This is a genomic window from Lentzea atacamensis (assembly GCF_003269295.1).
In the GTDB taxonomy this organism is placed as follows: Bacteria; Actinomycetota; Actinomycetes; order Mycobacteriales; family Pseudonocardiaceae; genus Lentzea; species Lentzea atacamensis.
Map to the genome: position 1 here is coordinate 113,161 of NZ_QLTT01000003.1, position 55,990 is coordinate 169,150.

The following is a 55,990-nucleotide window of genomic DNA, read 5'->3' on the forward strand; positions in this document are numbered from 1 at the left end:
AGTGCTGGTGAACGAAGATCTGTTCAGGGAATCGCCACTGCTCACGGTGCGTGCCGCCGAGGTCACCGGAGTGGTGGTCGTCACGGTGGAAGGTGAGATCGACGTCGACACGGCGGACGTCGTGCTGGACGCCTTGCGGCTCGGCTTCGAATCCGGTGGCCCAGCTGTCGTCGTGGATCTCACGGCGGTCAGCTTCTTCGGCTCGACCGGCATCTCCACGTTGATCACGGCGCACGAGCTGGCTGACGAGCACTGCAAGAACTTCCACGTCGTGGCACCGCATCGCGTGGTGAAGAGACCGTTGCAGGTGACGGGAGTCGCGGACGTCCTGTCGCTGCACGACTCTGTCGACGAGGCGTTGTCCGTGCTGAAACCGGTGCCCAGCGAGTAGGCACCGGTTTCCCGGCTTCAACCGGCGAGTTCGACGAGCTTCGGCACGACGTCGTCCGGGTGCGGCATCGCGGCGATCTCCGCGGCGATGCCGTCGACGGCGGTGCGCACGTCGGTGCTGTGCAGGAGAGTGCCGACGGCCTCGCGCACGGCGTCCGAGGTGAACTGCTCACCGACGAGCTGCGCACCCAGGCCCGCGTTCGCGACGATCTCGGCGTTGCGGAACTGGTCGGCTCCCTGTGGCAGCACCACCTGCGGCACGGCGAACGCCATCGCGGCGACCGTCGTGCCGGCGCCACCGTGGTGCACGACGAGATCTGCGTGCGCGAGCAGATCGGCCTGAGGCACCCACGGCAGCACGTGCACGTTTCCCGGCACGCCGGTCAGCGCGGACGGCTCGACCAGCGGCCCGGTCGCGACCAGCACCTCGGCGTCCACTTCGGACAGCCCGGCGATCGCGGTCCGCAGCACGTCCTCGTTCGCGAACGCGGTGCCGAAGGTGAGGTAGATCAGCGGCCTCGCGTGCTCGACCACCCAGCCGGGCAATTCTCCCGGTTCGGCGAACGGGACCGGTCGCATCGGAATCCGCTGCACGCCGGAGAGATACGTCAGATCCTGCAAAGACGGCGGAAACACGTCGAGGTAGGGCGATCCGAGTCCGTAATGCTGCCCATTCGGCAAACTGATGCCGAGTTCGGCGACGTACTCCAGGAACAGGTCGCGCATGGCCTCCGGAACCAGCGTGTCGTCCATTTTGCCGAAGCCGTGGCACACCGCCGGAATTCCAGCTTGCAGGGCAACAACGCCGGCGCCGGGGTTGATGATCTCGAAGACGACCAGGTCGGGCTTGTTCTGCTGCACGATCGGTGTCAGGTCCTCGACGAACCTGCGTGGCAGCACGGAACCGAAAGCGTCGACGGCGGTCTGTCGCAACATCTCCCGCCTGAACTCCGGTGTGCCGTGTGAACTGTTCGCCACCTTGAAGGCATCCCAGATGCTCATGCCCGCGTCGACCGGGGTGAAACCCAGATTGCGCACCGGTTCCTGGAATCCCGCGTCGACGGCGTAGACGATGTCGTGTCCCTGCTCGCGGGCGGCGATCGCGAGCGGGAGTAAGGGGTACATGTGTCCGTGCGAGCCTAAGCTCGAAAAGAGAATGCGCACCAGCCCACACTAGGTGGTCGTTCATTTCAGCGGGGTGACTTCTTCCCATTGCCGGGCGATGTCAGAGGGAGCGGGCATCGCCGCGATCTCGTCGGACACCTCGGCGGCCGCCCGTTGCAGCCTGGCGTCCTCGATCAGCCGCGTCAGCAGCTCCGGCGTGACGGCCTTCGGCCCGGCCGCGAGCCCGGCCCCGCGCTTCGTGACGAGGTTCGCGTGCACGGTCCGGTCACCGGGTCCCGGCTCGACCAGCTGCGGCACACCCGCCGCGAGAGCACCTAGCAGCGTGCCGGCCCCACCGTGGTGCACGATGCCGTCGCAGAACGGCAGCACGCGCGGAAGCGGCACCCACCCGACCGTCTTGACGTTGTCCGGCAAGCCTTCCGCACGTTCCGGCCGCACGAGCACGAACTCGGCGTCGACCTGCTCGGCCGCCCTGGCGACGGCAGCCATCATCCTGCCCGCGCCGGGACCGGGCGCGGTGCTGCGGCTGACCAGGATGCGCGGCTTCCCGGCCGGTTCGGTGAGCCATGCCGGGACCTCACCGTCACCGCTGTAGGCGACGAACCGCAGCGGCTCGCCTCCGGAGAACTCCGCGACACTCCGCGGTGACGTGCGCAGAACCGTTGCGGGAGAACGCACCCCGGCCTTCATCCGCGCGCCCACCGCGCTGGTCAGCTCAAGGCCGTCGAACAGCGACACGTCGTGCACGATCGAGGGCACGCCGAGCGCGGATCCTGCGGCGGCCAGCGGCTCGTGCACCACGACGTCCGGCTTCCACCGCCGGGCGAGCGCCTGCAACGGCTCGGTCATGGCGTCCCCGACCGTGCCGAACATCCGCGAGACGAAGTCCAGCCTGCCGCTGCCCCGCATCTCCCGCTTGGCCACCAACGGATGCGTGAACATGATGCGCAACGCGATCGGTCCGAAGCGGACGTTCGCCGGGACGACGTCCTCGACGTGCAGGCCGGAGTCGCGGACCCGGAGCGCCTCGCCGCCGGTCGCGACCACGACGTCGTGCCCGGCGTCGCGCAGGGCGAGCGCGAGCGGCATCAACGGAAAGACGTGACCGAGCAACGGTGCGGCAACCACGAGAACACGCATACACCCAGGTTAACCGCATGCGCGTGGGTGCTCCGGCTGCCAGACTCCTCGCCGTGCCGCGCCGCTGGAACGAGATCGACTGGGATGAGGGCCGTCCTGGCCAGAAGAAGCTCGTCGCCTCGCAGAAGACCATCGCCTGGGAGCGGGTACCCCTGAGCGACCCGGCGCTGGACCGGTACCTCGAGCAGGTCGCCGCAACTCACGTCCACGGCGGATACCTGATCAGCCGCTGGCGTGCGGTCGAGTACTCGGACACGACGGCCTGGTTCATGTCCAGGAACCGGCTGGACGAGTACGACCTTCTCCGCGTCTTCTTCAGCAGCAAGGTGGTCAGGAAGGGACTCGCCGAGCTGCAGGTTCCACGCAAGCTCAAGCGAGGCCTCTTCGAGGAGCAGTGGGCGGGTTCGCTGTGCCTGGACGGATCCCTGGCCGGTGTGATCGTCGACGGCGGCGCGTACGAGGCGTACAAGGGTCCGGCCCGCGAGGCGAAGGCGCTGGCCGCGGCCGCCGTCGAGGCGCTGACCCAGAACCGGTTCGCGGACTTCCGGGTGGACGTCAGCGAGGTGGCGTGGACTCCGTGGTTCCACGACATCGCCTGGGACCACACCTTCGTCCTCACGGACTTCGCGAACGCCGAGCTCACGGTCCTCTGCATCACCGACACCGACTAGGGCTCGACCAGCCGCCGCACCGCCTCCTCCACGCTTCGCCGCCGCACCACGTGATCCGAACTGTCCGCCGGAGCGTTCGACCACATCGAGGCGATGGCCAGCACCATCACCAACATCTGCTCGGCGGAGAACCGCGTCGACACCAGTCCCGCTGACTGCGCCTCCCGGATCGCCTCGATCTCACCGGTTCGGTCGACCCGTCCCGGCCGCTCCAGCCGGTGCCAGGTCGCGAGCCGGGCGAGCTCGGGGTGCTCGTGTTGCCGGTCGTACAACCGGGCCGCGTAGCCCGGCAGGTCGGAGGCGTCGAACTCCACGAAGGCCGCGTCCACCACCTCGGCCTGCACGGCGTCGAACAGCTCTTCCTTGCCGCCGTAGTAGGTGTAGGCGAGACCCGCGGAACATCCGGCGATGCGGGCGATGCGTTCCATTCGCGCGCCGGCGATCCCGTAGGCCGCGAACTCCACGAACGCGGCGTCCAGCAACCGGCGGCGGGTCTGCTCCCGATCGCGGTTGGCCATGGTGATCAGGCTATGGCGAAGGGCCGCACCCTTGAAGAGTGCGGCCCCTTGACGGAGGTTCTACTTGGCCATGTCGAACCAGTTGAAGCCCTCGACCATCTGACGGGTGGTGTCGCTCAGGTAGCGCGGGCCGGTGAGCTCCCAGCGGTCCACCCACGTGTAGGTGCCCGGCTCCAGCGACTCGTCCTCGGTGGTGTTCTCGTCGTCCACGGCGGGCGAGTACTGCAGGAAGTGGCGCTTGGTCAGGGTGACGTCGAGCGCCTCGTACGCGGACTGGGTGTTCAGGTAGTCGCCCTGGTTGTGGTCGCCGGCGCGACCGGGGTCGGCGAGCTTCAGCTTGATGGTGTTGCCGCCGAACGAACCGGTGGCGGACACGACCGTGACGATGTGGCCACCGGTGCGCTGCAACGTGTCGTTCAGCGGGCCGTTCTTGTAGCGGCCGTACACGAGCTGCAGCGGGCCCTCGTTCAGCTTGCGGGCGACGTCGCCGGCGAAGTCCGGGTTGTCGATCGTGCTGACGCGGCCCCGGGAGGTCTGCCAGCCGGCGTCACGCGCGGGCTGGGTGGCCTTGTCCCACGCGGTGCGCAGGTTGGTCAGGCTGGTGCCGCCGTCGTAGCTGGCGTCCGTGCCGATCCGCGAGATCGAGCCGGTGACCATGTTGTAGTCGACCTGCTTCATCGGGTCGAGGTATCCGACCTTCACCGGTCCCCAGCCGATCGGAGCGCCCTTCACGTGCGCCCAGTAGTGCAGGACGTTGTACAACGACGCCGGCCCGCAGTAGGCGTTGCCGTTGCTCTCCAGGCCGGTGCGGAACTGGTCCACGTCGCTCACGCCGCACTTGCGGACGTTGAAGTCCGGTCCGACGAGGTCGGAGGCGGTCACGCACGGCGCCGGGGTGCCGATGACGGTGTCGGCGGTGGCCATCGGAGCGAAGGCGGTGGCGATGGTGGCGGTCGCGGCGGCGGCGATCAGAGCGTTGCGGATCATCTCGGTGTCCCCTTCGAGATCTTGTGCTTCCCTGTGGTGACACAAGATTCGCCGAGGCGAACCCCCAAAGGCATGAGGGGAGATCCCTCAACCTCCTGGCGCGGAACATGGGTGTATCAGGGGCACCCCCACGTCGCTCCGCATCAGGCGAGGACGCGGGCGAGATCCCTGCGACCTGCGATTCCGAGCTTCGTGTAGATCCGGCCGAGGTGGTTCTCGACGGTTTTCGGCGTCACGAACAGCTCCTGCGCGATCTCCCTGTTCGCCCGGCCCGTCGCGGCCAGGTCGGCCACCCGTCGTTCGGACGCCGTGAGCGACTCCGCCCCCACCACGACCTGCCTGCGCGGCCGGTCGCCGAGCGCCTCCAACGCCTCGACGGCCCGCGTCCTCAGCACGGCGGAGCCGCACGCCGAAGCGAGGTCGATCGCCCGGTGCAGCTGTTCCCGCGCGTCCGACCGCCGTCGTGCCACCCGCAGCGCCTCGCCCAGGTCCACCAGCGACCGGGCGAGCTCCAGCCGTGACGGCGAACCTTCGAGCACCGACACGGACTCGGTCAGCAGCTCCAGCCGCGAGTCGCCGCAGGTGTGCGCGAGCAGCCGCATAGCCGCGCCGACCTCGGTCGCCGCACCCCACTTCCGCGCGATGCGCAGCTGTTCGGAGGCCAGCTCGGCAGCGGGCTCGCCGAGCTGCAGCAACGCCCGCACGGCCACCCCGCGCCACGGGATCGTGGGCGGGTCCACCTGCACGGCCGCCATCGCGTCCCGCTGCCGGTGCGCCTCGTCCAGGGCACGGGCCGCGTCCCCGCGAGCCAGCGCGATCAGGCCCCGCACCTCGTGCAGCCAGATCGTCGGCATCATCGGGGGAGCGTCGGCGAGGTCGAACGCGTCGATCACGGCCTGAGCCGCGTCGACGTCACCGCGTTCCAGCGCCGCGTAGGCAGCGAAGTGCGTCGAGGTGGCCCTGAGCCCGACCACCTGGGACACCGGGTCTTCCTGGGCGATGGCCGCCAGCGCGCCCTCCGCCTCGGCCTCGACCGCCTGCATGTTGCCGCAGCGCCAGTTCAGGAACTGCGACGCGTTGGTGACCATCGCGAACTCGACCGGTGAGCCGTGCGCGCGGACTTTCAGCCGTGCCCGCTCGATCTCGCGCCGTGCGACGTCCACGCTGTCCGCGGCCATCAGCGCGAGCAACGCCACCAGCCACGCCACCATCGCGTCGGTGCTGCCGGTCGCGTCGTCGAAGTACGCGCCGTTGGCCAGCGCGCGCGTCGCGGTCGCCGCCACCTCGTCGTGCGGCCACACCTCGTAGCGGCCCATCTGCGCGAGGAGACCGAGCAGCGTGCGTTCGTCCGGCGTGCTGCCCGCGAGGTCGGAATAGCCGCTGAGGTGTGCCGACGCGACCTGCCGCTGATCCGGCAGGAACGAGCGGAACACCGCGAGCCGCGCCTCCAGGTGCAGGCGGGACTCACCGTCCGGCCGTGCCGCGATGGCCTCGGTCAGCTCTTCGATCGCGGCGGCGGGTCCCTCGATCGCGGCCGTGGCGGACGCCGCCGCGGCCACGAGCTCGGCGTCGGGCAGACCGGCTGCCGCGGCCTTCAGATGGCGGTGCGCGGTCACGGCGTCGCCGGTCCGCAGCAACGCCCGGCCCAGCTCGGCCCTCAGCGCGGCGTCGTTCGGACGCTCGTCCACGGCCCGTGCCAGGTGCGCGGCGGCGGTCTGCGGGTCGCCGGCCGACAGCAACGTGGACGCGGCCCTGCGCAGCACGTCGGCGGCGTCCGGCAAAGTCCCTTTGGGAGCGTGGACGAGGTGCGCCGCCACCCGGTCGGCCGGCGCGTGGCTCTCCCACAACGCCTTCGCAGCGCGCGCGTGCAGCGAGGCGCGCGCGATCGGCCCGAGACCGGTCAGCACCGCCTCACGCACGACGGGATGCACGAACTCCAGGTACTCCCCGGTGACGATCACGTTCGCCGTCACCAGCGCCTCGACCGCGGCGGGCAGATCGGCGACGCCGGCCAGTGCCGCCGCCTGCCACGGATCGGCGTGCGACCCGAGAACGGCGATCGCGTTCGCGAGCGCCACGGCGTCCGCGGGCAACCGGCCGAGCGTCGCTCGGAAGACGGTGCTGGGCCCGAGCCCGCCGATCTTCGAGGCCGTGTCCGCGTCGTCGAGCGGCAGCCCGATGGCCGCCAGCTCGTCGACCAGCACCCCGGACAGGAACGGGTTCCCGCCGCTGGCCTGGTGCAGCGCCTTGATCACCTCGGGGTGGCCGCCCACCAGCGTGCCGAGGGCCTCCGTGGTGAGCGGGCGGGGGAGCAGCCGGTCCGCCGACACGCTGAGCGCGGCGAGCGGCCCGAAGTTGTCCGCCGGTGGACGGGTCGCGACGACCAGCGCGATCGGCAGATCGGCGATCCGGCGCGACAGGTAGACGAGGAACTGCAGCGACGACAGGTCCGCCCAGTGCGCGTCGTCCACCGTGATCAGCAGCGGGCGGGTGGAGGAGAGATCCACCGCGACCCACCACAGCGAGTGCAGCGTGCGAGCGAGCTCGGCCTCGCTCGGGTCGTGCGCGGCGTCGTCGAGTGCCTTGAGCGCTGCCCCGGACGGCCCTGCCAGGATCTTCTCGCGGATCTCGCCGGAGTACCGCGAGACCGACCGCTCGACCATCTGCCGGACGACGCCCCACGCCATGGCGCTCTCCAGGGCGTCGCCGACAGCTTGGAGTCTCCCGAAGCCGCGCTGCTTGGCCAGCTCGCGGCACTCGTGCACGAGCCTGGTCTTGCCGATGCCCGCACGGCCCTCGATGATGACGACACGACCCTCACCACGGGTGGCTGCGTCGAGAGCTTCACGAATGTGCGCGATCTCGTCGTCTCGTTCAAGTGGTTCGCGCACGAATTGATCGTAGCGGCCATCTGGCGGGCTACATGCTGGTCATCGACACCGCATCCGGGCGACTTGATGCTCCATTGGTGTGAACGTCAGCTGACGCATCCGGGCTGGGACGGTTCCCCGCCGGCGAACTGCTTCTCGACGAACTGCTTCGCCTGAGCCGGATCGACCACGAAGCCGGTGCCGGTCGAGGTGCTGACGGAGTCACCGACCGGCAGGGTCGCCGCCCGGATCTTGACCGGTCCCTGGAACCGCTGCGCGAACTCCAGCACGTCCCAGCCCTGGTCCACGCGGATCGTCCTGCCGATCTCGCGGGCGAGCGGGAGCGCGTTCTCCTTGGTGATCTTCGCGGCCAGTGCGGTGAGGAACGCCTGGTGCCGCTTGATCCGGTCCAGGTCGCCCATCGGCAAACCGTGCCGCTGACGCAGGAAGGCGAGCGCCTGGTCGCCCTTGACCGTCGACTTGCCCGCCGGCAGATCGGCGCCGCTGAACTTGTCCTTCGCCGCCGCGGTCAGGCAGATCTCGACACCGCCGACGGCATCGGCGATCTTGCCGAACTCGGACATCCTGACCACGGCGTAGTGGTCGACCTTCGTCCCGGTCATCCTCTCGACGGCGTCCGTGAGGCTCTTCGGGTCGTCCAGGAACAGGCCGTTGATCTTCTTGCCACCTGCCCCGCCCGTCCAGGCGTCGCGCGGCAACGACACGACGTTGACCGACCCGTCGGTCTCGAAGCGGGCGTACACCATCGTGTCGGTGTGCTCGTGGTCGTCGAGGCCCAGGAGCAGCACGTTCTGCGCGGTGACGGTCGCTGGTGGGTTCGTCGCCGGCGCTGCGTCGGTCTTCTTGACCGCTGTCGGGATGATGAGGGCCGCGGCTGCAGCCGTCGCGGTCAGCGTCGCCACTCCGACGATCAGGCCGAACGGCTTGCGGCGCTTCTTGCGCTTGTGCAGTTCGGCCAGCACGGTCCGGGAGTCGACGCGCTCCTCGGCTTCCGCGGCGATGGCCGAGCGGATCAGGTCGTTCATGAGTGCACCCCCGAGGTGGCGGACCGGGCGAGTTCGTGGGAACGCAACGTCTGCAGTGCGCGAGAGAGCTGGCTGCGCACGGTCGATTCCGCGCAGCCGAGCACCTGCGCGATCTCCGCGTCTGAACAGTCCTCGTAGAACCGCAGCACCAACGCCGCACGTTGCTTACGAGGCAACACGGCGATCCGTGCGCGCATGGCCTCCCGTTCGGCGTGCGCGTCGGCTGGATCAGCCGTCGACGGCGCGTGCCGAGCGAGCTCACTGCGTTCCACCGCGATTTCTCGCGCCGCCCTGCGGTGCCGCCACGACAGGTAGTCGTTGGTCACCATGCGCTTCACGTAGAGATAAGGAGCGTCCATCGCTCCGATGCGATCCCACTTGCTCTGCGCACGCATGAGCACGTTCTGCACGATGTCCTGCGCCAGGTGTTTGTCGCAGGCGATCGCGGTGGCGTACCTCAACAGCCGATCGAGCCGCTCAGCGACGAACTGGTCGAACCCCACGCCGCCCCCTTCGTGTCCATGGTCTGTTACGGCTCGGGAAACCCCCTTGCTGCCGTGATCCGCTGCATCGGGTTCTGTGGTCCGGCTCACAGATGTCTCGGTTTGGACGGATTTCGGTGTGAAGTCTTTTCACGTTCACGCCGATCGGTGAGCCTTCACCCCATGCGCATCATCCCTGCACTCGCGCTGTTGTCGCTGCTGCTCGTCCCCGTCGACGCTGCTGCGGCACCCAACGGCTCGTACTACCTGCAAAGCGCCGTGACCGGTCAGAACGCCGCCGTGTCCGGCTCGTCCGTGGTCCAGCACCGCCCCAAGGGCAACGAGGACCGCCAGCAGTTCACCTGGAACGGCAGCACGCTCTCCGAAGGCGGCCAGTGCCTCGGCCGCGCCGGTGACGCTGCCCAGATGGTCAGCTGTTCCAGTGGCGACGCCCAGTGGGTCGCGGTGCTGGACGACCAGGGCAGGTACCGCTTCAAGGACCCTGCCTCGTCCCGCTACCTGATCGCGTCCGGCACCGACCAGGTTCGCGTCGGCACCGGCAACGACACGTGGTTCCTCACCCCGGTCAACCCCGTCCGCGTCCAGCCGCCGGGCGACCCGCGCCTGGACGAGATGACGTTCCTGACCGCCCACAACGCCTACGCGAACGGCGTCGACGGCGGCTTCACGTTCGGCAACATCGCCCCGAACCAGTCCCGCGGCATCGTGCAGCAGCTGAACGACGGCGTACGCGGCTTCATGCTCGACATCCACCAGACCTCCGACGGCGCGATCCTCTGCCACAACAGCTGCACCCTCGTCAGCAAGCCGGTCGCGCTCAACGTCGACATCCAGCGCATCGTCGACTTCCTGAAGTCCCGCCCGTCCGAGATCGTGACGGTCTTCCTGGAGGACTACGTCTCAGCCGATGTGCTGCGCTCCGAACTCGCCCGCGTCAACGGCCTGGGCGACGTGCTGTTCCGCGCCGAGGGCGTTCGCGAGCACGGCTGGCCGACGTTGTCGCAGATGAGGGCCAGTGGCAAGCGTTTGCTCATCTTCACCGACCACAGCCCGGACGGCCGAGAGAACTCCGGCGTCCTCTACCAGCGCGACTGGACTGTCGAGAACTACTGGTCGATGGGCTCTGGCGCCGGCACCTCCGACTGGTCCTGCTACTCGCGCTGGAGCAAGCCGCTCACGGCAGAGGAACCCGGCTTCCGCCCGCTCTTCGTGATGAACCACTTCCGCGACGTCCCGATTCAGGGCACCGTCGCGACCGACAACTCGAAGGCAGCCGACCGCGCCCGCCGCTTCTGCGAACCCGCGGCCCGCAAGACCCCGAACTACCTGGCCGTCGACTTCTACCACCTGAACACACCGGTGCTCCCGGCCGAACGCCATCCGTCCGGCGCCGGCTCCGTCGAACTGTCCGCGACCCCGGCGCTCTGCCTCGACAACAACGCCGGTGGTACCGCCAACGGCAACCCGGTGCAGATCTGGACGTGTAACAACTCCTACGCGCAGAAGTGGCGCGTCGTCGCGGACGGCACCATCGCGATCTCCGGCAAGTGCCTCGACGTCAACAACAGCGGCACCACCAACGGCACGATCGTCCAGCTGTGGGAGTGCAACGGCACGGGCGCGCAACAGTGGCGCGTGCGGTCCGACGGCTCGGTGCGGAACCCGCAGTCGGGGCTGTGCCTGGACAACCCCGGTGCGTCGACGACTCCCGGCACCCGCCTGAACATCTGGACCTGCAACGGTTCCGCGGCTCAGGCCTGGAAGTTCCGCTAGGGCTTGCGAGCGAGGCCCACGTAGACGTCCTCCGGGCCACCTTCTCCGGCCGGGCCGAGTTCCGGGTGCCACTTCGGCGCCGGGACGACGCCCGGCTGGAGGATCTCCATGCCCGCGAACATCGGCTCGAACTCCGCCAGGGACCGGAAGTACATCGGGTCGCGGCTGTGCTTCATGGCCTCGACGACGGCGCCCATCTCCTGCGGCTTGAAGTCCGCGGTCAGGTGCGAGAGCGCGACCAGGCTGCCGGACGGCATGGCGTCGCGGTAGCGGGCGACGATCTCGGCGGGGCCCTTCTCGTCCGAGACGAAGTGCAGCACGGCGACCATGAGCAGGCCGACCGGCCTGGAGAAGTCGATCAGGTCCTGCACGACCGGGTCGGAGAGGACGTCCTGGGGCCGGCACATGTCGGCCTGGACGACGCCCGCGTTGTCGTTGCCCTCCAGGATGAGCTGGCTGTGGGAGACCGCGACCTCGTCGTAGTCGACGTAGACCACGCGCGCGTCGGGGTTCTCCTGCTGCACGATCTCGTGGACGTTGCCGACCGTCGGGATGCCCGAGCCGAGGTCGAGGAACTGGTCGATGCCCTGCTCCATCATCAGCAGGACGGCGCGGCGCATGAACGAGCGGTTCGAGGACGCGATGGCGCGGCCGTCGCGCAGGACCTGCAGCACCTTCTCGCCGACCATGCGGTCCGATGCGAAGTTGTGGCCACCTCCCAGCAGGAAGTCGTAGACGCGTGCCGCGCTGGGCACGTCCGTGTTGATTCCAGCGGGCACCCACGAAAAAGGCTCGGCCATGCGCAGAACCTACCTGTTTGCGCGCACGCGTGTACCGGCCCGGATCGGGTGAAAGGGTCAGCTGCGGCGTGCGAACCGGTGCGCGATGTGCTCCACCAGCACGGATGCGCCGGCGGTGCGAGCTTCCTGGTCCAGCCAGCGCAGCTGGTCGTCGACGCGCGCCGACCGCAGGTTCGCGGCGGCTGCCACGGCCTGCCCGCCGAGTTCGGCGGCGGTGGCCTTGTCGCCGATCGCGAGGTGGTTGCGGGCCAACGCGGTCAGGGTGAGCACCCGAGCGCGGACGCGGTCGTCGCCGTGGGTCTTTGCCTGCAGTGACGCGATTGCCCGCGCGGGATCGCTCAGGTCCCTGCGGTCGGCCCACGAGTTGTGCGCGGCGACGAAACCGAGCTGGAACGACTTCAGCGCGTCCTCAGGTGCGTTGTGGTGCAAGAACATCCGGCCCGCACGGGTCAGGATCGAGGCGATCAGCGCCTCGTTCTCCGCCTGCCGGGCCAGGGTCAGCGCCCGTGAGAAGTGCGGGAGGGCGACGCCGGGCATCCCGCTGTCGAACGCCGTCCAGCCCGCCAGTTCGTGCACTTCGGCAACCGCTGTCCACATCTCCTCGCCGCCGACGACGATGAACGGCTCCACAGCGTGGAGGTGCTCCAACACCAAGGGATGGCAGGCAATCCCGCCGTATCGCCGGTCCAGCGCGCGCAACGCCTGTGTGCGTTCCTGCACCTCAGACGGCTCCACGCGGCCCACAGGTGCCGCGGCCGGTACCCAGTCGAAGGTCGGCGCACCGACCAGGACGCGCGCAGCGTGCTCCAGGAACCGTTGCCGGGCCTCGGAGTTCTCCCGGATCAGTTCCTCTGCCTCCTCGAACCCGTCGGCCACGGCGAGCCGGCACCACCGCGCGGCCTCGGAGTTCTCGCCGAGCGCGAACAGCACCCGCGCCAGCCGCACCGCCGCGTCACCGAGGCGCTGGTCGGCGGCGACCCGGAAGCGCACGGCGGCCTCGCGCAGGTCCCCCGCCCGTTCCGCGGCCTCGCCCAGGCGGTAGAGGCGTTCGACGGCCTCGTCGTGCTCGTGCTGGGCCAGCAGCTCCTCAATCCTCATCAGACCCTCCGAGAATCCGCCGCAGTTCGGCCCGGCCGCGGGTGAGATGCGTCCGCACGGTCGACTCGCCGACCACGAGCACCGAGGCGATCTCGCTGACCGGGTAGCCGAGCAGGTGGTGCAACGCCACGACCTCGCGGTGCCTGGGGGACAGCCGGCGCAGGGCGGAGTGCAACGCCTCGGCCTCGTGCACCTGTTCCAGGACGTCGGCAGCGGGTACCGCGACCAGCGGGGTCTCGTGCTGGTGCCGCTGCTGCCACCGTCGCATCAAGCGGATCGCGACTTTCAGCACCCACGCCTCGGGCTTGTCGTACGCGTGGATGTCGTCCCAACGGTGCTGCGCGATCAGCAACGCGTCTTGCGCGATGTCCTCGACCACGCGCGTGTCGCCGTTCAAGGCCGTCAGCGTCTTGGTCACCACGGGCAGGCACGTGCGGAAGAACTCGGCGAAGCCCTGATCCGGCTCCGGTGTGCTCAACGGTCTTCCCTTCAGCGTCCGCTCGGGTCGTTCACCGCCCGTAGGCGACCTTCACCGGTGACAGGCGCTGAAGCCAGGAAAGGCTGAGTCGAACGCGCGTGTTCACCCGTTTAGCCTCATCGGTCGTTTGGTCAAGCCGTGACATCCACGCACATGAATGACCCGGTAGAGCGAATATCCTCTGTGGACAGTCGCGCAGGGTTACACCTCGCTCGGAACCAGGATTCCGATCGTGGATCAAATCTCACCCGACAAGGGAAAACCGTCTACGGAACGCAGTGAAAACTGGAAATCAAGCGGCCATCCTCGCGAGGAAAATTCATCAGGAAGTGTGACAAGTGGTCGTGTTTACCTGACTGATGGCGGGCGGAACTGCGGAAACGGTGGCATTTTCCAGGTTCCCGCAGTGTGCCCCGTCTCTTGCTGCCTAGGAGCGAATCCGTGAAACGTCCGCTCGCCGCCGCGCTCGCCGCGCTGCTGGCCGCCTCATTCGCCGTGGTGATACCGACAGCGCACGCCGGTCCAGGTGACGGCACGCTGTCCGTGCAGGTCATCCGTGACGTGAACGGCAACGGCAACTACGACGCTGCCGTCGAGGTCGGTGTCCAGGGTGCTGCCGTGCTCGTCACCGACCCCGCAGGCAACATCGCGACCGGCACGACCGACGTGAACGGCAGCGTCACGGTCGGTCTCGGCCCGGTGAGCGGTGGCAAGTACCGCGTGCAGGTGAACCCGCCGGCCGGAAGCGTGCTGCAGCCGGCTCCCGCCGGCGGCACGCTCGAGAGCAACACGATGTTCGTGGACGTCTCCGGCGGCAAGAACGTCACCGTCACCACCGGCCTGTGGAACCCGGCCGACTACTGCCAGTCGAGCCCGACGCTCGCCACGGCGTGCCAGCGCGCGACCCGTGACCGCGACGGCAACAGCATGGTGAACGGTTCAGCTCGCTCGCTGGTCACCATGCCGTTCGACGCACGTGGAACGAACTCCGCACCGGCCCAGGTCGCGAACCAGGGCGCCACCGGGACGGTGTTCGGTCTCGCCTACCGCAAGCAGGACAAGCGGCTGTTCTCCGCCGCGTTCGCGAAGCGGCTCACCAACTACGGTCCCGGTGGTGCTGGCGCCATTTACGTCACGCCGGCCGCGGGCGGTGCGACGACCTTGTTCACCACCGTGCCCAACGCCGGTGGCGCTACGCACAACCACCAGACCAACTTCGACGGCGCCTTCTACGCGGTGCCGGGCACGCAAAGCCTCGGTGACATCGACATGTCCGAGGACGGCAGCGAGCTCTACGTCGTGAACATGGCCGACAAGAAGCTCTACGTCTACGACGCCACACAGCCGACCGCTGCCGCCGCCAAGGCCTCGTACGTGATTCCCTCGGCCTGTCCGACCGCGAGCGACTGGCGGCCTGGCGCGCTGGGCGTGCGTGACGGCGTCGTGTACGTCGGTGGCGTCTGTTCCGGTGCGTCGACGAAGAAGATCGCCGACGTGAAGGCCGTCGTGATGACGTTCTCCGGCGGCTCCTTCAGCCCGCCGGTGCTGACGAAGGTGCTGGACTTCCAGCGTGGCAGGGCGTTCAACAACCGGCCGGCGAGCAACGTCTGGTACCCCTGGACCGACAACTGGAACGACACCGCCGCCAACGACCTGCGGCACAACTCGTACCCCATGCCGCTGCTGATCGACATCGGGGTGGAGAACAACGGCGATCTGGCGCTGGGCTTCCGCGACCGCTTCGGCGACATGGGCGGTTTCTGGATCCCCGCTCCCGACGGCAGCGGTGGCGAGTGGGAGACCGTGTCGGGCGGCGACCTCAACCGCGCCTGCAAGACCCCCACGGGCTACACGTGGCAGGGCACCGGCGGTTGCAAGAACAACCACGTCCACCCCAACGGCGGCAACGAGCAGGCGGCGGACGTCGTCGAGTACTACCCCGGTGAGTACTTCGCGTTCTCCGACACCAACTACGCGCCGCACCTCGAGACCGCGCAGGGTGCGGTGGCCCTGGTGCCCGGCGAGCTGCGGATGCCCGCGATCGTGATGGACCCGACCGGTGTGCGCACCGGTGGTGTCGGCTGGTTCGATCGCGGCAACGGTTCGATGGCCAACACCTCGTACTCCAACGCCTACAAGATCGTTGACGAGTTCACCGAGGGTTGGGGCAAGGCGAACGGTCTGGCCGACCTCGAGGCGCTGTGTGATCTGGCGCCGGTGCAGCTTGGCAACCGGGTCTGGTTCGACACCGACGCGGACGGTGTGCAGGACGGCGACGAACCGGCGGTCGCGGGTGTCAAGGTGACGGCGACGCCGTGTGCCGGTGGTGCCGCTCTGCCGGTGAAGACCACGAACGCCAAGGGCGAGTACTACTTCGGCGCTGCTGACGGTCTGAAGCCGGAGACCTGCTACAACCTCACGTTCGACTACAGCGGGGTGAACACGGCCGCCCTGCCGGGTGCGCCGCCTGTTGAGAGTCTTCAGTGGACGGTCAAGGAAGCCGGTCCGGACCGGGTCGTCGATTCCAACGTGGACGCCGTGGGCAACACCCAGGTGACCACCGGCAAGTCCGGTACCGCCGACCACACGATCGACGCCGGTATCAACGCCAAGGTCACCAACTCCCTCGGTGATCTCGTGTGGGTCGACACCAACCGCAACGGCCTGCAGGATGCCGGTGAACCGGGCGTCCAGGGTGTGACCGTCGTGCTGAAGAAGGGTGACGGCACCCAGGTCGGCACGCCGAAGCAGACCGACGCGCAGGGCACGTACCTGTTCGACCTGCTCGAAGACGGCACGTACATGGTGTGCTTCGACCTGTCGACGTTGCCCGCCCAGTACGCCGGTTACGTGTTCACCGGCAAGGACGCGGGTGACGACACGAAGGACTCGGACGCGGATGCCGCGGACGGCTGCACCGCGACGACGACGCTGGGTGCTGCCAAACGTCAGGACCTGACGCTCGACGCGGGTCTGGTGCCGCCGAACAACAGGCTCGGTGACCTCGTGTGGGTCGACACCAACCGCAACGGCCTGCAGGACGGCGACGAGCCGGGTGTGCCGGGCGTGACGGTGACGCTGAAGGACGGCTCCGGTGCGACCGTGGGCACGCCGAAGCAGACCGACGCGCAGGGCAAGTACCTGTTCGACCAGCTGCCCAACGGCACGTACCAGGTGTGCTTCGACCTCTCGACCGCTCCGGCCGAGTACGCGGGCTACCTGCTGACGCGCCTGAACGCGGGCGACGACGCGTTGGACTCCGACGCCGACCCGGCGACGAAGTGCACGCACACCACCACGTTGGGCCCCGACAAGCGCGAGGACCTGACGCTGGACGCGGGTATCCGGCCGCCGAACACGCTCGGCGACTACGTGTGGATCGACACCAACAAGAACGGCGTCCAGGACGACGGCGAACCGCCGGTGCCCGGTGTGACCGTGAAGGTCGGTGACCTGACCACCACGACGGGTCCGGACGGCAAGTACGTCTTCGGCAAGCTGCCCGACGGCGAGTACACCGTCTGCTTCGACAAGACGACCCTGCCGGCGCAGTACGCGGACTACGTCCCGACGACGCCGAACGCCGGTGGCGACGACGCGAAGGACTCCGACGCGGCCGTCGACACGTGGTGTGCCCCGCCGACGAAGCTCGACGTGGACAGGCCCGAGGACCTGACGATCGATCTGGGTCTGATCCCGCCGGTGAACCGTCTCGGTGACTACGTGTGGATCGACGTCAACAAGGACGGGTTGCAGGACGCCACTGACATCCCGGTCGAGGGCGTGACGGTGAAGCTGAACACCGGCGCGACCACGACGACGGACGCGCAGGGCAAGTACCTGTTCTCCGACCTGCCCGACGGCGAGTACACGGTGTGCTTCGATCTGGCGAACCTGCCCGCGGCGGTGAAGGACTACCTGGTCACCGCCAAGGACGCCGGTTCCGATGACGCGAAGGACTCCGATGCCGACCCGGCCACCGGTTGTGTGCCGGCCGTGACGCTGGGCGTGGGTCAGCGCGAGAACCTGACGCTGGACATGGGTCTGGTCTCGCCGCCGAACAAGCTCGGTGACTACGTCTGGGTCGACGCGAACCGCAACGGTGTGCAGGACGCGGGCGAGGCACCGGTGCCGGGTATGACCGTGAAGGTGCTGGACGAGCAGGGCAACCAGGTCGGCGAGCCGGTGGTCACGGACGCGCAGGGCAAGTACCTGTTCGGCGACCTGCCGGACGGCACGTTCAAGGTCTGCTTCGGCCCGATGCCCGCGGGCATGTCGGACTTCCAGTTCACCAAGCCCAACGCCGGTGACGACGCCGCGGACTCCGATGCCGACCCGGCCACGGGCTGCACTTCGGAGGTCACGCTCGGCCTCGGCAAGCGGGAGGACCTGACCCTGGACGCCGGCATCCACGCGCCGGTCAACAGGATCGGCGACTTCGTGTGGGTCGACGCGAACAACAACGGTCTGCAGGACGACGGCGAGAAGCCCGTCGAGGGCGTGACCGTGAAGCTGAACACCGGTGCCACCACGAAGACCGACGCGCAGGGCAAGTACCTGTTCAGCGATCTTCCGGACGGCACGTACACGGTGTGCTTCGACATCGCGAACCTGCCGGCCGCGGTGGCGGACTACACGCTGACCAAGGTCAACGCGGGTGACGACGCGAAGGACTCGGATGCCGATCCGGCAACGGGTTGCACGCTGCCCGTGACCCTCGGTGTGGGCCAGCGCGAGAACCTCACGCTGGACGCGGGTCTGGTCGCACCGCCGAACAGCATCGGCGACCTGGTGTGGTACGACACCAACCGCAACGGCGTGCAGGATCCGGGTGAGCCGGGCGTGCCCGGTGTGACGGTCACCCTGGTCGACGAGCAGGGCAATCCCGTCGGCGTGCCGGTGAAGACGGGGCCTGACGGCACGTACGAGTTCCCGAACATCCCGGACGGCACCTACAAGGTGTGCTTCGAGATGGGCGCTCTGCCCGGCCAGTACGCCGGGTACGTCGCGACGACGCCGAACGCCGGTGACGACGCGAAGGACTCGGACGTGGATCCGGCGACCGGGTGCACGCCGCCGGTGACGGTCGGTGTGGGCCAGCGTGAGCAGAAACCGGCCCTGGGCCTGGTGCCGCCGACCAACCGCGTTGGTGACCTCGTCTGGTACGACAACAACTCCAACGGGGTGCAGGACGCCGGCGAACCCGGTGTGCCGAACCTGCCGGTGTTCCTGCAGGACGGCAGCGGCAAGCCCGTTGCGCAGACGACGACCGACAAGGACGGCAAGTACCTGTTCACCGACCTTCCGGACGGTGAGTACAAGGTCTGCTTCAACGCCGATCCGCGGACGGGCCTGGTCGCTGGCCGCCAGCTGACCAAGCCGCACGTCGGGGACGACGGAAAGGACTCCGACGCCAACCCGGCGACCGGATGCACCCACGTCGTCAAGCTGGGCAAGGACAAGCGGGTGGACCTGACGCTCGACGCAGGTCTGCTGCCCAAGCCGCCGCTCGCCTCCACGGGTGCCGCGGTGTGGGCCCTGCTCGGCTCCGGCCTGGCCCTGCTGCTCGCCGGTGCGTTCATGACACTGGTCGCGCGCCGTCGCAGGTCCTAGTCGAAAGGTTCTGATCGACGCACCTGCCCCTGGGCCTCGTTTCCCAGGGGCAGGTGCCCTTTCATGGAAGGAGATGACGGAAAGCGGCGATCGCGTGCTGCAGCTCCTGCGCCTCCCACACCGACACCCGCCAGTGCTCCGCGTTGGGGATCATGTCGCACATGTTCCTGCGGACGCCTCGAGAGGCGGGGAAGTGTGGCCCATCACCAAGATCGCTGGGCCGCCGGTGTCGACTGATACGGTGCTAGCCATGGTGAAACCTCCCCAAGATGGGAGTATTTCCCCGCCTGCCGGACCGATGAGTTTCCGTCGGCTGATCCGTACCCCTGCCATGACCGAAGAAATCCGGGCCGCCGTGGCGGCGGAACGACGTGACCAGGCAGAGCTCCTCGCCGGGCTCACCGAGGAGCAGTGGCACGCGCCGAGCCTGTGCGAGGGCTGGCGCGTCAAGGAGGTCGTCGCGCACACGACCCTGCCGTTCCGCAGCTCAGTCGGACGCGTGCTGCTGGAGACGCTCAAGTCCGCCGGCCGGTTCAACCACGCCTCCGACCGCATGGCCAGGAAAGACGCCGCGGCCCTGTCCATCGACGACCTGCTCGGCACCCTGAAGGCCAACATCGGCCACCCGTGGACCCCACCCGGCGGCGGCCCGGCCGGCGCGCTCTCGCACGACATCATCCACGGCCTCGACATCACGGTCGCGCTCGGACTCGACCGCCAGGTGCCGCACGACCGCCTCAAGATCGTCCTCGACGGCATGAACCCGCGCAGCGTCAAGTACTTCGGCGCGGACCTCGACGGCAAGAGGCTGGAAGCCACCGACATGGACTGGACGTTCGGCGAAGGCGAGCCGATCAGGAGGCCGGCTCAGGAGCTCCTGCTCCTCGTGTGCGGCCGCTCACTCGCCTGACGAGGTCACCGCTTCACGCACCCGCGCCGTCGCCTCTGTCGTCGTCGCGAGGAACCGGGCCACCACCTGACGGTCTTCCGCGCTGAGCCGCTCCCACGCCGAGGAGAACTCGCGCGCGAGCGGCTGGAAGAACGTCGACGCCAGCGCCGTCGCCGTGGAGAGCACGCGGAGCTCGACGCGGCGGCGGTCGTCCGGGTCGCGGTCGCGGACCACGTGACCGGCCCGCTCCAGCCGGTCCAGCACCGAGGTCGTGGCGGAGGCGCTCAGGTTCAGCGCCTTCGCGAGCGCGCCCGGTGTCATGGGGGAGCGGGCGGTCATGATCAGGTTCAGGGCCGTCATGTCGGTCGGGTGCAGCTCGTGCGCCGCGCTGAAGATCTCCAGAAACCGGTTCGACTCCGCGACCAGCGCACGCAGCAGCATGCTCAGGTCGTAGTCGCTTGCGTCGCTCACGGGGTCAGCATACTGTTCGTCCATCGAAAGATTCGACGATCGAAGGAATGCGGATGCGCGTCCTCGCCGGGATCCTGCTCGTCGTCTGGCTCGCGCTGGGTGGGTTCACCGGGCCGTACGCGGGCAAGCTCTCGGAGGTCGCGGAGAACGACAGCAGCGCGTTCCTGCCGAACTCCGCCGAGTCCACGCAGGTCGCTGAGCTGCAGAAGAAGTTCCAGCGCGCCAACGCGATCCCCGCGATCGTCGTGGTCGAACGGTCCGGCGGGCTGACCGACGAGGACAGGAAGTACCTCGCCGACCGCGGCAGGGGCTTCCAGGCGTCACCGGTGATCCCAGCACCCGGCGACAACGAGGCCGCCCAGCTCGTCGTGCTGCTCGACCCCGCGAAGGAGGTCCGCGACTCGGTCCTGCAGCTCCGCGACGGGGCGCGCGGTGCGCCACCAGGGCTGAAGGTGCTGGTCACCGGCCCGGCCGCGCAGATCGCCGACCTCGTCGAGGCGTTCGGCGGCATCGACGGGCTGCTGCTCGTCGTCGCGGGCGCGGTCGTCGCGTTGATCCTGCTCGTCGTCTACCGGAGTCCGCTGCTGCCGGTCGTGGTGCTGGTGTCGGCGGTGTTCGCGCTCGGGCTCGCCAGCTTCGTCGTGCACCTGCTGGCGAAGAACGACGTGCTGGCGCTGAACGGCCAAAGCCAGGGCATCCTCTCGATCCTCGTGTTCGGCGCGGCGACGGACTACGCGTTGCTGCTCGTGTCGAGATTCCGCGAGGAGCTGCGGGACACCCAGGACAGGTACACGGCCATCCGCACGGCGTGGCGCGGCACGATCGAACCCATCGCGGCCTCGGCCGGCACGGTGATCCTCGGCGTGCTGTGCCTGCTGTTCAGCGACCTCGACTCGAACAAGGGCCTCGGGCCGGTCGCCGCCATCGGCATCGGCGCCGCACTGCTCACCACGATGACGTTCCTGCCCGCGACGCTGGCGTTGCTCGGACGCGTGGCGTTCTGGCCGTTCGCGCCGAAGCTCGGCTCACCGCACCCGGAGACGACCGGGCTGTGGGGCCGCACGGCGGACCTGGTGCGCCGCAGGCCACGCGCGATCTGGATCGTCACGACGCTCGTGCTGCTCGTCGGCGCCGCGTTCCTGCCGCAGCTCAAGGCGTCCGGTACAGCGCAGTCCGACGTGTTCCTGACCGAGGTCGAGTCCGTTGCGGGACAGGAGGTCCTGTCGAGGCACTTTCCCGGTGGGACCGGCTCGCCGACCGTCATCGTCGCAGCAGAGGGCAAGACCGCCGAAGTGCTTGAGAAGTCCAAAGTGGACGGCGTCGCCGACGTCCGGCCCACCGGCACGGCGGACGGGCTCGTCCGCGTCGAGGCCACGCTGAAGGACGCGCCGGACTCCGACGCGGCGGTGGCGACGGTCGAGCGCATCCGTGCGGCGGTGCACGGGATCGGCGACGCGAAGGTCGGTGGGCAGACGGCGACGTTGCTGGACACCAGGACGACGTCGGAACACGACCGGCTGCTGATCATCCCGATCGTGCTGGTCGTGATCTTCCTGGTGCTGGCGCTGCTGCTGAGGTCGTTGCTGGCGCCGGTGCTGCTGATCGCGACGGTCGTGCTGTCGTTCGCGGCCACCATGGGCGTCTCGGCGCTGGTGTTCAACCACGTCTTCGACTTCCCGGGTTCCGACCCGGTGGTGCCGCTGTTCGGGTTCGTGTTCCTGGTGGCGCTGGGCATCGACTACAACATCTTCCTGATGACCCGCGTCCGCGAGGAAACCCAGCGCCTGGGCACGGTCGAGGGCACGTTGCGGGGCCTCAGCCTGACCGGTGGCGTGATCACGTCGGCGGGTGTGGTGCTCGCGGCGACGTTCGCGGCGCTGGCCGTGCTGCCGATCCTGTTCCTGACGCAGATCGCGTTCATCGTGGCGTTCGGCGTCCTGCTGGACACGTTGCTGGTGCGGTCGTTGCTCGTGCCGGCGCTGTCGGTGGACATCGGTGGCCGAATCTGGTGGCCGTCGAAGCTGAGGTGAGTCAGGATTCCCGGCATGACCTACACGGCACGCCAGCTCAACCGCGCGACGCTCGACCGGCAGATGTTGCTGCGGCGTGAGCCCGTTGACGTGCTGACCGCGGTCGAGCGGATCGTGGCGATCCAGGCCCAGGAGCCCGCGTCGCCGTACATCGCGTTGTGGAACCGGATTGAGGGCTTCGACCCTGCCGACCTGGACCAGGCGTTCACGAGCGGGGCGATCCGCAAGGCCGCGATGATGCGGATCACGTTGCACGCCGTCACCGTCGCCGACCACGAGGTGTTCCACCACGCGATGCTGCCCGTGTTGCGCGCGTCCCGGCTGAACGACAAGCGTTTCAGGGCCATGGGACTCACGATCGAGCGGGCCGACGAGGTGCTGGCGCACCTGCTCGAGTTCGCCGCCGAGCCGAGGACCAAACCGGAGCTGGAAGAGCTGCTGCACTCGCACGTCGGCGACGTGGGGGAGCCGGGCATCTGGTGGGCGCTGGCCGCCTACGCGCCCATGGTGCGGGTGCCGACCGGTGGTCCGTGGGCGTTCGGGCCGCGGCTGTCGTTGCAGACCGCGGTGATCGAGCCGCGCGAGCGGATGGCGGCGCTGACCGAGATGCTGCGCCGCTACCTCACCGGGTTCGGGCCCGCGACCATTGCGGACATGAACCAGTTCACCATGGTGCCACGCACGTCCATCAAGGAAGCGCTGGAACGGCTGGACCTGGTGAAGACCGGCGACCACTACGACGTTCCGGATCGGACGGTTCCGGACGAGGACACCCCGGCGCCGCCGCGGCTGATGGCCATGTGGGACAGCACATTGCTCGCCTACGCCGATCGCAGCCGGATCATCCCCGATCAGTACCGCAAGGCCGTGATCCGCAACAACGGCGACACACTGCCGACTCTTCTCGTCGACGGTCATGTGGCAGGGGTCTGGCGTCCGGCCGAGGACGGCGGCATCGAGGCGACCGCCTTCCACGCCCTGAGCGAGGAACAGTGGGCCGGTCTCGCCGAGGAGGCCAGGGCGCTGCGGAAGTTCCTCGGTGACCGGGACCCACAGGTCTACCGGCGTTTCAACCGCTGGTGGGCCGGTCTGCCGGTCTCCGACGTCCGAGTTCTGTGAATACGTCAAGATCCACAAAGGGCCATGCACAAGTCACTGTTCCTCCACCCTGCATGGAGGAAAGCTCAATGTTCCAACGAGAAAGCGCGCCGCTACAACCAGTTCACCCCTGGCCAGAACACCCGCACGCAGAGCGCCTGGACGGCGTACCGCAGCGGTAGGTGATCCAGCCCGAGTGGAGGGACGTTGCTCGATGAGCGGCGTCCCTTTCGCTTTCTTGCTTGGAGAGCTGCCAACGGCCAAGCTGTGACAGGTGACAGATCCCGTGCCGCACATGTCGGGCGTCGATCATCCCGAGGTCGACGAGATGCTCAGCGAGGTCGTGCACCAGCTCTTCGCGGCGAACCTCGACCTGCAGACGGTGCTGGGTGTGTTCAGCAGGCAGCAGGGCGCCGGCCGCGACCGCGTGCACGCCGTCATCGACCGGCTCGACGACACCATCGCCGCCATCCACCACGCGGGCGCGCGGCTGCAGATCTCGCTGGCCGACCAGGCCGCCCTCAACCAGGCCAGGGGAGTGCTGGCCGCGCGGCGGGACATCTCCGTCGCGGAAGCGTCCGACCTGATCACCGGCCACGCAGCACGGCACGAGCTGGACGTCTCCGCCGTCGCCCGTGCCGTGCTGGCCGGAGATCACCTGTAGCGACCCGGTCAGACCTTCTGGTGCTCGGCCGGCCGCATCTCGGGAACCGTTCCGTTGGGCGCAGTCTCGTGTGCCGTCTCGGTGCGGCGAGCCGCTCGGTGATGGTGCCGCCCTCGGGAGTGCCGGTGGGTGACGGGATCTTGCTCAGCAGGTACCCGGCGTGGCTCACCGCGAGCAGCACGAGCAGCGTGTCCGAGAACGCGGGCAGCCCGCCGATGCCCGCGGGGTTGTCGACGGCCCTGAGCGCCGCCACCGCCTGCGCGCCGTAGGCCAGCAGCAGGAGGATCGTGATGAGGAAGTTCTGGAACTTCGCCAGGTCGATCGACTTGCCCGCCGACGCGCCTTCCTCGACGGTCAGCATCTCCCAGACCCGGCCGCCTCCCCTTCCCCGGGGTGGGCCGCGACCGAGTCCGGCCGCGTCGTGCTCTTCACGACCTTGATCGCAGCCGCCCCCACCGCGGAACCGATCGCGATGCTGAGCAACGTCAGCACCTGACCGGGGATGGTGAACCCGGCGACGTCGACCTGCCCGGTCGCGAACCGCCCGAACGCCATGCCGCTGACGAGAGACAGCAGCACGACGGTCCACATCATCATCTGCAGGCGGGACAGGCTGTACGGCCGCGCGCGTCCCGCAGGACGTTCTGCGCGCCGAGAGTGCCGGGAACCGCGACCGCGAGCAGCACGATGACGAGAGCGGACACGAGCCAAGCCCAGAACGTGGTCGGCATGGCGGCCTCCTCGTTACGCCTTTCGGACGCTGTGAGGAGTACGTCGTCGCGAGGTGACCAGGTGCTATCACACGGGGTAACGATTCGGGGGTTGATCTACCAGTGGCAGGCGGTGTCCGGCTCGCAGCACGGCGCCAGAAACCGGCAGCTCGGGCAGATCCACTTGGAACCGTTGCCGTAAGGACGCAGGTCGTCGGACTCGCACTGCGGGCACTGGGGGAGTTGGACGGTCTTCCTGGCCGGCTCGGTCACGCGTGACACGGTACTTCAGGTGGTGCGCGGGCGCGGGTCGGCGAGGTCGTCGTAGTCGATCACGAGGCTCGCCCGCCTCGCCGGTTCGCACTTCGCGAGGTAGAGCCGCTGGCCTTCGACGTACCGATGGTTGCGCGGGTCGTCCGGATCGGACGGACTGCCGTCGCGCACCGCCATCCGCGCGACGGAAACCGCGAAGTCGACGGACAGGAACACCGAGAAGTCCCAGTGCTCCACGAGCTCGTCGCGGTGCAGGAAGATGCCGTCCACCAACAGGATCGCCGGACGTGACACGACTTCCTCCGGTGCGTCGACGTACTCGTCCGTCGCCAGGTCGTGGCTCGCGCGCCGGAACGGCCGGCCGGCGGCGAACGGCACGAGCAGGTGACCGGCGAACCTCTCGTGGTCGAAGCTGTCCAGGAAGAAGCCCTCCGGGGACACCGGGCCGCGCCGGTGGCGGATCTCGCGCGGGTGGTGGAAGTCGTCCACGGAGGCGCGGACGACTGTGCGGCCGCGGGACCGCAGCACCGCGGCGAGGTCGTCGCAGAACGTCGTCTTGCCCGCGCCGTCCACTCCGTCCACCGCGACCAGGCCGTCGGCGGGCAGCAGGCCGGCAACGGTGTTCAGCACCCCGGTTCGCGTCACGGCACCGACGATCTCACGGAAAGTCACCGTGACGGGCCCCATCGGATGAGACCCACGTCTCCTGAGCATCAAGAACGCGTAAGGGCCGCCCCCAAGCCCGTAAGGACGTTGTCAGGCATCGCCTGATCAGGGATTTCCTGCTGCACGCTGCCGGGTGTCATCAAGAAGACCTCGTCGTTGAAGGGAGCGGCGTCATGGCCGACCTGGCCTGCGCGTTGCTGCTGATCGGGAGTTTCGTCGTGCTGGGCCTGACCGTGCGCGGACTGGAGAAGTTGTGAGCGGCACGGGACTCGTTGCGAACGCCGTCGCGGGCGTCCTCGCGCTCCTGCTGATCGTCTACCTGTTCATCGCACTCATCAGGCCGGAGAAGTTCTGATGTCACCTCTCGTGGCCGGCCTGGTGCAGGCCGGCATCCTCGTCGCGGCCCTGGCGGTCGTGTACCGGCCCCTCGGCGACCACATGGCTCGCGTGTTCGAGCACAAGAGCCACTCGAAGCTGGAGAAGGCGATCTACCGCTTCGCCCGGATCGACCCGGATGCCGAGCAGAAGTGGAGCACCTACGCGTACGGCGTGCTGGGCTTCTCGTTGGTCGGCATCGTGTTCCTGTACGTGATCCAGCGCCTGCAGGCCTTGCTCCCGTTCGGCTTCGACCGGGGCAACGTCGGGCCTGCAATGGCGTTCAACACCGCCATCAGCTTCGTGACCAACACGAACTGGCAGTCGTACGTGCCGGAAGCCGTCATGGGCCACACGGTCCAGATGATCGGGCTGACCGTGCAGAACTTCGTGTCGGCGGCGGTCGGGCTCGCCGTCGCGGTGGCGTTGATCCGCGGTTTCGTGCGGCACCAGACCGACCGGCTCGGCAACTTTTGGGTCGACCTCACCCGAGGCACCATCCGGATCCTGCTGCCGATCGCCTTCGTCTTCGCCGTCGTGCTGATCGCACTCGGCGTCACGATGAGCCTCAAGTCCGGCGTGGACGTTGACGGGCAGACCATCGCGAACGCTCCCGTGGCGAGCCAGGAGGCCATCAAGGAGCTCGGCACCAACGGCGGTGGCGTCCTCAACGCGAACTCGGCGCACCCGTTCGAGAATCCCGGCGAGTGGACCAACCTGGTCGAGATCTTCCTGATCCTGGTGATCCCGGTGTCGCTCACCCGCACGTTCGGCCGGCTCGTCGGCCAGCACAGGCAGGGGTACGTGCTGCTGAGCGTCATGGCCACGATCTGGACCGCGATGCTCGCCGTGATCTGGGGAGCGGAGGCGAGCGGGCTCAGGCCGTTGGAGGGCAAGGAACTCCGCTTCGGCATCGCCGGCAGTGCGATCTTCGCGGACGCCACCACGGGCACGTCGACCGGCGCGGTGAACTCGTTGCACGACAGCTACACCGGGCTCGGGGGCGGCGGTGCGCTGCTGAACATGCTGTTCGGCGAGATGACGCCGGGCGGGGTGGGCACGGGCATCTACAGCATCCTGGTGATGGCGGTCATCGCGATGTTCCTGGCCGGTCTGATGGTCGGCCGCACACCGGAGTACCTGGGCAAGAAGCTGGGGCGCAAGGAGGTCACGGCCGCCGCGGTGTCGATCCTCGCGATGCCGGCGGTGCTGCTGGTCGGCGCGGGCATCACGGCGATTCTGCCAAGCACACGGGGAGCGTTGAACAACCCCGGTGCGCACGGCCTGTCGGAGATCCTCTACGCGTACGCGTCGGCGTCGAACAACAACGGGTCGGCCTTCGGCGGCATCACCGCGACCAGCGACTGGTTCCAGTCGTCGCTGGGGCTGTGCATGCTGTTCGGCCGGTTCGTGCCGATCATCGCGGTGCTGGCGCTGGCCGGATCCCTGGCCGCGCAGAAGAAGGTGCCGGTCACGGCGGGCACGCTGCCCACCACCGGACCGCTGTTCGCGAGCCTGCTCACCGGCTCGATCGTGCTGGTCGCCGCGCTGACCTTCGTTCCCGCTCTCGCTCTCGGTCCCATCGCGGAGGCACTGCAGTGACCGCCACACTCGACCAGCCCGTTCCCGTGCGGACGAAGACGATCACACGGGCCCACCTCGTGGACGCGGTGCCCGAGGCGTTCCGGAAGCTCCACCCGCGCCACCAGCTGCGCAACCCCGTCATGTTCGTCGTCTGGGCGGGTTCGTCGCTGGTCACGGTCTGCACGGTCACCGATCCGAGCGTGTTCACCATCTCGGTGACGCTGTGGTTGTGGTTCACCGTGCTCTTCGCGAACCTCGCCGAGGCCGTCGCGGAAGGCCGCGGCAAGGCGCAGGCGGACTCGCTCAGGAAGACCAAGAAGGACGCCGTCGCGCGGCTCGTGAACGGTGACGTCGTCGCCGGTACCGAGTTGAAGATCGGTGACCTGGTGGTCGTCGGGGCGGGCGAGGTCATCCCCGGTGACGGTGACGTCGTCGAAGGCATCGCCACCGTGGACGAGTCGGCCATCACCGGTGAGTCCGCGCCGGTGATCCGCGAGTCCGGCGGTGACCGGTCCGCGGTCACGGGCGGCACCACCGTGCTGTCCGACCGGATCGTCGTGCGGATCACCACCAGGCCGGGCGAGTCCTTCGTGGACCGGATGATCGCGCTGGTCGAAGGCGCCGAACGGCAGAAGACGCCGAACGAGATCGCGCTGACCATCCTGCTGTCCACGCTGACGATCATCTTCCTGCTCGCCGTGGTGGCGCTGCAGCCGTTCGCGATCTACTCCGGTGGCGAGCAGTCGGTCGTCGTGCTGACCGCGTTGCTGGTCTGCCTCATCCCGACGACGATCGGAGCGTTGCTGTCCGCCATCGGCATCGCGGGCATGGACCGGCTGGTGCAGCGCAACGTGCTGGCCACGTCCGGCAAGGCCGTGGAGGCGGCGGGCGACATCGACACGTTGCTGCTCGACAAGACCGGCACGATCACGTGGGGAAACCGCAGGGCGACCGAGTTCATCCCGGTCGGACCGACGTCCCACGAGAAGCTCGTGGCGGCCGCGCGGCTCGCGAGCCTGGCCGACGAGACGCCGGAAGGCCGCAGCATTCTGGAGCTCGCGGGCGGGCGGCCCGCCACCGATCACGAGAAGACGGGCGAGTTCGTCCCTTTCACCGCGCAGACAAGGATGTCCGGCATCGACCTGGACGGCAGGAGCATCCGCAAGGGCGCCGCGTCCGCGTTCGAGCTGACCGAGACGGCCCGCGGGGTCGTGGACGAGATCAGCGCGCAGGGCGGCACTCCGCTCGTCGTGGCGCAGGACGGCGAGGTGCTTGGCGTCATCCGGCTGTCCGACGTGGTGAAGCCCGGCATGAAGGAACGCTTCGCCGAACTGCGCGCGATGGGCATCCGCACGGTCATGGTCACCGGCGACAACCCGTTGACGGCTCGTGCGATCGCGGAGGAGGCGGGCGTGGACGACTTCCTCGCCGAGGCCAAGCCCGAGGACAAGATGGCCCTGATCCGCAAGGAGCAGGAGGGTGGCCGCCTGGTCGCGATGACGGGGGACGGCACCAACGACGCGCCCGCGCTGGCGCAGTCGGACGTCGGCGTCGCGATGAACACCGGCACGTCGGCCGCGAAGGAGGCCGGCAACATGGTCGACCTCGACTCGGACCCGACCAAGCTCATCGAGATCGTGGAGATCGGCAAGCAGCTGCTGATCACGCGCGGTGCGCTGACGACGTTCTCCGTGGCGAACGACCTGGCCAAGTACTTCGCGATCCTGCCGGCGATGTTCGCGGCGATCTACCCGGCGCTCGACCGGCTCAACATCATGCACCTGGCCACGCCGCGGTCCGCGATCCTGTCGGCGGTGATCTTCAACGCGGTGGTCATCGTGGCGCTGATCCCGCTGGCGCTCAAGGGCGTCCGCTACCGGCCGTCCAGCGCGTCCGCGCTGCTGCGGCGCAACCTGCTGATCTACGGCCTCGGCGGCATCGTGACGCCGTTCGCCGGGATCTGGCTGATCGACCAGCTCGTGCGACTCGTCCCCGGGATCGGCTGACATGGACAACTTTCTGAAGCAGTCGTGGGCGGGTCTGCGGATCCTGCTCGCGCTCACCGTGCTCCTCGGCGTGCTGTACCCGCTGGCGGTCTGGGGTGTCTCGCGGCTCCCCGGTCTGCACGACAACGCCGAAGCGGTCGGCACCACGCTCGTCGCCGTCACGCGTGAAGGCGACAAGTACTTCGTGCCGAGGCCGTCCGCCGCGACGCTGCCCGCGTCCGGTGGCTCCAACAAGGGGGAGCTGAACGAGGACTACACGAAGGTCGTCGCCGAGCGGCGGGTGGCGGTGGCCCAGCGTGAGGGCGTCTCCGAGAACCAGGTTCCGCAGGACGCCGTCACCGCCTCGGCTTCTGGTCTCGACCCGCACATCAGCCCGGAATATGCCGCGTTGCAGGTGCCCCGCGTGGCGCGCGCGTCCGGGCTGCCGGTGGAGAAGGTCCGGGAGCTGGTCGCTGCCAGCACCGGGGGCACCTTCACCACCACCGTCAACGTGACGGCGTTGAACCGTGCCATCGACGCTGCCACCCGTTGACGGTCGCCGGGGTGAGCTGAGGATCTACCTCGGCGCCGCTCCCGGCGTCGGCAAGACCTTCGCCGCGCTCGGCGAAGCTCACCGGCGCCGGGAGCGCGGCACCGACGTGGTCGTCGGACTCGTGGAGACCCACGACCGGGAGAAGACAGCCTCACTGCTCGACGGCCTGGAAGTGGTGCCGCGCAAGGTGATGCGGCACCGCGGCGTCGACGTGTCCGAAATGGACGTGGACGCGATCCTCGCGCGCAGACCCGAGGTCGCGGTGGTCGACGAGCTCGCACACACCAACGTGCCGGGCTCGCGCAACGAGAAGCGCTGGCAGGACGTCGAGGAACTGCTCGACGCGGGCATCGACGTCCTGTCCACGGTCAACGTCCAGCACCTGGAGTCGCTCAACGACGTCGTGGAGCGGATCACCGGTGTGCGGCAACGGGAAACCGTGCCGGACGAGGTCGTCCGCCGCGCCGAACAGGTCGAGCTGGTGGACATCACCCCGGAGGCGCTGCGCCGCCGGCTCGCCCACGGCAACGTCTACGCCGCGCACAAGATCGATGCCGCGCTGGGCAACTACTTCCGGCCCGGCAACCTGACCGCGTTGCGCGAGCTCGCCCTGCTGTGGGTCGCGGACCAGGTCGACGTGGCGTTGCAGCGGTACCGCAGCGAGAAGTCGATCACCGACACCTGGGAGGCGCGAGAACGGGTCGTCGCCGCGATCACCGGCGGCGCGGAGAGCGAGACGCTGATCCGGCGGGCCCGGCGGATCGCCGTACGGGCAGGGGCCGAACTGCTCGTCGTGCACGTGATGCGCGGGGACGGGCTGACCGGTGTGACCCCCGAACACATCGCCCGCTCGCGCAAGATCACCGAGGACGTCGGCGCGACGTTCCACTCCGTCGTCGGCGACGACGTGCCGACGGCATTGCTGGAGTTCGCCCGCGGGGTCAACGCCACCCAGCTCGTGCTCGGGACTTCGCGCAGGTCACGCCTCGCGCGGGCGTTCGACGAGGGCATCGGCGCGGCCGTGGTGCAGGAGTCCGGCGCGATCGACGTGCACATGGTCACGCACGACGAGGCGCGGCGCGGACCGCGGTGGAAGATCGGCGCCGACCCGTTGCCGTCACGGCGCCGGCTGATCGGCTGGGGCCTGTCCCTGGTGCTGCCCGCAGCCGTCACCTGGCTGGGCATGCTGTGGCGCGACGAGCTCGACTTCTCGACAGATCTCGTCGCGTTCCTGCTGGTCACGTGCGTGGTCGCGATCGCGGGCGGCCTCGGCCCCGCGTTGTTCTGCGCGGTCGCCGGCGCAGGGCTGCTGAACTTCTTCTTCACCGAGCCGTACCACAGCCTCGCGGTGAACTCGCCGGAGAACGTGATCACGCTCGTGGCCATGGTGATCGTCGCGACCGTGGTGGCGCTGACGGTCGACAGGGCGGCCAGGCTGGCGGAGCAGGGTGCGCGGGCGCGGACAGAGGCCGCGTTGCTGGCCTCGTACTCGCGGACCGTGCTGACCTCGCCGTACCCGCTGGCCCGGCTGCTGGAGAAGATCCGCGAGAACTTCGGCCTGGAGTCCGTCGCGCTGCTGGAACGGTGTGGTGGCGCCTGGGAACGCGTCGCGTGCGTGGGCCCGCGGCCGTGCGACGAACCGGACGAGGGCGACGCGGACGTGCTGGTGACGCCGGACGTCCACCTGGTGCTGCGCGGCCGGACCTTGCCCGCGAGCGATCAGCGGGTGCTGGAGGCCGCGGCCGGGCAGGCGCTGATGGCGTGGCGGCAGCAGCGAATGGCCGACGAGGCACGCGACGCCCAGCGCAGGGCCGAGACGACCGAGCTGCGCACGGCGTTGCTGTCGGCGGTCGGGCACGACCTGCGGACGCCGTTGACGTCGATCAAAGCCGCGATCGGCAGCCTGCGGGACGAGACGCTGCCGCTGTCCGCGGAGGACGTCCGGGAGCTGATGGCGACGGTCGAGGAGTCGGCGGACCGGCTGACCGGACTGGTGGACAACCTCCTGGACTCGTCACGGCTCGCCACCGGTTCGGTGGAGCCGGTGCTGCGGCCCGTCAGCTACTACGAGGCCGTCGCCAGGGCACTGGCCGGCGTCGACGAGCAGGTTTCCGTTGTCGTGGACGAACATCTGCCGCTGGTGCTGGCCGATCTGGGCCTGCTGGAACGAGTCGTGGCCAACGTCGTGGACAACGCGTTGCGGCACGGGACACCGGGACCGGTCGCGATCAGAGCCAGCCGCCACGGCTCGCAGGTGGAGCTGCGGGTCGTCGACCACGGCAAGGGACTGCCGAAGAAGACGGGAGACCGGATCTTCGCGCCTTTCCAACGACTCGGCGACCGTGACGCGACACCGGGCGTCGGCCTCGGGCTCAGCGTCGCCAAGGGCTTCACCGCCGCCATGGGCGGTGAGATCAGCGCGGAGGACACACCGGGCGGCGGGCTCACCATCGTGATCTCGCTGCCAGCTCACGAGGAGTCAGGATGACGTCAGTGCTGGTGGTCGATGACGAACCGCAGATCGTCCGGGCGTTGAGGATCAACCTCAGCGCGCGCGGATACAACGTGATGACGGCCTACGACGGCAAGTCCGCCCTGGGCGTCGCCGTGGAGGGCAAACCGGACGTCGTCGTGCTGGACCTGGGCCTGCCCGACATCGACGGCGTCGACGTGATCGCCGGCCTGCGCGGCTGGTCGACGATCCCGATCATCGTCCTGTCCGCCCGCACCGACTCCGCGGCCAAGGTCGAGGCCCTCGACGCGGGTGCCGACGACTACGTGACCAAACCGTTCGGGATGGACGAGCTGCTGGCCCGGTTGCGCGCCGCCGTGCGACGGGGTTTGGCGCGCGAGGCCGGCGATCCCGTGGTGCAGACGGCGTCGTTCGTCGTCGACCTGGTGGTGAAGAAGGTCTGGCGAGATGACCGCGAGGTGCACCTCACGCCCACCGAGTGGGGGCTGGTGGAGATCCTCGCGCGCAACCCCGGCCGGCTCGTGTCGCAGAAGCAGCTGCTGCAGGAGGTGTGGGGGCCGATGCACGTCAACGAGTCCCAGTACCTGCGTGTGTACTTCGCGCAGCTGCGGCGGAAGCTGGAAACCGATCCGGCGCGTCCCCGTCACCTGATCACGGAGCCCGGGATGGGGTATCGGCTGGAACTCTGACGGTTGACGCGGAGGGCGTGAGAGCGCTTCCATAGACGTAGCCGCCGCACGATCGTGACAGAGAGGTCATCATCGTGGCTCGAAAACTGCGGTACGCCCTGCTGGGCCTCCTGCTGGCGCTCCCACTCTCCGGCGCCGCGCAGGCAGCGGTCCCACCGACCCCACCCGGCTGGACCCTGGCCTGGTCGGACGACTTCAACGGCCCGAACAACTCGGCCCCGAACCCGAACAACTGGATTGTCGACATCGGCCACGGTTATCCCGGCGGCCCGGGCAACTGGGGCACCGGCGAGATCCAGCGGTACACCAACGACCGCGCCAACCTGCGCCTCGACGGCACCGGCAACCTCCGAATCATCCCACTGCGCGCGGCCAACGGCGAGTGGACCTCCGCGCGCATCGAAACTCGCCGCTCGAACTTCAAGGCACCCGCCGGCGGCGTGCTGCGCATCGAGGGACGCATCCAGATGCCGAACATCACCGGCACCGGCGCGCTGGGCTACTGGCCCGCGTTCTGGGCACTGGGCGCGCCCTACCGCGGCAACTACTGGAACTGGCCGGGCATCGGCGAGTTCGACGTCATGGAGAACGTCAACGGCATCAACAGCGTCTGGGGCGTGCTGCACTGCGGCGTGAACCCCGGCGGCCCGTGCAACGAAACCAACGGCCTCGGCGCGTCCCGTGCCTGCCCCGGCAGCCAGTGCCCAGGCAACTTCCACACCTACCGCTTCGAGTGGGACCGCTCGGTCAGCCCCAACCAGTTGCGCTGGTACGTCGACGGCCAGCAGTACCACGTCGTGCGGCAGAACCAGATGGACGCCGGGACGTGGAACAACATGACGTCCCACCAGGGTTACTTCATCCTGCTGAACGTGGCGATGGGTGGCGCGTTCCCGAACGGTGTGGCCGGCCGCGCCACCCCGACCCCGCAGACCACGCCGGGCCGTTCGATGGCGGTGGACTACGTGGCGGTGTGGACGCGCCCGTGACCGGCGCCACCGTGATCGTCAGAATCACGTCAAGGTGAGGGCCGGCGGTGTCAGGGTCCCGTCCGGGCGGTGGGCACGTGCGGGTGATCGGCGTGCAATCGGGACATGACACTCGCGGAGTTGCTGCCCAGCATCGGCTGTTCCACCGAGCCGGTGCTGGAAGAGGGTCTGTGGCCGGACGGGACGCACCTGTCCGGCTCGGACCTCGTCATCGGTGGAGTCCCCGCCACGCGGCTCGCGGCCCAGTTCGGCACGCCCTGCCAGGTGCTGGACGAGGCGACGGTGCGCAACCGCGCCAAGGCCTTCGTCGCGGCGCTGCCGGAAGCGGAGGTCGTGTTCGCGGGCAAGTCGTTGCCGTGCCCCGAGGTCTACCGGTGGATGGCCTCTGTCGGGCTGTCGCTCGACGTGTCCTCCGCCGGTGAGCTCGCCCTGGCGCGCGCCGCGGGCTTTCCGGCCGGGCGAATCGTCATGCACGGCAACGTGAAAACCGGCGAGGACCTGAAAGCCGCGCTGGAGTACGGGGTTTCGCGGATCGTCGTGGACTCGTTCGACGAGATCGCCCAGCTCGGTGCTCTCGCGCGGCACGGCCAGGAAGTCATGATCCGGGTGACGCCGGGAGTGGACGCGCACACCCATGCCGCTGTCTCGACCGGTGTGGAGGACCAGAAGTTCGGGTTCTCGCTGGCTTCCGGCGCCGCTCTCGAAGCCGTTCTGCGAGTGGTCGAGCAGCCCTCACTCAGGCTCGTCGGCCTGCACTGCCACATCGGCTCGCAGGTGCGGCACGTGGCGTCGTACGAGGAAACCGTGCGGCGCATGGTTGGCCTGATCGCTTCCTGCGGCGTCCGCGTCGAGCAACTCGATCTCGGCGGCGGCTTCTGCGCGCCGTACCTGCCGGGGGAGTCGTCGTTCGACCTCTTCGGCTTCGCGCAACGCGTTCGCGGCACGTTGAGCTACGAGTGCGCGCTGCATCGCGTGCCGGTACCGCGCATCCTGATCGAGCCGGGACGTTCGATCGTCGCGAACGCGGGCGTCACGCTGTACCGGGTCTGCGCGGTCAAACGCGGCGCCCGCACGTTCGTGGCGGTGGACGGCGGCATGAGCGACAACCCGCGCCCGGCCCTGTACAGCGCCAAGTACGCGGTCCGGCTCGTCGGCCGTGGCGGGAAGCTGCGGCCGGTGACCGTGGTCGGACGGCACTGCGAGGCCGGGGACGTGCTGGCGGAGAACGTGTTGCTGCCCGCCGACGTGCACGCGGGTGATGTGCTCGCGGTGCCGGTGACGGGCGCGTACCACCACGCGCTGGCGTCGAACTACAACCAGGTCGGCCGGCCGCCCGTCGTCGCGGTGCGGGACGGGCTGGCGCGGCCGATCGTGCGGCGCGAGACCGAGGAGGACCTGCTGCGGCGCTATGTCTAGGGCTTGACGGCCTGGGCGACCAGCCAGCTGTCCTCGTGCATCAGGTAACGCGTGATCTTGCCGTCGCGGACGGTGAACTCCTGCACGAACCGCGTCTCGATCCACTTCCCGGTGGCCTGGACCTGCGAGCGGAGATCACCGGTGCGCACGGCCAGCGCGCCGTCGACCAGTGTGGCGTCGACGTCGAACCGGTCCGGCGTCAGGTACTTCGGCACGTCCTCGGCGTAGAACGCGCGGACCTCGGCCCGCGTGGCGCGTTTGCCGATCCACGGCACGGTGGCGGTGTCGCCGGGGATCTCCCAGTCCACCTCCTCCGCGAACAGGGCGGCCAGGCCGTCCACGTCCCACGCCCGCATCAGGCGGTCGAACTCGGCGATCACGGCACGGGTATCTTCGGTCGACATACCTCCACCCATACCAGGTTGATCGTTCTACTGCGAAGTCGAACGTGTTTTCCGTAAGCATCGCGCTGAACCGGGTCGTGCCGGGCCTGCGCGACGCGGCACGTTCCGGCGCACCGAGCCAGATCTGGGCCGCCGTCGCCATCGCGCTGCCGAAGCTGTGGACGCACAACCGGGTCGCGGACGTGCTCGAGCTCGCGGTCGAGCTGGCGCAGCAGGTCAAGCCGGACGGGAACGTCAGCGGCCTCGCGGAGGTCGCCGCGCGCAAGGGTTCCAGCAAGGCCGTCGTGCAGGCGAAGCGCCTGGTGGCCGCGCTGGAGCTGTCCGGCTGACGGCCGTCAGCCCGCGTACCGGCCTAGGATGACGGCATGGAGCTGGGACAGATCGTCGCGGAACGACTGATCGAGGGTGTGGCACCGGACGGATCACACGTCGAGGTGGTGATCAGGTTCGGTGCCCCGCGCCCCGATCCGTTGAGCAGCAACGGTGACTGGCGGTGTCCACATCAGATCGTGGGCTTGGGCGACGACTCGGTCGGTGCCGCGCACGGCGTGGACTCGTTGCAGGCGTTGCTGCTCAGCGTCTACGCGGTGCGGCTGAAGCTGGCCGAGTCGGGCAGCACCCTCGACTGGCTGGGCGCGCCCGACTTCGGCCTGACCATCGCTCCCGCGCTCAGCTAGCGAAAACGGGGTAGTGGTCCGAGAAGTCCGTGTAGGTGTACTTGCGGCCCCACGACCAGATCGACCACTGAGGACTCTTCGCGCGCCGCGTTTCGTTGCGCAACACCGGTCCCTGGATCGTCAGCACGTAGTCGAGGTGCTCGGACGCGTACTCGGGCCCGTACTGGTCGCGGCAGACGCTGTTGTCCGCGCAGTCCCACGAGAACGGGTGTCCGGTCACCTCGGGTGTTGAAGCGCCCAGTTCGGCGACCATCCGCGGGAACTCGTCACTCGCCATGACGACGTTCAGATCACCCGCCACGTACACCGGCTCGGACGCCGGGATGCTCCTCGCGGCGAGGAACGCCTTGATCTCGGCACGTTGCTTCGTCCGGTAGCCGGCCGGAGCGCTCGTGCAGGTGGAGTCCTCCGCCTGCATGTGCGTGCCGATCACGTGCATCGGCCCGGCCGGCGCCTCGATCCGCACGTACGCGAAACCCTTGTTGGAGAACCAGTCCGCTCCGCACGCATCGCGGTAGACGTGCTGGACGCGCGTGGTGATCGGCCACCTGCTCAGCACCGCGACCCCGCCGTCCTCCGGCGTCGAGGAGCTGTAGGCACCCGACGTGACGTCCCACCCGGCGGTGCTGCGACCGAGCACCGGCGTCTGGTGCGGGTAGGTGTCGCGGAGGTTGGCGAGCAACCGGTCGGAGGCGGCGTTGTCGAACGCCTCCTGCAGCACGACGACGTCCTGACCGTTCAGCACGCCGGTGCTGTCGATCAGGTCGGCCCGCGCCAGCTGACCCCAGTTCGGGTAGAGGTTGCGGGACAGCATGAACACGTTGTGGGTGGCGATCTTCGGGGCGGCCGGTGCGGCGACCGCGGGGGCGACCGGGATCGTGAGCGCGACGGCGGCGGCGAGCGTGATCAGGCGCATGCGGCCGATGGTGAAGGACGTGAGAATCCTTCACAACCGTGCAGCGGTGTCGTATCGATCAAGCGTTGATGAACTTCAGCGCAACCGGTCGAGGTCCGCGCCCGACTTGTCGACCAGGGCGCGCATCGCGCCGTAGGCGGCCTCGGCGTCCCGTGCGGCGATCGCGTCCAGCACGGCGCGGTGCGACGGCACCGGATCGTCGTCCACCGACCCGTGCACGAGCTTGTCCCGCTCGGCGAGGCCGATCGCGATGATCTGCTCGACCTGCGTCAGGAACGCGTTGTGCGTGGCGGCCATCAGCAGCCGGTGGAACTCCAGGTCTGCACGGACGGTCGCGGCGAGGTCGCGTGCCGAGGCCATCCGGTCCAGGGCTGCGGACAGGGCCTCGATGTCCGCGTCGGTGGCGCGCTCGGCGGCCAGGCGGGCTGCGGCGGGCTCGACGATGACCCGCATCTCCGTGAGTTCCTCGAACAGGCTGTGATCGGCGTTGGCCTGGGTCTGCCAGCGCATCACGTCGGTGTCGAGCAGGTTCCACGACGTGCGCGGCTGCACGAACGTGCCGCGCTTCTGCCTGGCGTCGATCATGCCCTTGGCCGAGAGCACCTTCAGCGCCTCGCGCAGTGCTGTCAGCGACACGTCCAGTTCTTCGCGCAACGCCGGAAGATCGAGGGTGTCGCCCTCGCCGATCTCGCCGGCCAGGATCCGGCCGGCCAGCGCCTCGACGGTCTGGCCGTGCACGCCCCGCAGCCGCTTCTCGTTCATGGCGCCAGATCATACGGCACTCATAAATTATGAATTATTCTTGACTTGATCATGGTGGCAGCGCAGTCTGTCCGCCATGGACAGGCGTCACTTCCTCCGCGTCACCGCCGCCGCGGGAGCCGGGCTGCTGGTCGGCGGCACAGCTTCCTGCGCCACGTCGGCGTCCTCCGGCCCGGTCACGCAGACCGCGGGCACGGTCTCGATCCAGTCGAACCTCTCGGCGCCCGCGGCGAAGGCGGCGATCGAGGCACTGGTCAAGGCGTTCAACGACAGGAAAGGCGCGCAGGCCTCGGTCAACACCGTGGCCTCCGAGACCTTCCGCACCCAGCTGCCGAGCTACCTCACCTCGGCCAACCCTCCCGACCTGTTCACCTGGTACCCCGGCTCACTTCTCAAGGGGTACGAGGAGAAAGGGCTGCTGCTCGACGTCGGCGACGTGTGGCGGACCATGGGCGACTACTCGCAGCCGTTCAAGACGTTGAGCGGCAAGGTGTTCATCCCGACCACCTACTACTGGTGGGGATTCTTCTACCGCAAGTCCAACTTCGCCAAGTGGGGCGTCACCCCGCCGACGACCTGGGCCGAGTTCGTCGCGCTGTGCAAGACGTTGCAGGGCAAGGGTGTCATCCCGCTCGGCATGGGTGCGGGATCCGATTCGCCGTGGACGGCGTCGAGCTGGTTCGATCACTTCAACATCCGCGTCAACGGTGCGCCGTTCCACCGTGAGCTCCTCGCGGGCAGGCAGCGGTTCGACGACCCGAAGGTCAAGGCGATCTTCACGCCGTGGCGCGAAGTGCTGCCCTTCACCGATCCGAACGGCACCGCGATCGGCTTCCAGGAGGCCACGACCGCTTTGCTGCAGGGCCGCACCGGCATGCTGCTCACCGGTGCGTTCTTCGCCGACGCTGCACCGAAGGACGCGCTGGAGGACGTCGACTTCTTCCGCTTCCCGATCATCGACCCGAAGGTGCCGCTCGCCGAGGAGGGCCCGACCGACGGCTTCTTCGCGAGCTCGAAGTCCCCGCACGTCAAGGAGCTCAAGGAGTTCCTGACCTTCGCGGCGACCGCGGAGGGCCAGGAGGTCTACATCAGGAACTCCTCCGGCACGATCCTGCCGACCAACCCGAAGGCGAAGGACTCCGGCACGCCCCTCGTGCAGAAGGGGCGCCGGCACCTCGAGGAGGCCGCGGAGATCACGCAGTTCTTCAACCGCGACTCGAGCGACGCGCTGCAGCCCACCGCCGACGCCGCGCTGGTCAAGTTCCTGCAGCAACCGGACCAGCTGGACACGATTCTCGCGGACTGGCAGAAGGCCGCGCAGCAGGTGTGGTCGGCCTGAGATGAGTCGCCGAGTCCCTCCTGTCCTGCTGCTGTTCGTGCTCGTCCCGTTGCTGGTGGAGGGGTTCTGGGTCTTCTGGCCCGCGCTGCAGGGGTTCTGGCTCGCGCTGACGAACTGGGACGGGGTGTCAGCGCCCCGGTTCGTCGGTGCCGGCAACTTCGCCCGGATGATCGACGACCCGGTGTTCCACACCGCCGTCACCAACACCGCGATCTGGCTGGTGCTGTTCGGCGGGCTGTCCGCGGCCGGTGGTCTGGGGCTCGCGGTGCTGCTGCAGAAGGAACGCCGGGGCGTCGGGATCTACCGGGCGGCGCTGTTCGTGCCGGTGGTGTTCTCGCTCGTCGCCACGTCGCTGATCTGGCAGGTGCTGTACCAGCCGGGCTGGATCTTCGACTCCTCGCCGCTGGCCGACCCCGGCACGGCGCTGTACGCGGTGCTGGTTCCCGCGCTGTGGCGGCAGGCCGGGTACGTGATGGTGCTGTACCTGGCCGGGCTCAAGGGAATCGACCCAGGTCTCCACGAGGCGGCCACTTTGGACGGTGCCACGGCCTGGCAGAAGTTCACCCACGTCACCTGGCCGCAGCTGCGGTCGGTCAACTCGGTCGTGCTGTCGGTCATCGTGATCGACTCGCTGCGCTCGTTCGACGTGGTGTGGTCGATGACGCGCGGCGGGCCCTACCACTCGTCCGAGCTGCTCAGCACGTACATGTACTCGACCGCGTTCCAGTCGCTGAAGCTCGGTTACGCGAGCGCTCTGGCGGTCGTGATCTTCGTCCTCGCGTTCGGCGTGATCGTGACGTACCTCGTCCGCGCGTTCCGGGAGAACTGATGTCCAATCGCGTTTTCCACGTCGTGGCGGGCACGATCTCCGTGCTCTGGCTACTGCCGATCGCGGCAGTGATCATCACCGCTTTCCGGTCGTTCGACGACATCGCCGCCAACGGGCTGGCCGCCGTCCCGCAGTCGTTCACGCTCGCCGGGTTCGCCGACGCGTGGACCAACGGCGGCGCGGGCGCGATGTGGAACAGCGTCCTCGTCACGGTTCCGACGGTGTTCCTGTCACTGGCGCTCAGCTCCGCTGCCGCGTACGCGTTGAGCCGCTTCGAGATCCCCGGCCGGCGCACGGTCATCCTGCTGATGCTGGCGGGGAACCTGCTGCCGCCGCAGATCCTGCTGGTGCCGGTGTCGAAGCTGACCGAGCTGCTCGGGATCTACGACACCTTGTTCGCGCTGGTAGTGGTGCAGGTCGGGTTCGGTCTCGGCTTCTACACGTTCGTGCTGCAGGGCTTCATGCGCGCCATGCCGAACGAGGTCCAGGAGGCGGCGACGATCGACGGCGCCGGTCCCGTGCAGATCTTCTGGCGGATCGTGCTGCCGATGACCAGGCCCGCTCTGGCGGCGTTGGCCGCGCTGGCGTTCACCTGGATCTTCAACGACCTGCTGTGGGCGATCACCGTGCTGCGGTCGTCGTCCGTCATGCCGGTGACGCCCGCGCTGCTGGCGTTGCAGGGTCAGTACGTGTCGAACTGGAACGTCATCGCGGCGGGTTCGGTGATCGCGGCGATCCCGACGGTGGCGGTGTTCCTGCGGTTCCAGCGGCACTTCATCTCCGGACTCGCGGTGGGAGCGGTGAAATGACCTGGACCCTGAGGATGGCGACCACCTCCTACACGGTGGCCGTCGAACCCGGCGGCCGCTGGGCGGAACTGGTGGCCTGGGGCCCGCACGGGGTCGAAGCCGGGCCGTCGCCGCTCAAGAACCTCGGCGAGATCCACTTCATCACCGAGGCCGACGCGGCACCGGTCGAGTACGTGCCGCGCGGGCAGCGTCCGTTCACCGGCGCAGACCTGGAGCTGGCCGGCGACTCGTGGTTCACCTTCGACGGCGCCGCGGAGTCGGACGGCGTGCTGCGGCTGGCGTTCGTCGACGAGATCGCCGGACTCGGGACCGTGCTGTGCTACCGGCCGGAAAGCACCGTTGACGTGCTTTCGCGCTGGGTTGAAGTGACCAACACGTCCGGCCGGTCCTTGCGGCTGGACCGGATCGGATCGGCGGGCGTGTGCCTGCCGGTGCGCGGCCCACGACTGTCCTTTCTGCACGGTGAGTGGGCTCGCGAGTTCCAGCTGGAACACGTGGACCTGCCCGCGGGCGGGTTCCGGATCGGCAGCTCCTACGGCGTTCCCGGGCACAATTACGCGCCCTGGTTGTCCGTGGACGACACGTGGGGTGTGTCGCTGGCATGGTCCGGTTCCTGGGAGATCACGGCCGAGGTCGAGCCTTCCGGACTCACGCGCCTGCGTGCCGGAATGCTCGGCCCGGTCGTGGTCGAGACCGGGGAGACCTTCACGACGCCCGAGGTGGCGCTGGCGTGCTCGACGGACGGCCTGGCCCGCGTCTGGCACGCCTACGACCGGTTGCGATCGAGGCCCGTTCGCAAGCCCGTCCTCTACAACTCCTGGGAGGCGACGGGATTCGACGTCTCGCTGCCGGAACAGCGAGAGCTGGCCACGATCGCCGCGGACCTCGGGGCCGAGCTGTTCGTGGTGGACGACGGCTGGTTCACCGGCCGCCACGACGACTCCGGCGGACTCGGCGACTGGTACCCGGAGTCACCGGACTTCGGCGCGTTCGTCGAGGACGTCCGGGCGATGGGCCTGGAGTTCGGCCTGTGGGTCGAACCGGAGTGCGTGAGCCCGAAGTCGAAGCTCCACGCCGAGCACCCGGACTGGGTCTACCGCACCGAGGGTCGCGAACCCACGCTGATCCGCAACCAGCTGCTGCTCAACCTCGGCCTGCCGGAGGTGTACGAGTTCGTGATCTCCACCCTGGACCGGCTGCTGACCGGTTGTCGGATCAGCTACCTCAAGTGGGACCTGAACCGGCCCGCCACCGAACGCCCCGGCGAGCTGGACAACGCCCACGTCCGCAACTACTGGCGCGTCCTGGACCACCTGCGTGCGCGGCATCCGCACGTGCTCGTGGAGGGCTGCGCGGGCGGCGGCGGCCGGACCGACCTCGCCACGACGGGCCGCGTGGACGTGGTGTGGCCCAGCGACAACACCGGGCCGCTGGACCGGCTGAAGATCCAGCGCGGGTTCCTGCACATGCACGCCCCGCACCTGATGTCGTCGTGGGTGACCGACGCGCCCGGCATGTTCGACGCCCGCCCGCGTTCGCTCAAGTTCCGCTTCGTCCTCGCCATGGCCGGTGTGCTCGGCATCGGCGCTGACGTCCGGCACTGGTCTCAGGACGAACGCGAAGAGGCCGCCGTGCTCATCAAGCGGTACAAGGGCATCCGCGACGTCGTGCACCACGGCGAGGTGCACCTGCTCAACGACGCGATCCAATACTCCGGGACCGACCGCGTGGTCGTGCTGGCCTGGCACACGGGATCGCTGACGGGCGTGCCGGTGGTGCCCGGCCAGTCCTCGCGGGTCAGGCTGAAGGGCCTGACCGCTCAGTCCTATGTGGACGAGAACGGTGACGTGTACTCCGGCGCGCACCTGACGCACGTCGGGCTGCCGTTCGACTGGTCTCGGACGAACGACGCCGACATGGTGGTGCTACGTCCGTACTAGGGCCTGGATGGCCTCGATCGGCGTGCGGGCGAGGGCCGACCCGACCCCGCACGCCACCGCGCCGGCCTCCAGCCACGCGGGAACGTCGGCCGGTGCCACGCCACCCGTCGGCACCAGCGGCGCGTACGGCAGCACTGCCAGCACGTCCCTGACCCACTGCGGTGTGGGCGCCGGAAACACCTTCACGGCGTCCGCCCCGGCTTCCAGCGCCCGCACGACCTCGGACACGGTGCCGGCGCCGGGCAGCACCGCTGCCCCGTACCGGTGCCCGGCCCGGATCACCGATTCCTCCAGGTTCGGCGCCACCAGGAACTGTGCGCCCGCCCGCACGGCGGCCACGGCGGAAGCCTCGTCGAGCACGCTGCCGGCACCGATCGTCGCCGCGGGGTGCGTCTCACGGAGCTGCCGGATCGCCTCCAGCGCACCGGGGTTGGTCAGCGGGAGCTCGAGAGACGTGAGGCCCGCGTCCAGCAGCGGAACAGCGGCCTTGACCGCCGAGGACGCGTCGGAGGTGCGGATGATCGCGATGACGCCCTGCCGCACGACTGCCCGGGTGATCTCGTAGCGGTAGCTCACGCCACCCAGGCTACTACACATAAATTAGGAATTATTCTTGACACTCGCAGGTCACGCGGGCAGGCTCACCGCATGGAATCGGCACAGTCCGTGCTACTGCTGGACCGGACAGTGGTGCGCGGACCGGACAACAGGGTCCACCGGCAGAAGTTCTGGGAGAACGTGCATGAAGTGCGCGGTGGTGTCGGGTGCGGCAGCGGGAGTCGGTGCAGCCACGGCACGGCACTTGATTGAGAACGGGTACCGGGTGATCGGCATCGACCTGACGGGTGATGTCGCCGTCCAGGGCGATGTCAGCGACCCCGAAACCTGGCGGCGGGCGGTGGAACTGAGCGGCGGCGGCGTGGACGCGTTGGTGAGCAACGCCTACACGGTCACCGTGGCTCCGCTGGACGAGACGACGCCCGCCGAGTGGGACCGTCAGCTCGCGGTCAACCTCGGCGGCGCCTTCCACGGCCTGCGTGCCTGCCTGCCGTCACTGCGGCAGCGGGGCGGCTCGGTCGTGCTCGTCTCGTCGGTGCACGCGCATTTCGGCATCCCGGGACACGGCGCGTACGCGGCCTCGAAAGGCGGGCTGGTGGCTCTGACCCGCCAGCTCGCCGTCGAGTACGCCCCGCACGTCCGGGTCAACGCGGTCCTGCCCGGTCCCGTGCTGACGGCGGCGTGGGACCGGGTGTCCGTCGAGGATCGGGAACGCAGTGCCCGGGCCACCCCGGCCGGACGCCTCGGCGATCCGGCAGAGGTGGCGTCGGTGATCGGTTTTCTGTTGTCTCCGGGGGCGTCGTTCGTGACGGGCGCGGAGATTCTGGTCGACGGCGGCTGGTCCGCGGCGAAGGACTCTTCATGAAGGTGACGGCGGTCGAGACGTTCCTGGTCGAGCCCCGCTGGTTGTTCCTGAAGGTGAGCACGGACGAGGGGGTGACGGGCTGGGGCGAGCCCGTGGTCGAGGGCAGGGCCGAGACGGTCCGCGCGGCCGTGCACGAGCTCGCCGAGCTGGTGATCGGCCAGGACCCGTTGCGCGTGGAGGACCTCTGGCAGGTCCTGAGGCGCGGCGGTTTCTACCGCGGCGGCCCGGTGTTGTCGTCGGCGCTCGCCGGCTACGACCACGCGTTGTGGGACATCGCCGGCAAGGCACGTGGCCTGCCGGTCCACGAGCTTCTGGGCGGGCCGGTCCGCGACCGCGTCCGCGCCTACTCGTGGGTGGCCGGCGACCGGCCCGACGGCGTCTTCGAAGCGGTGGCACGACAGGTCGAGGCGGGCTTCAGCGCGGTGAAGATGAACGCCACGGCCGAGATGCGGCCCATCGCCTCGCCCGCCGACGCCGAGGCCGTGCTGGACCGTGCCCGCGAGGCCCGCGAGGCGCTGGGACCTCGCGGCGACCTGGCGATCGACTTCCACGGCCGCGTTTCTCCCGCCATGGCACGACGTCTGGTGCGCATGCTCGAAGAGGTGCAGCCGATGTTCGTCGAAGAGCCGGTGCTGCCCGAGCTGCCGGTCGAGGTGCTGGCGTCGGTGGTCTCCGCGTCGACCGTGCCGATCGCGACGGGGGAGCGGCTCTACTCGCGCTGGGAGTTCAAGCCCGTGCTGGACGCGGGCGTTGCCGTCGTGCAGCCCGATCCCTCGCACGCCGGTGGGATCTCGGAGCTGCGGCGCATCGGGTCGCTGGCGGAGATCTACGGCGCTTCGATCGCGCCGCACTGTCCACTCGGGCCGATCTCGCTCGCTGCGTCGTTGCAGGTCGCGTTCACCACGCCGAACTTCCTGATCCAGGAACACAGTGCGGGCATGCACTACCACGGCACCGACCCCGCGTACCTCGTGGACATGGCGCCTGTGCGGGTGGTGGACGGCTGGCTCGCCCGTCCCACCGGACCCGGGCTCGGCGTGGAGGTCGACGAGGCGGCGGTGCGGAGGGCCGCGGAGACCGGGCACGCGTGGCGGTCACCGATCTGGCGGCACGACGACGGCGGGTTCGCGGAGTGGTGATTGCTGTGCACGCATACGATCGTGCGCATGACGCAAGAAGACGGTGAGCTGGACAGCCTCGTGCGCAAGCGGATCCGTGCTCTCCGGGTGGCGCAGGGCTGGTCGCTCGACGAGCTGGCGAGCCGCGCCCGGCTCAGCCCGTCGTCGCTCAGCCGCATCGAGAACGGCCAGCGCCGCCTCGCCCTCGACCAGCTCGTCACGCTGGCCAGGGCGCTGGACACGTCGCTCGACCAGCTGGTCGAGACCGACACCGACGACGTGATCGTCAGCCCGATGATCGACGGCACCCACGGCGGGATGCGATGGCCGATCAAGGCGGAGCCCGGCATGACCGTGATGCGCCAGCGGATGACGACCCCGCCGCCGGACAACCCCTCCGCCCTGCGCGCCCACCCCGGCCGCGAGTGGCTGGTCGTCCTGTCCGGCACCGCGATCCTGCTGCTGGGCAACCGCCGCCTGCGGGTGGAGGCCAACCAGGCCGCCGAGTTCCCGACGATGCTGCCGCACGCGATCGGCACCGCGGGTGGTCCGTGCGACGTCCTGGGAATCTTCGACCGCGAGGCCCGTCGCGGGCACCGCGACAGGAAGACTCCGGCAGACGCCTGATCTTGCGCGCCCGGCCTGCCGAACCTCGATCGTCTTGCCGAATTGGCAAGGTGTCGTGCGGATGGCGCACGGCAGTCCTACCTTGGCCCTATGAATCACGGACACGACCAAGCGGAGATCCTCGACCTGGACGCGGAGGTCGTCGCCGAACACACCGCGTCCATCACCGAGTGGCTGCCCACGGCGGACCCGCGGCAGATCGTGGACCTCGGGTGCGGCACCGGCGCGGGGACGTTCGCGCTGCTCGGCCGCTTCCCGGAGGCGCACGTCACCGCCGTCGACGCGTCGGTCGACCACCTGCAGCGCCTGCGGGACAAGGCCTGCGAGCACGGCCTGACCGGCCGCGTCAGCACGGTCCAGGCCGACCTCGACGCGGAGTGGCCGGACCTCGGCACTCCCGACCTGGTCTGGGCTTCGGCGTCCATGCACCACATGGCCGATCCTGATCGTGTACTCCGCCAGGTGCACGGCACGCTGGCACCCGGCGGCCTGCTGGCTGTCGTCGAGCTCGCCGGCATGCCGAAGTTCCTCCCGGACGACGCTCCCGAGAGCCGCTTCGAGCAGCACCACCACGACGAACGCGTGCCTCACCGGGGCGCGGACTGGGGCCCGAAGCTGACCGCTGCAGGCTTCACCGTCGAGGGCGAGCGCACGGTCTCCGTCCGCATCGAACAGTCCGCTGCGGTGGAACGTTATGCGCGCGTTGTCCTGCAAAGGCTTCTCGACCCCGACGCCCTCGAACGAGTTCTGCGCCGCGACGACCTTGTCCTGCGCAGCGAACGCACCGTGTGGGCGGCTAGGAAGGAAATCGCGTGACCTACGAGGAATGGCGCCAGGCCAGATGGGACGAGGTCGCCGGCCCCGGCGGCAAGGCCAAGGTCGTCGCCAAGGGCACGGTGAGCGGTCACGAACCCCAAGTCCTGGCAGGGATTCCGGGGGAGTGGCGGGTCAACGAAGCGGGCGCGTTGATGCACGCGAACTCCGAAGTGCCCAACGGCGTCGCGCTGGAGTTCGACGGGGGCCTCGTGGGCTTCGCAGGCGGCGCGGACGGTCACTACGGCGTGGTCGTCATGGACCCGGAAGCACCAGCCCCGAGCGCCATCGACACCTACCCCTACGACCCGGCATGGATCTTTGAGGGCGAGTTCCGGGCGGCAGAGGGCCGCCGCGTCGAGGTGGAACACCTGACGTCTCCCCGCACCACCGAGTCCGTCCTCGCGCCGGTCGACCTCGTCGTCACGATCAACGGCACCGAGCACGTGTTGACGGTCATCGAAACCATGCCGGGTCAACGACTCGTCGTCTTCACCGACGAGACCAGCGGAACCGAGACACCCGGCATCGGCCGCTGGCTGGTGCTCCCACAGCTGGAGCCCGGCACCAGGCTGACCGTCGACTTCAACCAGGCCACGCTCTCGCACCACCACCTGGCTCCGTCCGTCTTCACCTGTCCACTTTCCCCTCCCGGCAACCATCTCCCCATCCGGGTCGAAGCAGGAGAACGCGCGTTCATGTACGACCTCAAGGACAAGGCCATCACCTACCTGCGCCACCTGGAGAACCGCGAGTGGGACGCCGCGCGGGGGATGTGCTCGCCGACGGCAACGGTCTGGCACAACGACGGGAAGGGTGACTCGTCGATCCAGGAGAACATCGCCGGCATGGCTGCCCAGATCGAGCCGATCGAGTCGATGCGCTACGACATCACCCGGCAGTTCGCGCAGGACGGTGAGGTGTTGCAGCAGCACGTCATCAGCGTCGTGATGAAGGACGGGGCGCTGTTCCAGGTGGATGCCGCCGTGTACTTCCGGTTCGAGGACGGGCTGATCACCCGGATCGAGGAGTACGCGAGCCTGCCCGGCTAGCCGCGGGACGCCTCCACCAGTGCCGTCCTCAACCGGCTGAGCGCGTCGGCCCGCGCACCGGTCAACGACGGTTCGCGGACCGACGCCGCGGCCACCGCCACCGCCCGCGGCCCGGTGGTGATCAGATCAAGCAGTGCCGGACCCCACGGCCCGCCCACCACGACGACCGCTGGATCGGCGAGGGTCACCAGGGCGGTGACGACACCGCCGATCGCCCGCGCCACCACGCTCAGCACCTCGTCGTCCGCGGCCAGCAGGCGCGCCACGTCGATCGCGGTGGATCCGGTCTGCCGCAACCCGAGTTCGCCGAACACCTCGATGAACGGTGTGGCCACCCCGGACGGGCCGATCGTGATGAGGTGCGCGATCTCGCCCGCCAGCCCTGAATGTCCCCGCCGCACCTCGCCGTCGCTGACGAGCGCGCAGCCGAGGCCCTCGCCGAGGTACAGGTAGGCGAAGTCCGCGACACCGCTCGCGACGTGCTCGGCCTGTGCCGCCCAGTTCACGTCGTTGTCCACGATCACAGGGCCGCCGAGGAACGGCCGCAGCACCTCGACCGGGTCCAGCGCGCCGACGAGGAACGGCGAGTCGGGCAGCTGCACGAGCCGTCCGGTGTGCCGGTCGACCGGATCGGCCGCGCTCACCACGGCGAGCCGCACCTGCCGTCCCGCAACGGCTTCCACGGCCGCGACCGGCAGCACCCCGGCAACCTCGGCAGGGTCGGCGATGGGGTGATGCGACCGGGAAACGACGTCTCCGTAGGCATCGACGCACTCGGCCGTCACACCGCCGGGCGCGATCATGACCACCAGGGCGACGCCGACGTCGGCGAGGCTGTAGAACGAACCGACCCGCCCGCGTCCGCGCCCGCCCTGCGTGCGTTCGCCGGTGTCCGCCACCAGGCCGAGCTCGACCAGGCGGCGCACGCTCTCGCCCACGGTCGGCTTCGACAGTCCCGTGGTGACCGCCAGTTCGGCCCGCGTCTGCCTTCGAGAGGCCATCAACGAGCGCAACACGTGCTCGTCGGAGATCGAGCGCAGCAGCTCCTGGGACGGCTTGGTCACGCAGCACATTCTAGTTAGAGGGCTTGCCTACAAAGCGGCGACACGCCTATGGTTCTAAGTAAGGAGGCCTTACTGGAAGGAGTCGGAAGTGCTGCCGAACTGGGAGACCACCCCTGATGACCTGCCGAAAGCCATCCGCGAGGTGAAGAAGGCGATCAGGGCGAACATCGAGGCGTCCGGACGTACCGTCGAGGAGGTCTTCGCGGTCGTCGAGCAACGGATTCGCCGCGAGGTCGAGGACGTCAAGACCGGCCAGGCCTGGCCGGTGATCGACTACGCGGACATCGAGGCCGGCACCGCGTCCACCGACCTGGTCCGCAGGCGCGGCTGTCTGGTGGTGAGGAACCACTTCGGCCGCGACCAGGCACTGGCCTGGGACAAGTCCATTGTGGACTACGTGGAGAGCAACCGGTTCTTCGAGAACTACCGCGGCCCCGGCGACGACTTCTTCGGCAGCGTCGGCTCGAAGCCCGAGATCTACCCGATCTACTGGTCACCCGCGCAGTTGGAAGCCAGGCGGCACGAACGCATGGCCACGGTGCGGCGATTCCTGAACAGCCTGTGGCAGAGCGACGGCTGGTTCGACCCCGGCCGCGACGTGTTGTACCCGGACCGCATCCGCCGCCGTCCGCCCGGAGCGAAGTCCGGTGGCCTCGGCACCCACCTCGACCCCGGCACGCTCGACCTGTGGATGACGCGGGAGTACCAGCAGGCGTTCCGGCACCTGTTCAACGGCACGGTCGAGCAGTACGACCCGTGGGACGCCGCGCACCGCACCACGGGGCCGCAGTACCCGGGAACCACGATGTGTTCGGTGTTCCGCACGTTCCAGGGCTGGACCGCGCTGTCGGACATGGACCACGACCAGGGCGTGCTGCACACCGTCCCGATCCCGGGCGCGATGGCGTACCTGATGCTCCGGCCGCTGCTCGACGACGTGCCGGACGACGACATGTGCGGTGTGACGGTCAACCAGGTCTTCCCGGTGAGCGCCGAACACCACCCGCTGCTGCTCGAAGCGTTGAGCGGCATCCCGGACGTCAAGGCAGGCGACTCCGTCTGGTGGCACTGCGACATGATCCACAGCGTCGCGCCGGTGACGAACCAGAAGGGCTGGGGCAACGTCATGTACATCCCGGCCGCACCCTGGTGCCCGCGCAACGAGCGCTACGCCGAGGAGATCGAGCGCGCGTTCAGGACGGGATCGAGTCCGAGCGACTTCCCGGAGGAGCACTACGAACGCGACTGGCCCAACCGCTCACGGCCCGAATAGCACCCGGAACACCGCGCCCTCACCCGGCGCGGTGTCCAGCTCGATCCGCCAGCCGTGCGCCGCGACCAGCGCCGCCACGATCGCCAGCCCCAGCCCGGTGCCGCCGGGCCCGCGCGCGGAATCCACGCGGTAGAACCGTTCGAACACCTTGGAAGCCTGCTCCGGCTCCAGCCCGGGTCCGTGATCGGCCACCTCGATCACCCCAGGAGCGAGCCGCACCTCGATCGGCGAACCCGCGGGCGTGTGGATCAGGGCGTTGTCGAGCAGGTTGGTCAGCACCTGCCGCACGCGAGCTTCATCACCGTCAACGAGCACGGGCTCACCAGGCAGTTCCAGCGACACCGTGCGTTCCGGATCCCGCACCCGTGCCTCGACCACCGCGTCCGTGACGGGCACGACCAGGTCCACAGTGGACAGGTTCAGCGGTTGCTCGGAGTCGAGCCGCGCCAGCTGCAGCAGATCCTCGACCAGCAACCCCATCCGCGCGGCCTGGTCTTCGATGCGCCGCAACACCTCGGCGGCATCCGAAGCGGCACCCTGCCGGTAGAGCTCGGCATACCCCCGAATCGACGTCAACGGCGTCCGCAGCTCGTGCGACGCATCGGCGACGAACTGCCGCATCCGGTTCTCCGAGCTCACCCGCACCGCGAACGCCTGCTCGATCTGCCCGAGCATCGTGTTCAGCGCCGAGGCCAGCCGCCCGACCTCGCTGCCCGGCTGCCGCACCGGCACGCGGCGCGAAAGGTCACCGGCCGCGATCTCGCCGGCCACCTGCTCGACCTCCTCCAACGCCCGCGTGGACGCGCGGACGAGCGCATAACCGGCCATCCCCACGAGAATCAGCGCGCCCAGGCTGATCAGCAGGAACGCCAGCCGCAGGTCGGCGACCGCGTTGTCGACCTCCGACTGGTCGGCCGCCGCGATCAGCTCCTCCCCGTCGAACTGGCGCATCACCAGCCGGTGCGAGCCCACCGTGACGTGCTCGCCGGGCGTCAGCGTGCCGTACGCGGGCAGGTCCTCGACCGGGGTGCCGGCCAGCACTCCGTCGGCGTCGCGCAGCACCATGTTCTCCCGCAGGGGAAGCACCCTCGGCATCGACACCACCCGGTCCAGCCGCGCGTCGAGCTGGCCCAGCAGGTAGTTCTCCATCACCTTCGAGCCGATCAGCCACGTGCTGAACAGGCCCGCCGCCACCAGGGCGACGAGCACGACCACCAGCCGCACGCGCAACGTCATGGGCGGATCATGTACCCGAGACCGCGGACAGTGTGGATCAAGCGCGGCTCGACCGCGTCCACTTTGCGCCGCAGGTACGAGATGTACGACTCGACCACGCCGACGTCACCGTCGAAGTCGTGCGACCACACCTGGTCGAGGATCTGCGCCTTGGACAGCACCCGCCCGCTGTTGCGCATCAGGTAGTGCAGCAGCCGGAACTCGGTCGGCGACAGCTCCACCACCTGCGAGCCGCGCCGCACGATGTGGCTCTCCACGTCCAGCGAGAGATCGCCGCAGGTCAGCTGCTCGCTCTCGTGGCCGGGCCGGGTGCGGCGCAGCACGGCCGTGACGCGCGCGATGACCTCCTCCAGGCTGAACGGCTTGGTGATGTACCCGTCGCCGCCGACCGTCAGGCCGGTGATCCGGTCGTCCGGGCTGTCCCGCGCGGTCAGGTACAGCACCGGCACCCGCACGCCACCGGCCCGCAACCGCCGCACCACCTCGAAGCCGTCGCGGTCGGGCAGCATCACGTCCAGCAGCACCAGGTCCGGCGTGTCGGTGCGGGCGGACTGCAGGGCCTCGCCGCCGGTCGCCGCGCTGGACACGGCGAACCCCGCGAACCGCAGGCTCGCGCACAGCAGCTCGCGGATGCTGGGTTCGTCCTCGACGACGAGCAACCTGCCACGTTCCACGCGTTGATCCTGCATCAGCCGTTGGGCGGGCGCTGGGTCAGCGTCTGCGCGGTCACCGTGCCGTCCTCGCCGGGCTGGCCCTGCACGACTACCTGCTGGCCCGGCTTCAGGTCGGTCAGCTTGCCGTCGGACGTGATCTGCACCTTCGTCGAGTCCGAAGTGGACACCTTGACGATCTCGCCGTTCTGGGTCTTCACGAACACCGTGGTGCCCTCGACGTGGTCGATCATGCCGATGGTGCCGCGCCCGTTCGTCCGGTTCGTCCCGGACGGCGGCGTGCCGTTGAACTGCCGTGCGGCGTTCGGGCGGTTCGGGTTCTGCGCGGAGCCGAAGGACTTCTGCACGAACACCCCGCCGACGAACGCGACGATGGCGAGCACCGCGACGCCCAGGACGATCGTGCTCCTGCCGAAGCCGGTCCTGCGCTCTTTCAGCTCAGCCGTCAGGTCGTTCTCGAGCGGCTGGTCGAGTGGGTTGGTCACTTGCCGAACTCCTATTCGTGCCGGAGGGCTTCGATGGGACGGAGCTTCGCCGCGCGCGAGGCGGGGTAGCTGCCGAAGAACAGGCCGATCAGCGCCGACACCGCGAACGCGAGCAGCACCGACGACGGCACGAGCACCGGCTGGATGCCCGCGATGGTGAACCGGCTGCCGATCACGCCCGCCGCGACACCCAGCGCGCCGCCGAAGAGACTCAGCAGCGTCGCCTCGATCAGGAACTGGCCGAGGATCGACGAGCGCGGTGCCCCCACCGCCTTGCGGATGCCGATCTCGCGGATCCGCTCGGTGACGGTCACCAGCATGATGTTCGTGATGCCGATTCCACCCACCAGCAACGAGATCGCCGCCACCGACGCGAGCAGCACGGTGAACGTCTCCGTCGTCGCGGTCCGTGCGGTGAGCAGCTGGTCCTGGCTCAGGATCCGGTAGTCCGGCGTGCCGGTGACCTTGTGCCGGCCGTTGAGGATCGTCGTCACCTGGGCCGACGCGTTCGGCAACGCGTCGGCCGACCGCGCCTGCACGACGATCTGGGTGAGGCTGCCGTAACCGGTCAACGCGTTCTGCGTGGTCGTCAGCGGTGCCACGGCCATGTCGTCGGCGTCCTGCAACCCGCTGGACCCCTTCGCCGCGAGCACTCCGACGACGGTGAACGGGATGTTGTTGACCAGCATGGACTTCCCGACCGGATCGACGCCGGGGAAGAGCTGCGTGGCCACGGTAGCGCCGATCACCACGACCTTGCGCGCCTGCTGAACGTCGTTGTCGGAGAACAGGTTCCCCTGCGCGACACCGCTGTTCGTCGTGTCGAAGTAGCGCGGATCCGTGCCGATGAACTGGCTGATCGGGTAGCTGGTGCCGCCGAAACCCGCGGTCGCCTGCACGGACACGACCGGCGACGCGTACTTGACGTCGGGGGAGTCGGGGCCGACGAGCGCCGCCGCGTCCGCCGTGGTCAGCGGCTTGACCGTGCTGCCGGGCTGGGCGCGCTGCGGGCTGATGGTGAGGATGTTGGTGCCCAGCCCCGCGATGCTCTGCTGCACGGAGCTGGACGCGCCGTTGCCGACCGCGATCAGCAGGATCACCGAAGCGACACCGATGAGGATGCCGAGCGTGGTGAGGCCCGACCGCATCTTGTTCGCGGTCAGTCCGCGCACCGCGAACGCCGCAATCTCCACGACTCTCACACCAGCACCCCTGCCACTCGGCCGTCGACCACGCGAACCGTGCGCATGGCGTGGGCGGCGACCTCGTCCTCGTGCGTGATCAGCACGACGGTGCGGCCGCTGGCGTGCAGGCGGTCCAGGATGCCGAGGACCTCGCGGCTGGAGTCGGTGTCGAGGTTTCCGGTCGGCTCGTCGGCGAGCACGATCGCGGGTGACGTGACGAGCGCACGGGCGATGGCGACGCGTTGTTGTTGGCCGCCGGACAGTTCGTTGGGGCGGTGGTGCGTGCGATCGCTCAGGCCGACGAGATCGAGCGCGGCCAGCGCGCGTTCCCGGCGTTGGGCGCGGCGGATCCCCGCGTACACCAGCGGAAGTTCCACGTTCGCGAGCGCGGTGGTTCTCGGCACCAGGTTGAAGGACTGGAAGACGAACCCGATTTTCCGGTTGCGCAGCAGCGAAAGCTGCTCCTCGTCGAAGTCACCGGTGTCGATGCCGTCGAGCAGGTACTTGCCGGAAGTCGGCACGTCGAGGCAGCCGAGGATGTTCAGCAACGTCGACTTGCCCGACCCGGACGCGCCCATGATCGCGATGTACTCGCCCTTCTCGACGGTGAGGTCGAGGCCTCTGAGAGCGTGCACGGCCGTGTCGCCGGAGCCGTAGGTCTTGCGGAGGTTCCTGACCTCGATGACGGGGCTCATCGGCCGAACCCGCCGTTGGTGCGCTGGCCGCCCGTGCCGGGGATGTTGCCTTGCTGCTGCTGGCGGTTCGTGTTGGTCGAGGTGGTCACCGGTGGCAGCACGACCTCCTCACCGGCGGTCAGACCGGACTTGATCTCCACGTACTGGTCACCGCGCACGCCGACCTCGACGGTCTTGCGTGTCTCCACGCCGTTCTCCATCACCTGGACCGTGCTCTGGTTGCCGACGGTCTGCACGGCGGCCGCGGGGACGGCGAGCACGTTCGACACCTGGCTGACGGTGATCTCGACGCTCGCCGACTGACCCGGCCGCAGCCCTGCCGGCGGGGCGGTGAGCGACAGCGTCACGCCGTACTGGACGACGTTGTTCGACGTGGTGGGGGTGAGGTCGACCTGGGCGACCTTGGCCTGGATCGGCTGCGTGGCCATGGCGTTGACCGTGACGGTCGCCGCCTGGTCGGCCTTGAGCTTGCTGACGTCGGACTCGGAGACGTTCGCGTGCAGCACGAGGTTCTTCAGGTCGGTGACGACGGCGAACCCGGAGGCGCTGCCGCCGACCTTCTGCCCGACAGAACCGGTGACCGAGGTGATCGTGCCGTCACCGGGGGCGGTCAACGTGGTGGCCGCGAGCGCGTCCTGCGCCTGCTTCAACGCGAGCTCGGCCTGCCGGTACGCCGTGGTGGCCGTGCCCTTCAGGGCCGCGGTGTCGAGGTTGCCCTGCGCGATGTCGACCTGCAGCTGCGCCTGCGTCGGGTCGAGCTTCGCGAGCTGCTGGCCCTTGGTGACCGCGTCACCGA

The 55,990-nt window shown here is 69.0% G+C and carries 55 protein-coding genes (1 of these 55 cut by a window edge); 28 read left to right on the forward strand and 27 right to left on the reverse strand.

The window, feature by feature from the left end; genetic code table 11:
• Positions 1-7: 7 nt before the first annotated feature.
• On the forward strand, positions 8-391 hold the full coding sequence (locus C8D87_RS15395; protein WP_170166435.1) for an STAS domain-containing protein: 384 nt from the start codon (positions 8-10) through the stop codon (positions 389-391).
• 17 nt (positions 392-408) lie between these two features.
• Here C8D87_RS15395 and C8D87_RS15400 read toward each other — a convergent pair whose 3' ends face one another.
• Together C8D87_RS15400 and C8D87_RS15405 are read right to left on the reverse strand one after the other, a co-directional pair.
• On the reverse strand, positions 409-1,554 hold the full coding sequence (locus C8D87_RS15400) for a glycosyltransferase (protein WP_112227157.1): 1,146 nt from the start codon (positions 1,552-1,554) through the stop codon (positions 409-411).
• A gap of 21 nt (positions 1,555-1,575) precedes the next feature.
• Positions 1,576-2,655: a nucleotide disphospho-sugar-binding domain-containing protein gene (locus tag C8D87_RS15405; protein ID WP_112227158.1), complete on the reverse strand. Its 1,080-nt coding sequence runs from the start codon at positions 2,653-2,655 to the stop codon at positions 1,576-1,578.
• A 17-nt stretch (positions 2,656-2,672) separates the two neighbouring features.
• Between C8D87_RS15405 and C8D87_RS15410 the strand changes: the two genes are divergently transcribed.
• Positions 2,673-3,326, forward strand: a complete 654-nt coding sequence (locus C8D87_RS15410; RefSeq protein WP_112227159.1) for a hypothetical protein — start codon at positions 2,673-2,675, stop codon at positions 3,324-3,326.
• Here C8D87_RS15410 and C8D87_RS15415 read toward each other — a convergent pair.
• From C8D87_RS15415 to C8D87_RS15435, 5 genes are all read right to left on the reverse strand, one after another.
• Positions 3,323-3,844, reverse strand: coding sequence for a TetR/AcrR family transcriptional regulator (locus C8D87_RS15415; protein ID WP_112227160.1), 522 nt, complete (start codon positions 3,842-3,844; stop codon positions 3,323-3,325). The two genes, C8D87_RS15410 and C8D87_RS15415, sit on opposite strands and share 4 nt — an antisense overlap.
• A gap of 60 nt (positions 3,845-3,904) precedes the next feature.
• Positions 3,905-4,831 carry a hypothetical protein gene (locus C8D87_RS15420; protein ID WP_109641975.1) on the reverse strand — a complete coding sequence of 309 codons (927 nt, stop codon included), beginning with the start codon at positions 4,829-4,831 and terminating at the stop codon, positions 3,905-3,907.
• 143 nt (positions 4,832-4,974) lie between these two features.
• The gene (locus tag C8D87_RS15425; protein ID WP_112227161.1) at positions 4,975-7,722 is read right to left on the reverse strand and encodes an ATP-binding protein; all 2,748 of its coding nucleotides are present in this window, start codon (positions 7,720-7,722) and stop codon (positions 4,975-4,977) included.
• A gap of 86 nt (positions 7,723-7,808) precedes the next feature.
• Positions 7,809-8,747, reverse strand: a complete 939-nt coding sequence (locus C8D87_RS15430; RefSeq protein ID WP_112227162.1) for an LCP family protein — start codon at positions 8,745-8,747, stop codon at positions 7,809-7,811.
• Positions 8,744-9,250 carry a SigE family RNA polymerase sigma factor gene (locus tag C8D87_RS15435; protein ID WP_112227163.1) on the reverse strand — a complete coding sequence of 169 codons (507 nt, stop codon included), beginning with the start codon at positions 9,248-9,250 and terminating at the stop codon, positions 8,744-8,746. Before C8D87_RS15435 ends, C8D87_RS15430 begins: the two co-directional genes overlap by 4 nt.
• A gap of 162 nt (positions 9,251-9,412) precedes the next feature.
• Between C8D87_RS15435 and C8D87_RS47630 the strand changes: the two genes are divergently transcribed.
• Positions 9,413-11,023, forward strand: a complete 1,611-nt coding sequence (locus C8D87_RS47630; protein ID WP_233442114.1) for a PI-PLC domain-containing protein — start codon at positions 9,413-9,415, stop codon at positions 11,021-11,023.
• Here the strand turns inward: C8D87_RS47630 and C8D87_RS15445 are convergent.
• The 3 genes from C8D87_RS15445 to C8D87_RS15455 are packed head-to-tail and all read right to left on the reverse strand — an operon-like array spanning position 11,020 to position 13,399.
• Positions 11,020-11,823, reverse strand: a complete 804-nt coding sequence (locus C8D87_RS15445) for an SAM-dependent methyltransferase (protein ID WP_112227164.1) — start codon at positions 11,821-11,823, stop codon at positions 11,020-11,022. The two genes, C8D87_RS47630 and C8D87_RS15445, sit on opposite strands and share 4 nt — an antisense overlap.
• A gap of 57 nt (positions 11,824-11,880) precedes the next feature.
• The gene (locus C8D87_RS15450) at positions 11,881-12,921 is read right to left on the reverse strand and encodes a tetratricopeptide repeat protein (RefSeq protein WP_112227165.1); all 1,041 of its coding nucleotides are present in this window, start codon (positions 12,919-12,921) and stop codon (positions 11,881-11,883) included.
• Entirely contained in the window at positions 12,911-13,399 is a 489-nt protein-coding gene (locus tag C8D87_RS15455) for an RNA polymerase sigma factor (RefSeq protein WP_170166436.1), read from the reverse strand. The genes C8D87_RS15450 and C8D87_RS15455 overlap by 11 nt, the downstream gene beginning before the upstream one ends.
• 441 nt (positions 13,400-13,840) lie before the next feature.
• On the opposite strand from C8D87_RS15455, the gene C8D87_RS15460 reads away from it, so the two are divergent.
• Positions 13,841-19,012 (forward strand): SdrD B-like domain-containing protein, encoded by a 5,172-nt coding sequence (locus C8D87_RS15460; RefSeq protein ID WP_112227167.1) that lies wholly within the window; start codon positions 13,841-13,843, stop codon positions 19,010-19,012.
• A 331-nt stretch (positions 19,013-19,343) separates the two neighbouring features.
• Positions 19,344-19,922: a maleylpyruvate isomerase family mycothiol-dependent enzyme gene (locus tag C8D87_RS15465; protein ID WP_109638001.1), complete on the forward strand. Its 579-nt coding sequence runs from the start codon at positions 19,344-19,346 to the stop codon at positions 19,920-19,922.
• Here the strand turns inward: C8D87_RS15465 and C8D87_RS15470 are convergent.
• The gene (locus tag C8D87_RS15470) at positions 19,911-20,372 is read right to left on the reverse strand and encodes a MarR family winged helix-turn-helix transcriptional regulator (RefSeq protein WP_233439650.1); all 462 of its coding nucleotides are present in this window, start codon (positions 20,370-20,372) and stop codon (positions 19,911-19,913) included. The genes C8D87_RS15465 and C8D87_RS15470 overlap by 12 nt on opposite strands.
• 47 nt (positions 20,373-20,419) lie before the next feature.
• Here C8D87_RS15470 and C8D87_RS15475 point away from each other — a divergent pair, with 47 nt between their 5' ends.
• The 3 genes from C8D87_RS15475 to C8D87_RS15485 all read left to right on the forward strand — a co-directional run bounded on the left by C8D87_RS15475 (position 20,420) and on the right by C8D87_RS15485 (position 24,164).
• Positions 20,420-22,402 carry an MMPL family transporter gene (locus C8D87_RS15475; protein WP_112227169.1) on the forward strand — a complete coding sequence of 661 codons (1,983 nt, stop codon included), beginning with the start codon at positions 20,420-20,422 and terminating at the stop codon, positions 22,400-22,402.
• A 15-nt stretch (positions 22,403-22,417) separates the two neighbouring features.
• The gene (locus tag C8D87_RS15480) at positions 22,418-23,521 is read left to right on the forward strand and encodes a winged helix DNA-binding domain-containing protein (RefSeq protein ID WP_112227170.1); all 1,104 of its coding nucleotides are present in this window, start codon (positions 22,418-22,420) and stop codon (positions 23,519-23,521) included.
• A 253-nt stretch (positions 23,522-23,774) separates the two neighbouring features.
• Positions 23,775-24,164 carry an ANTAR domain-containing protein gene (locus C8D87_RS15485; protein ID WP_146771719.1) on the forward strand — a complete coding sequence of 130 codons (390 nt, stop codon included), beginning with the start codon at positions 23,775-23,777 and terminating at the stop codon, positions 24,162-24,164.
• Here C8D87_RS15485 and C8D87_RS15490 read toward each other — a convergent pair.
• The 5 genes from C8D87_RS15490 to C8D87_RS15500 form a co-directional block, all read right to left on the reverse strand.
• Positions 24,088-24,525, reverse strand: a complete 438-nt coding sequence (locus C8D87_RS15490) for a hypothetical protein (RefSeq protein ID WP_112227172.1) — start codon at positions 24,523-24,525, stop codon at positions 24,088-24,090. The two genes, C8D87_RS15485 and C8D87_RS15490, sit on opposite strands and share 77 nt — an antisense overlap.
• Entirely contained in the window at positions 24,519-24,743 is a 225-nt protein-coding gene (locus C8D87_RS15495; protein WP_215732319.1) for a hypothetical protein, read from the reverse strand. The genes C8D87_RS15490 and C8D87_RS15495 overlap by 7 nt, the downstream gene beginning before the upstream one ends.
• A gap of 14 nt (positions 24,744-24,757) precedes the next feature.
• Positions 24,758-24,895: a hypothetical protein gene (locus C8D87_RS45895; RefSeq protein WP_170166437.1), complete on the reverse strand. Its 138-nt coding sequence runs from the start codon at positions 24,893-24,895 to the stop codon at positions 24,758-24,760.
• Positions 24,896-24,991: 96 nt separating this feature from the next.
• Positions 24,992-25,147 (reverse strand): hypothetical protein, encoded by a 156-nt coding sequence (locus C8D87_RS45900; protein WP_170155012.1) that lies wholly within the window; start codon positions 25,145-25,147, stop codon positions 24,992-24,994.
• A 15-nt stretch (positions 25,148-25,162) separates the two neighbouring features.
• Positions 25,163-25,792, reverse strand: a complete 630-nt coding sequence (locus tag C8D87_RS15500; protein WP_215732320.1) for a nucleoside/nucleotide kinase family protein — start codon at positions 25,790-25,792, stop codon at positions 25,163-25,165.
• 274 nt (positions 25,793-26,066) lie between these two features.
• On the opposite strand from C8D87_RS15500, the gene kdpF reads away from it, so the two are divergent.
• From kdpF to lysA, 8 genes are all read left to right on the forward strand, one after another.
• Positions 26,067-26,168: a K(+)-transporting ATPase subunit F gene (gene kdpF / locus C8D87_RS15505; RefSeq protein ID WP_109638008.1), complete on the forward strand. Its 102-nt coding sequence runs from the start codon at positions 26,067-26,069 to the stop codon at positions 26,166-26,168.
• Positions 26,168-27,790 carry a potassium-transporting ATPase subunit KdpA gene (gene kdpA / locus C8D87_RS15510; RefSeq protein ID WP_112227175.1) on the forward strand — a complete coding sequence of 541 codons (1,623 nt, stop codon included), beginning with the start codon at positions 26,168-26,170 and terminating at the stop codon, positions 27,788-27,790. Before kdpF ends, kdpA begins: the two co-directional genes overlap by 1 nt.
• Before the next feature lie 26 nt (positions 27,791-27,816).
• On the forward strand, positions 27,817-29,778 hold the full coding sequence (kdpB, locus tag C8D87_RS15515) for a potassium-transporting ATPase subunit KdpB (RefSeq protein ID WP_233442179.1): 1,962 nt from the start codon (positions 27,817-27,819) through the stop codon (positions 29,776-29,778).
• 1 nt (position 29,779) lies between these two features.
• Positions 29,780-30,310 carry a potassium-transporting ATPase subunit C gene (locus C8D87_RS15520; RefSeq protein ID WP_112227177.1) on the forward strand — a complete coding sequence of 177 codons (531 nt, stop codon included), beginning with the start codon at positions 29,780-29,782 and terminating at the stop codon, positions 30,308-30,310.
• Entirely contained in the window at positions 30,285-32,798 is a 2,514-nt protein-coding gene (locus tag C8D87_RS15525; RefSeq protein ID WP_112227178.1) for a sensor histidine kinase, read from the forward strand. The genes C8D87_RS15520 and C8D87_RS15525 overlap by 26 nt, the downstream gene beginning before the upstream one ends.
• Positions 32,795-33,472 (forward strand): response regulator, encoded by a 678-nt coding sequence (locus C8D87_RS15530; RefSeq protein ID WP_112227179.1) that lies wholly within the window; start codon positions 32,795-32,797, stop codon positions 33,470-33,472. The genes C8D87_RS15525 and C8D87_RS15530 overlap by 4 nt, the downstream gene beginning before the upstream one ends.
• A 74-nt stretch (positions 33,473-33,546) precedes the next feature.
• Complete coding sequence (locus tag C8D87_RS15535) at positions 33,547-34,461, forward strand: glycoside hydrolase family 16 protein (RefSeq protein ID WP_233442115.1); 915 nt, start codon at positions 33,547-33,549, stop codon at positions 34,459-34,461.
• A 105-nt stretch (positions 34,462-34,566) separates the two neighbouring features.
• A complete protein-coding gene (gene lysA, locus C8D87_RS15540; protein ID WP_112227181.1) occupies positions 34,567-35,877 on the forward strand; it encodes a diaminopimelate decarboxylase in 1,311 nt (436 codons plus the stop codon).
• Here lysA and C8D87_RS15545 read toward each other — a convergent pair.
• Positions 35,874-36,281 carry a nuclear transport factor 2 family protein gene (locus C8D87_RS15545; RefSeq protein WP_112227182.1) on the reverse strand — a complete coding sequence of 136 codons (408 nt, stop codon included), beginning with the start codon at positions 36,279-36,281 and terminating at the stop codon, positions 35,874-35,876. The two genes, lysA and C8D87_RS15545, sit on opposite strands and share 4 nt — an antisense overlap.
• 44 nt (positions 36,282-36,325) lie before the next feature.
• Here C8D87_RS15545 and C8D87_RS15550 point away from each other — a divergent pair, with 44 nt between their 5' ends.
• Together C8D87_RS15550 and C8D87_RS15555 are read left to right on the forward strand one after the other, a co-directional pair.
• Positions 36,326-36,610 (forward strand): hypothetical protein, encoded by a 285-nt coding sequence (locus C8D87_RS15550; protein ID WP_112227183.1) that lies wholly within the window; start codon positions 36,326-36,328, stop codon positions 36,608-36,610.
• Positions 36,611-36,646: 36 nt separating this feature from the next.
• Entirely contained in the window at positions 36,647-36,958 is a 312-nt protein-coding gene (locus C8D87_RS15555; RefSeq protein ID WP_112227184.1) for a DUF6968 family protein, read from the forward strand.
• On the opposite strand, the gene sph is transcribed toward C8D87_RS15555, so the two are convergent.
• Both sph and C8D87_RS15565 read right to left on the reverse strand, forming a co-directional pair.
• On the reverse strand, positions 36,951-37,874 hold the full coding sequence (sph, locus tag C8D87_RS15560; protein WP_112227185.1) for a sphingomyelin phosphodiesterase: 924 nt from the start codon (positions 37,872-37,874) through the stop codon (positions 36,951-36,953). The two genes, C8D87_RS15555 and sph, sit on opposite strands and share 8 nt — an antisense overlap.
• Before the next feature lie 75 nt (positions 37,875-37,949).
• Positions 37,950-38,636, reverse strand: coding sequence for a FadR/GntR family transcriptional regulator (locus tag C8D87_RS15565; protein ID WP_112227186.1), 687 nt, complete (start codon positions 38,634-38,636; stop codon positions 37,950-37,952).
• Between the two features lie 76 nt (positions 38,637-38,712).
• On the opposite strand from C8D87_RS15565, the gene C8D87_RS15570 reads away from it, so the two are divergent.
• The 4 genes from C8D87_RS15570 to C8D87_RS15585 are packed head-to-tail and all read left to right on the forward strand — an operon-like array spanning position 38,713 to position 43,553.
• Positions 38,713-39,975 carry an ABC transporter substrate-binding protein gene (locus tag C8D87_RS15570; protein ID WP_112227187.1) on the forward strand — a complete coding sequence of 421 codons (1,263 nt, stop codon included), beginning with the start codon at positions 38,713-38,715 and terminating at the stop codon, positions 39,973-39,975.
• 1 nt (position 39,976) lies between these two features.
• Positions 39,977-40,804 (forward strand): carbohydrate ABC transporter permease, encoded by an 828-nt coding sequence (locus C8D87_RS15575; RefSeq protein WP_112227188.1) that lies wholly within the window; start codon positions 39,977-39,979, stop codon positions 40,802-40,804.
• Positions 40,804-41,613, forward strand: coding sequence for a carbohydrate ABC transporter permease (locus tag C8D87_RS15580; protein WP_112227189.1), 810 nt, complete (start codon positions 40,804-40,806; stop codon positions 41,611-41,613). The genes C8D87_RS15575 and C8D87_RS15580 overlap by 1 nt, the downstream gene beginning before the upstream one ends.
• Positions 41,610-43,553: an alpha-galactosidase gene (locus tag C8D87_RS15585; protein WP_112227190.1), complete on the forward strand. Its 1,944-nt coding sequence runs from the start codon at positions 41,610-41,612 to the stop codon at positions 43,551-43,553. The genes C8D87_RS15580 and C8D87_RS15585 overlap by 4 nt, the downstream gene beginning before the upstream one ends.
• Here C8D87_RS15585 and C8D87_RS15590 read toward each other — a convergent pair.
• Positions 43,539-44,129, reverse strand: coding sequence for a bifunctional 4-hydroxy-2-oxoglutarate aldolase/2-dehydro-3-deoxy-phosphogluconate aldolase (locus C8D87_RS15590; protein ID WP_112227191.1), 591 nt, complete (start codon positions 44,127-44,129; stop codon positions 43,539-43,541). The two genes, C8D87_RS15585 and C8D87_RS15590, sit on opposite strands and share 15 nt — an antisense overlap.
• A 166-nt stretch (positions 44,130-44,295) precedes the next feature.
• Here C8D87_RS15590 and C8D87_RS15595 point away from each other — a divergent pair, with 166 nt between their 5' ends.
• From C8D87_RS15595 to C8D87_RS15615, 5 genes are all read left to right on the forward strand, one after another.
• On the forward strand, positions 44,296-44,976 hold the full coding sequence (locus C8D87_RS15595) for an SDR family NAD(P)-dependent oxidoreductase (protein WP_112227192.1): 681 nt from the start codon (positions 44,296-44,298) through the stop codon (positions 44,974-44,976).
• Positions 44,973-46,115, forward strand: a complete 1,143-nt coding sequence (dgoD, locus tag C8D87_RS15600) for a galactonate dehydratase (protein WP_112227193.1) — start codon at positions 44,973-44,975, stop codon at positions 46,113-46,115. The genes C8D87_RS15595 and dgoD overlap by 4 nt, the downstream gene beginning before the upstream one ends.
• A gap of 27 nt (positions 46,116-46,142) precedes the next feature.
• Positions 46,143-46,721: an XRE family transcriptional regulator gene (locus tag C8D87_RS15605; RefSeq protein WP_170166438.1), complete on the forward strand. Its 579-nt coding sequence runs from the start codon at positions 46,143-46,145 to the stop codon at positions 46,719-46,721.
• Positions 46,722-46,811: 90 nt separating this feature from the next.
• On the forward strand, positions 46,812-47,537 hold the full coding sequence (locus C8D87_RS15610) for a class I SAM-dependent methyltransferase (RefSeq protein WP_112227194.1): 726 nt from the start codon (positions 46,812-46,814) through the stop codon (positions 47,535-47,537).
• A complete protein-coding gene (locus C8D87_RS15615) occupies positions 47,534-48,586 on the forward strand; it encodes a DUF1684 domain-containing protein (protein WP_112227195.1) in 1,053 nt (350 codons plus the stop codon). The genes C8D87_RS15610 and C8D87_RS15615 overlap by 4 nt, the downstream gene beginning before the upstream one ends.
• On the opposite strand, the gene C8D87_RS15620 is transcribed toward C8D87_RS15615, so the two are convergent.
• Positions 48,583-49,659 carry an ROK family transcriptional regulator gene (locus tag C8D87_RS15620; protein WP_112227196.1) on the reverse strand — a complete coding sequence of 359 codons (1,077 nt, stop codon included), beginning with the start codon at positions 49,657-49,659 and terminating at the stop codon, positions 48,583-48,585. The genes C8D87_RS15615 and C8D87_RS15620 overlap by 4 nt on opposite strands.
• A gap of 79 nt (positions 49,660-49,738) precedes the next feature.
• Between C8D87_RS15620 and C8D87_RS15625 the strand changes: the two genes are divergently transcribed.
• Positions 49,739-50,923: a YbiU family protein gene (locus tag C8D87_RS15625; RefSeq protein WP_112227197.1), complete on the forward strand. Its 1,185-nt coding sequence runs from the start codon at positions 49,739-49,741 to the stop codon at positions 50,921-50,923.
• On the opposite strand, the gene C8D87_RS15630 is transcribed toward C8D87_RS15625, so the two are convergent.
• The 6 genes in view from C8D87_RS15630 to C8D87_RS15655 are tightly spaced (at most 11 nt apart) and all read right to left on the reverse strand, a layout consistent with a single transcriptional unit that may run on beyond the window.
• Positions 50,909-52,159 carry a sensor histidine kinase gene (locus C8D87_RS15630; protein ID WP_112227198.1) on the reverse strand — a complete coding sequence of 417 codons (1,251 nt, stop codon included), beginning with the start codon at positions 52,157-52,159 and terminating at the stop codon, positions 50,909-50,911. The two genes, C8D87_RS15625 and C8D87_RS15630, sit on opposite strands and share 15 nt — an antisense overlap.
• Positions 52,156-52,848 carry a response regulator transcription factor gene (locus tag C8D87_RS15635; RefSeq protein ID WP_109638033.1) on the reverse strand — a complete coding sequence of 231 codons (693 nt, stop codon included), beginning with the start codon at positions 52,846-52,848 and terminating at the stop codon, positions 52,156-52,158. The genes C8D87_RS15630 and C8D87_RS15635 overlap by 4 nt, the downstream gene beginning before the upstream one ends.
• Positions 52,848-53,315, reverse strand: coding sequence for a hypothetical protein (locus C8D87_RS15640; protein WP_233442117.1), 468 nt, complete (start codon positions 53,313-53,315; stop codon positions 52,848-52,850). The genes C8D87_RS15635 and C8D87_RS15640 overlap by 1 nt, the downstream gene beginning before the upstream one ends.
• Before the next feature lie 11 nt (positions 53,316-53,326).
• Positions 53,327-54,517 (reverse strand): ABC transporter permease, encoded by a 1,191-nt coding sequence (locus C8D87_RS15645; RefSeq protein ID WP_112227200.1) that lies wholly within the window; start codon positions 54,515-54,517, stop codon positions 53,327-53,329.
• On the reverse strand, positions 54,514-55,194 hold the full coding sequence (locus C8D87_RS15650; RefSeq protein WP_112227201.1) for an ABC transporter ATP-binding protein: 681 nt from the start codon (positions 55,192-55,194) through the stop codon (positions 54,514-54,516). Before C8D87_RS15650 ends, C8D87_RS15645 begins: the two co-directional genes overlap by 4 nt.
• Positions 55,191-55,990 carry the 3' portion of an efflux RND transporter periplasmic adaptor subunit gene (locus tag C8D87_RS15655; protein WP_109638037.1) on the reverse strand. It continues 247 nt past the right edge of the window, so the window shows 800 of its 1,047 coding nt (coding positions 248-1,047); the start codon falls outside the window, past its right edge; it ends in the stop codon at positions 55,191-55,193. The genes C8D87_RS15650 and C8D87_RS15655 overlap by 4 nt, the downstream gene beginning before the upstream one ends.

Bases quoted from the DNA above. Each gene is read 5' to 3' on its own strand.
- C8D87_RS15565 (WP_112227186.1), bottom strand. From the start codon at position 38,636: ATGAACGAGAAGCGGCTGCGGGGCGTGCACGGCCAGACCGTCGAGGCG.
- C8D87_RS15475 (WP_112227169.1), top strand. From the start codon at position 20,420: ATGCGGATGCGCGTCCTCGCCGGGATCCTGCTCGTCGTCTGGCTCGCG.
- C8D87_RS15410 (WP_112227159.1), top strand. From the start codon at position 2,673: ATGCGCGTGGGTGCTCCGGCTGCCAGACTCCTCGCCGTGCCGCGCCGC.
- C8D87_RS15635 (WP_109638033.1), bottom strand. From the start codon at position 52,848: ATGCAGGATCAACGCGTGGAACGTGGCAGGTTGCTCGTCGTCGAGGAC.
- C8D87_RS15610 (WP_112227194.1), top strand. From the start codon at position 46,812: ATGAATCACGGACACGACCAAGCGGAGATCCTCGACCTGGACGCGGAG.
- C8D87_RS15650 (WP_112227201.1), bottom strand. From the start codon at position 55,194: ATGAGCCCCGTCATCGAGGTCAGGAACCTCCGCAAGACCTACGGCTCC.
- C8D87_RS15575 (WP_112227188.1), top strand. From the start codon at position 39,977: ATGAGTCGCCGAGTCCCTCCTGTCCTGCTGCTGTTCGTGCTCGTCCCG.
- C8D87_RS15570 (WP_112227187.1), top strand. From the start codon at position 38,713: ATGGACAGGCGTCACTTCCTCCGCGTCACCGCCGCCGCGGGAGCCGGG.
- C8D87_RS15465 (WP_109638001.1), top strand. From the start codon at position 19,344: ATGACCGAAGAAATCCGGGCCGCCGTGGCGGCGGAACGACGTGACCAG.
- C8D87_RS15530 (WP_112227179.1), top strand. From the start codon at position 32,795: ATGACGTCAGTGCTGGTGGTCGATGACGAACCGCAGATCGTCCGGGCG.
- C8D87_RS15420 (WP_109641975.1), bottom strand. From the start codon at position 4,831: ATGATCCGCAACGCTCTGATCGCCGCCGCCGCGACCGCCACCATCGCC.
- dgoD (WP_112227193.1), top strand. From the start codon at position 44,973: ATGAAGGTGACGGCGGTCGAGACGTTCCTGGTCGAGCCCCGCTGGTTG.
- C8D87_RS15580 (WP_112227189.1), top strand. From the start codon at position 40,804: ATGTCCAATCGCGTTTTCCACGTCGTGGCGGGCACGATCTCCGTGCTC.
- C8D87_RS15405 (WP_112227158.1), bottom strand. From the start codon at position 2,655: ATGCGTGTTCTCGTGGTTGCCGCACCGTTGCTCGGTCACGTCTTTCCG.
- C8D87_RS15490 (WP_112227172.1), bottom strand. From the start codon at position 24,525: ATGCTGACCGTCGAGGAAGGCGCGTCGGCGGGCAAGTCGATCGACCTG.
- C8D87_RS15430 (WP_112227162.1), bottom strand. From the start codon at position 8,747: ATGAACGACCTGATCCGCTCGGCCATCGCCGCGGAAGCCGAGGAGCGC.
- C8D87_RS15480 (WP_112227170.1), top strand. From the start codon at position 22,418: ATGACCTACACGGCACGCCAGCTCAACCGCGCGACGCTCGACCGGCAG.
- C8D87_RS15445 (WP_112227164.1), bottom strand. From the start codon at position 11,823: ATGGCCGAGCCTTTTTCGTGGGTGCCCGCTGGAATCAACACGGACGTG.
- sph (WP_112227185.1), bottom strand. From the start codon at position 37,874: ATGCGCCTGATCACGCTCGCCGCCGCCGTCGCGCTCACGATCCCGGTC.
- C8D87_RS15585 (WP_112227190.1), top strand. From the start codon at position 41,610: ATGACCTGGACCCTGAGGATGGCGACCACCTCCTACACGGTGGCCGTC.
- C8D87_RS15555 (WP_112227184.1), top strand. From the start codon at position 36,647: ATGGAGCTGGGACAGATCGTCGCGGAACGACTGATCGAGGGTGTGGCA.
- C8D87_RS15415 (WP_112227160.1), bottom strand. From the start codon at position 3,844: ATGGCCAACCGCGATCGGGAGCAGACCCGCCGCCGGTTGCTGGACGCC.
- C8D87_RS15450 (WP_112227165.1), bottom strand. From the start codon at position 12,921: ATGAGGATTGAGGAGCTGCTGGCCCAGCACGAGCACGACGAGGCCGTC.
- C8D87_RS15595 (WP_112227192.1), top strand. From the start codon at position 44,296: ATGAAGTGCGCGGTGGTGTCGGGTGCGGCAGCGGGAGTCGGTGCAGCC.
- C8D87_RS15520 (WP_112227177.1), top strand. From the start codon at position 29,780: ATGGACAACTTTCTGAAGCAGTCGTGGGCGGGTCTGCGGATCCTGCTC.
- C8D87_RS15545 (WP_112227182.1), bottom strand. From the start codon at position 36,281: ATGTCGACCGAAGATACCCGTGCCGTGATCGCCGAGTTCGACCGCCTG.
- kdpA (WP_112227175.1), top strand. From the start codon at position 26,168: ATGTCACCTCTCGTGGCCGGCCTGGTGCAGGCCGGCATCCTCGTCGCG.
- C8D87_RS15605 (WP_170166438.1), top strand. From the start codon at position 46,143: ATGACGCAAGAAGACGGTGAGCTGGACAGCCTCGTGCGCAAGCGGATC.
- lysA (WP_112227181.1), top strand. From the start codon at position 34,567: ATGACACTCGCGGAGTTGCTGCCCAGCATCGGCTGTTCCACCGAGCCG.
- C8D87_RS47630 (WP_233442114.1), top strand. From the start codon at position 9,413: ATGCGCATCATCCCTGCACTCGCGCTGTTGTCGCTGCTGCTCGTCCCC.
- C8D87_RS15630 (WP_112227198.1), bottom strand. From the start codon at position 52,159: ATGACGTTGCGCGTGCGGCTGGTGGTCGTGCTCGTCGCCCTGGTGGCG.
- C8D87_RS45895 (WP_170166437.1), bottom strand. From the start codon at position 24,895: ATGCCGACCACGTTCTGGGCTTGGCTCGTGTCCGCTCTCGTCATCGTG.
- C8D87_RS15620 (WP_112227196.1), bottom strand. From the start codon at position 49,659: ATGTGCTGCGTGACCAAGCCGTCCCAGGAGCTGCTGCGCTCGATCTCC.